Raw genomic sequence first — 57,510 nt, 5'->3', positions numbered from 1 at the left:
GTCCATGATGGGGGCTTCGGGACCGTCGATGTCGATCAGTGCATTGTCCACGCCGAGCGTCCAGAGCGCCGACATGATGTGTTCGATGGTGCTGACGCGGTTGCCGCCGGCCTCGATGGTGGTGCCGCGCGAAGTGTCGGTCACGTTATCGCACAAAGCGGGAATTATGGGCTGTCCCTCGAGGTCGACGCGACGGAAAGCGATACCCGAATCGGCGTCGGCCGGGCGGACGGTCATGGTTACTTCGACGCCCGTGTGCAGCCCTTTGCCCGAAAAGCAAATGGGCGCTTTGAGCGTTTGCTGTTTGGTTGACATAAGCGTTGGTTTCTGAATATTTTGTGCCCAAAGATATAAAAAATCGCTAAAAAAAACTATTTTTGTCCGAAATTCCGACCGCCTGACATGACAGAGACACCCTCCGACAACAGACCCCGCCCTGCCGGACGGCCGCGCCTGAAGCTGCCGTTCGACAATCGGCACGAAGATGCCGGGGCCTGGGCCTACAACCACCGGATAGGGCTCTGCGTGACGCTGATAGCCTATCTGGTGCTGATGATCGTATTCGTATCGTCGAAGATAGCGGTCGGCCGCCGGGCCTCGACGCAGGGGATGTACATCGACATACAGACGCTGGCCGAGTTGGAAAGCGAACGCGCCCGGCTGGAAGAGGAAGTGCGCCGCCGGCAGGAACAGGACCCTGTCGACTGGAAGAGCGTCCGCAATGCGGCGTCGAACGAAAATGCACTGAACGAAGAACTCCGCGACGACCGCGGGACCAATGCCGCGGCGCTGAACGATGCGGCTTCGGAAGCGGCCGAACGGATGCGCGCCAACCGCGAAGCCTACGAGCAGGGGCTGGCTGAAGAACAGGCCATCCGCCAACGGACGGGCTCGGAGGAGGGGACCGAACGGCAGGACCGCAAGATGAAAGGCCGCGTGACGGTGTCGTTCTCGCTGACGAATCCCGTGCGGACGTCGCGGCGGCTGGTGGTGCCGGCCTACCAATGCGAGGGCGGCGGCGAAGTGGAAGTGAGCGTGACGGTGAACCGCTCGGGCGAAGTGACCGCCGCCCATGTGGAATATGGCGGCGACGCGTGTATGCGCGAAACGGCCCTGCGGGCGGCCCGGGCGTCGCTGTTCAACATCGACCAGTCGGCCCCGGCGCGGCAGCAGGGGACCATTACCTACATATTCATACCGCAGTAAGATGATCGACTTTACAAGTGAACATATTGTGCTGGTCGGTGCGCTGCTGCTGTTCGTGGCGGTGCTTGCCGGAAAGGCGGCCTACCGTTTCGGTGCGCCCGCCCTGCTGCTTTTCCTGGGCGTGGGCATGCTTTTCGGGCTGGACTTCATTTCGTACCGCTCGGTCGAAGTGACCCAGTTCGTGGGGATGGTGTCGCTCTGCATCATCCTCTTTACGGGCGGTATGGACACGAAATTCTCGCAGATTCGGCCCATCATCGGCCCGGGCGTGGTGCTGGCGACGGGGGGTGTGGTCATAACGGCACTGATACTGGGCACGTTCGTGTGGCTTGTGGCGCCTGTGGCGGGTACCGAAATCTCGTTCACGGCGGCCCTGCTGCTGGCGTCGACCATGTCGTCGACCGACTCGGCGTCGGTGTTCTCGATTCTGCGAAGCAAGAAACAGGGCCTGCGGCAGAACCTGCGCCCGCTGCTCGAACTCGAGAGCGGCTCGAACGACCCGATGGCCTACATGCTGACGGTGCTGCTGGTGGGGGTGCTCTCGCGCTCGCAGGGCGAAATGTGCTTCGGGACGAACCTGGTGCTGTTCGTCGTGCAGATGGTGGTCGGCGCTCTGTCGGGCTATCTGATCGGCCGTGCGGCGGTGTGGATCATCAACCGCATCAATCTGGCCAATCGCTCGCTCTATTCGGTGCTGTTGCTGGCTTTCATATTCTTTGCGTTCGCCTTTACCGACCTGATTCGCGGCAACGGCTATCTGGCCGTCTATCTGGCGGGGCTGGTGGTCGGAAACCGCAAACTGGCGCAGAAACAGCCCATGACCATCTTCTTCGACGGATTCACGTGGCTGATGCAAATCATGATGTTCCTGATGCTGGGTCTGTTCGTGAACAGCGACGAACTGCTTCAACCCGAAGTGCTGCTGCTGGGACTGCTGGTGGGTGTCTTCATGATTGCGGTGGCACGCCCGGCGTCGGTATTCCTTTGCCTGGCGCCGTTCCGCAAATTCACGACCAAGGCGCGGCTTTACGTTTCGTGGGTGGGACTGCGCGGTGCGGTGCCGATTCTGTTTGCGCTCTATCCGCTGATTGCCGAAGTGCCGCATGCCGGCCTGCTGTTCAACGTAGTCTTCCTTTCGACGATCATTTCGCTGGTGGTGCAGGGCACGACGGTGAGCGTGATGGCCAACCTGCTGGGACTTTCGTACGAGGAACGCGAATCGGCATTCAACGTCAACATGCACGAGGACATGAAGTCGGTGCTGACGGAAGTGGAGGTCAACGAACGCATGCTCGAACGCGGGCAGTTGCTGCGGGAGATAGAACTGCCCGAAAACACGCTGGTCATGATGGTCTGCCGCGACGGCGACTACTTTGTGCCCAAGGGCAACACCGGGTTGCTGCTGGGCGACAAATTGCTGGTTATCTCCAACCGCGACGAGGAGTTGGCCGCGTCTTACAAGGTTATGGGTATCTCCGAGGTGCGGAAGCTGTAAAAGGAGGGCATAGGTGAAATAAAAAAGCAATCGGTTTTTCCGGTTGCTTTTTTTGTGGAGAATATCGGAATCGAAGTGCGCAGCACTCGCGGGGCGGCCTATGAAAATCAATCTATTTTCGCCCCGCAACTCTTGCTTTTGTGAGAATGGCGTTTGTGAGGTGGAAAAGATTGCGATGAGCGAAGCGGTTTTTTGCGGCGCGGGAAAGGCTTTCGGAAAGATATGCGGAATTGGCCTCGCGATGTTCGTCCGATCTCTTTGCTGCCGCAGGCATCCGAACGAAGAAACGAAAATGTCCGATAGCCGCGAATGCGGTTTCTTTTGTTTCCGGGCGGCATCTGCGCATGAATCCGCGCTTTTGCCCGGAAACAAAAAAACTGCAAACATTTGTTTGCAGTCTGTCGGACATTTTGCCCTTCGTGGAGAATACGAGATTCGAACTCGTGACCTCTTGCATGCCATGCAAGCGCTCTAGCCAGCTGAGCTAATCCCCCGTTGCGGATGCAAAGGTAAGACGAATTTTTGAAAAACCAAACGAAGCGGCGAAAACTTTGCTGCGGAACAGGGAAAAACTGTGTTTTTCTTGCAATTGGTCCGGGCGGGCACTCGGGCATAACGAGCCGGAAGCCGATGACCCATCCGTACATCTGACAGAAAAGCGCCACCGTCTCTATGGGCGGTGGCGCTCATGTTTATCCGTCGTAAGCCGGATGCCGCTAACGATTCATTCGCTCATACTCGGCATAATCCGCTTACGATAGTTCCTGGCATCGCTTACTTGCAAATTCGGAATTCGTCTATACCTCCCACGTGGCGCCGGAGCGGAGCAGGTCGTCGACGCAGCGGATTTGGGACGAAGCCTTGACCTCCTCGACCTGCCGCTCGACGGCTTGGTCGTAGACCGCATCGTCCTCGACGGCGCGGATGACGCCCACGGCCACCGGATAGTCGGGATACTTCATCGCGGCGAGCATCATGTGAAGCGTCGTGTCGCGTTCGTGGGCGTCGTGCGTCAGCACATCGTCGAGCGTGTAGCCGTCCTGGCCCACGGTCACGACCTTGAGCTTCATGTTCTCGAAGACGAGCCCTTTGTCGTTGTTGGCGCCGAAAAGCATCTTTTCGCCGTGGCGCAGCGTAATCGTATGTTCGGCACGCGTGGCTTTGTCGGCCGCGAACGCCGCATGGGTCTTGTCGTTGAATATCACGCAGTTTTGCAGCACCTCGACCACCGACATGCCCTTGTGCAGCGCGGCGGCCACCATGCAGTCTTTCGAGAGGCTGACCTCCATGTCGATGGAGCGGGCGAAGAAGGTGCCCTTGGCGCCGATGACCAGCTCGCCGGGGTTGAACGGCTTCTCGACCGTGCCATAGGGCGAAGTCTTCGTAATCTTGCCCAACTTCGACGTCGGCGAGTACTGCCCCTTGGTCAGTCCGTAGATTTCGTTGTTGAACAGAATCACGTTGAGGTCGACATTGCGGCGGATGGCGTGGATGAAGTGGTTGCCGCCGATGGCCAGCGAGTCGCCATCGCCGGTCGTGACCCACACGTTGAGCCGCGGATTGGCGACCTTGACGCCTGTGGCCACGGCATTGGCGCGGCCGTGGACCGAGTGGAAGCCGAAGGTCTTCATGTAGTAGATGAAGCGCGACGAACAACCGATGCCCGAGACGAACGTAAAGAGGTTGTGCGGCGTGTCGGTGCGGTCGGCCACTTCGGGCAGGGCGCGCTGCACGGCGTTGAGAATGGCGTGGTCGCCGCAGCCGGGGCACCAGCGCACCTCCTGGTCGCTCTTGAAATCAGCCGGAGTGTATTTGTAGTCTGCCATAACTTATCGGTTCAGTAAGGATTCAAATTTCTGTTTCAGCTCGGCCACCGTGAACGGCAGCCCCTCGCACTTGTTGAACTGTTCGTAGCTGAACTGCTGGAACTGCTGGCGCAGGTAGGCGGCGAACTGCCCCTCGTTGAGCTCGCAGACAACGATGCGGCGGAACTTGGCGAAGATCTCCTCGACGCCGTGCGGCAGCGGGCAGATGTAGTTGAAGTGGCAGAGCGAGACGCGCCGGCCCTCGCGGCGCATTTCGTCGACGGCGTTCTGCAGGTGGCCGCGCGTACCGCCCCAGCCTACGACCAGCAGGTCGCCCTCCGGGTCGCCGCAGACTTGCTGCCGGGGAATGTAGTCGGCGGCTTTGGCCACCTTGGCGGCGCGGGTCGAAACCATCTTCTGGTGGTTGGCCGGGTCGTGGGAGATGCACCCTTTCACGCAATCTTTCTCCAGACCGCCCACGCGGTGTTCCAGTCCGGGTTTGCCGGGGAACGCCCAGCCGCGGGCGAGCTTCTCATTGCGTACGTAGGGCATGAAACCCTCCTCGGGCGCCTGGTCGACGATGGGCGGGCAGATGGCGGGGTAGTCCTTCATCTGCGGGATGCGCCAGGGTTCGGAACCGTTGGCGATGAACCCGTCGGAGAGCAGCACCACGGGGGTCATGTGCTCCATGGCCAGCCGGCCCGCCTCGAACGCGAAGTGGAAGCAGTCGCTCGGCGACGAAGCGGCCACGACGATGACGGGGCATTCGCCGTTGCGGCCGTAGAGCGCCTGCGCGAGGTCGCTCTGCTCGGTCTTGGTGGGCAGACCCGTCGAGGGACCGCCGCGCTGTACGTCGACCACGACGAGCGGCAGCTCGGTCATGACGGCCAGCCCCAGCGCTTCGCTCTTGAGCGAAAGGCCCGGGCCGGAAGTGGTGGTCACGGCGAAGTTGCCGGCGAACGCGGCACCGATGGCGGTGCAGATGCCTGCGATTTCGTCCTCGGCCTGCACGGTCTTGACGCCCAGGTCCTTGCGCTTGGCCAACTCTTCGAGGATGACCGTGGCGGGAGTGATGGGGTAGGAACCGCAGAAGAGCGGCAGCCCGGCTTTCTCGGCGGCGGCGCAAAGGCCCCACGCCGTAGCGACGTTGCCGTTGATGGAACGGTAGGTGCCCTTTTCGAGGTCGGCAGGCGCCACGCGGTAATTGTTGGCGAACTGGTGGGTGTTGGCGGCGTAGTTGTAGCCCGCCTTGATGGCCAGCTTGTTGGCCTCGGCCACGGCGGGATTCTTCTTGGCGAACTTGCTGTCCAAATACTTATAGGCATGGTCCTCCGGGCGGTCGAACAACCAGAAACAGATGCCCAGCGCGAACATGTTCTTGCACTTGACGACCGACTTGTTGTCGAGCCCGGTATCCTTGAGCGCTTCGCGGGTCATGGATGTGATGCCGGGCACGACGACGTTGTACTCGTCGAGCTTGAGCTCTGCGAGCGGGTCCAGCGTGGCGAACCCGGCCTTGCGGATGTGCTCCTCGGTGAGCGAATCGCCGTCGAGGATGACCGTGGCACCCGGCTTGAGCCACTTGCGGTTGGCTTTGAGCGCGGCAGGGTTCATCGCCACCAGCACGTCGCAGTAGTCGCCGGGATTCAACTCGCGGCGGCTGCCGAAGTGGACCTGAAAACCCGAGACGCCCGCGACGGTGCCTTGCGGTGCGCGGATTTCGGCGGGGTAGTCGGGGAAAGTCGAGATGCCGTTGCCCATCAGCGCCGAGGTGTCGGAGAAGAGCGTGCCCGTGAGCTGCATGCCGTCGCCCGAATCGCCCGAGAAGCGAATCACGACGTCGTGCATTTCGTGCACAGAATGCTGTTCCATGTCTTTAATGAGAAGGTTAGTTTTTATAAGCCTAATACAAATATAGGAATTTATTGTTAGAATGTTCACAATCCGCCGGAATATTTGTTTCCGGGGTGGCCGAACGGCAAAAGAACGGTCCTGCGATAGAAATGAAAAAAGAGGTGCCCGAAGCGGGTACCTCTTGGGTGAATTTTCCGGCACGCCCTTATTGCGGCTGCTTGCCGATGTAGGCGAGGATGCCGCCGTCGACGTAGAGCACGTGGCCGTTGACGAAATCCGAGGCTTCGGAAGCGAGGAACACGGCGGGGCCCATGAGGTCCTCGGGCGTGCCCCAGCGTGCCGCGGGGGTCTTGGCGACGATGAACGCGTCGAACGGATGGCGCGAACCGTCGGCCTGCTTCTCGCGCAGGGGCGCGGTCTGCGGCGTGGCGATGTAACCCGGGCCGATGCCGTTGCACTGGATGTTGTACTCGCCGTACTCCGACGCGATGTTGCGCGTGAGCATCTTCAGACCGCCCTTGGCGGCCGCGTAGGCCGACACGGTTTCGCGGCCCAGCTCGGACATCATCGAGCAGATGTTGATGATTTTGCCGCGGCCTTTCTTAATCATCGAGGGGATGACCGCCTTCGAGACGATGAACGGGCCGTTGAGGTCGATGTCGATTACCTGCCGGAACTCGGCGGCGGTCATTTCGTGCATGGGGATGCGCTTGATGATGCCGGCGTTGTTCACAAGGATGTCGATCACACCGACTTCCTTTTCGATCCGAGCCACCAGCGCGTTGACCTGCTCCTCGCTGGTCACGTCGCAGACGTAGCCGTGGGCTTCGATGCCCTCGGCCTTGTAGGCGGCCAGTCCCTTGTCGACCAGCTCCTGCTTGATGTCGTTGAAGACGATTTTGGCGCCCTGGCGTGCGAATGCCGTCGCCAGCGCGAAGCCGATGCCGTAGGAAGCGCCCGTCACGAGAGCGACCTTGCCTTCCAAAGAAAAGTTTACCATTTTTATAAAGGGAAAAGTTAAAAGTTAAAGGTGAAAACTATATTATGCAGCCTCAGAATCTGACGCCGAATGCCAGACCGCCATGGGAGTAGTTCCAATGATACCTGCCGCCCGCAAACATCGTTTTGATGTTATAGAACGCATAGAACTCGAACTGCCGGCTGTCGATAAAATAGGCGCGTATCGGAAAGTCGATGCCCCAATAACCGGCGGAGTGCTGCATGTGCTTCAAGACCGATTGCCCTTCCTTGTCCTTGAAATGAACGCCGTACAGATACTTGCAGCGATCGTACGTTGCGCCGACACCGACTTTGACCCATCGGAATTTTTGGGGAAACGGTGTGGCCATACCTCGCAAACTGACCCCAGCTCCATATAAATCGGACGCTGTGCCGTTTTTGCACATGTCGGTGTGGATTTCGACTGCAACAGCGAAATAGCTGTTGACACTTCGGCCATATTCCACCAGCAGCGACGGCCCGGCCGAAAGCCGGTCGTTGTCGACACTGCTGCGAACATTGACGCCGGCACCTACGCGAATCGTATTTTTGTTCTGCGCGGAGAGACTGCAAGAAAAAAACAAAGAAAGAAGAAAGAAAAACAGCCTTGTTGCTTTCATTGCGAAGTTTGCTGGCGGCCGTTTATTTCAAGTCGGTAATCTTCGAGAAATCCTGGTCGCCGTAGTCGAGGTTCTCGCCGCCCATGCCCCAGATGAACGTGTAGTTGTGGGTGGCGGCGGCGCTGTGGATGGACCACTCGGGCGAGAGGACGGCCTGGTCGCCCCTCATCCAGATGTGGCGCGTCTCGTCGACTTCGCCCATCAGGTGGCAGACGGCGTGTTCCTCGGGCACCTCGAAGTAGAAGTAGGCTTCCATGCGGCGCGAGTGTACGTGGGCCGGCATCGTGTTCCAGACGCTGCCCGGCAGCAGTTCGGTCATGCCCATTTGGAGCTGGCACGTGGGCAGCACCTGGTTGACCAGCATCTTGTTGATGTTGCGGTCGTTGGAGCCTTCGAGCGAACCCATGTGGGCCACCACGGCGTCGGCCTTGGTCACCTTGCGGTCGGGGTAGGTGCAGTGGGCCGTCGTCGAGTTGAAGTAGAACTTGGCCGGGTGCTGCGGGTCGGCGCTCTCGAAAGTCACCTCGCGGTCGCCCGCACCTAAGTAGAGCGCTTCCTTGAAATCGAGCTCGAACACCGTGTCGCCCGACTTCACGCGGCCTTTGCCGCCGACGTTGAAGATGCCCATTTCGCGGCGCGTCAGAAAGTGCGGGGCCTTGAGCGGGTCGATGGCTTCGAGCCGGAGCGTTTCGTTCACGGGCATCGCGCCGCCGACGATCATGCGGTCGTACATCGAATAGACCATGTTGACCTCGTCGGCCGCGAAGACCTTTTCAATCAGAAAGTCGCGGCGCAGACGGGCCGTGTCGTAGTGTTTGGCATCTTCGGGATGCGCGGCGTAGCGGATTTCGTAGTTGGTTTTCATCAGCTTATTGAGTTGTTGTTTTTTGCGTGGCAGCATTATCCGAATTTCAAAGATACTCACAAAAAATCGAAAATGAAAATCGGGGGCCCGCTCCTACCGCATCGAATTCATGCGGATGGAGGCCTTGACCAGCGCCAGGGCGCGGATGCGGCCGACAGCCACTTCCTTGTCGGCGTGGTGGGGATTCTGGCTCACAAGCTTGACATAGCCCTCGCGGTCGGACTTCTGGATGTATTTCACCGTCACGTATTCTTCGCCGTCCATGTCGATGGAGAGCAGGTACATGTCGCCCCAGAATATGTCGTTGAGGTCGCACAGCTGTTTGTAGAGCACGATGTCGCCGCTTTTGAGGAGCGGATACATCGAATCGCCCACGATGTAGATGGCGCCGTCGCACTTGGGCAGGTTGGGGATGTGGATGAAGTTGATGGGTTTGGCCTGCGCACGGTCGGTGAAAAGCGGCACCAGCCCCGCCGTGCCCTCGATCGAGTAGAGCGGCACGCTCTGCATGGGCAGCGAGTTGTCGGTGCGGTGCATGTAGGCCGTCAGGTCGGGTTCGGCGTTGAACATCCGGCCGCGGCCGGTTTCGAGCCATTCGGGGTTGACGTTCAAATCCTGAACCAATATGTTGCGGTTGCGCGACGAAAGCCCCGCCTTGCCCGTCTCGATCATCGAAAGGGCTGCCTTGCCGATGCCAAGTCGCTGTGCAAGTTGTTCTTGGGTCATCCCGAGTTGCTTGCGTATCAATTTTACCCGTTCGTTCATGGCTGTGCTATCGGAAAATATTATAATAAAAAATTGTACTAAGCCGTATCGAAATTCAATTTTTGAATATATCTTTGTCCTGCAAAGTTAAGCAATTTATTCTTTCGCGCAAATCATCCATTCAAAAAAACGTTGGTTTTCTGTTATGTATCCTGTTTCATCCGAACTTTACCGGCAGGTCGCGGCGCTTCTCGCGCAAGCCGTCGGCGGCCGCAGCTATTTTTCGGGGTCGGTCGAGGGCGAGACGGAGGGCGCCGCGTGGCGTCTGACGGCTTCGGTTATCGTCTATCGTCGCCGCGTTTCGCAGCCCGAGGGCACCGCCGAGCCGATTTCCGACCTCGTGCCCGTGTGGTGGGAGTTCCACACTTTCGCGGCCGACGGGGAGGTGCCGAACGATTTTTCGTTCGGCGAAATCCGGGACCTTTTCCGGAGTTTATAGCTGGGGCATGTGTGTGCGTGTTTTCCCGCGGCGCCCGGCTCGCGCCCGTGGCGCAACCGCCCCGGCCGGGCCCGCGAATGGCTGCAACGGAAGAGGGCATACTCGTGAGAATGGTGGAATTTTGCCTGCCGGAGGAAATTATAGTCCGTAAAGTAAGATGCAGCCGGGCATATTCATCTGCGGCGGCTGGGCCGGACGCATCTCCGATGCGAGCCGCCGCAGATGGCAACGCAAGGCGTTGCAGGAAATTGTGAATAATGTATAGTTAATAAGGAATAAATGTCATGTGGAGCGAGCGTCGGACCTCCTCAGAATGACAGAGGGTAGCAGTATGTCATGTTGAACGCAGTGAAACATCTGTGGCCATTAGATTCTTAACTGCGCTACGCTTGTTTTCCTCCTCCTTGCATGGCTTTGCCGAGCAAGAGCAAAGTTCACCTTGTTGAGTTCCGGCCCTTTCCCGCCTTTCGGGCGCGGCGCCGCCCGCCGGAACCACTCAGACGAACCCGCCCGCCGCGGCGCCGCGCAGAGGGTTCAGAAATCGTACTTTCATGAATCGTCCATCCGATTTTTCCTCTGCGGGACACTCTCCCGCAGAGGTTTTTGTTTCTCCGGCCGCTGCGGCCGCAAGTTTTGCCGAATCCGAATCCAGCCCCGGCCCTGGGAACTCTGCTGCCCCCGATTCCGGGTCGGGTCACTCCGCCGAACCGGTTTTTGGCTTCGGACTGCCTGCCGCGGTTGGAAACTCCGTCGAATCCGTCCTGGGCCCTGAACCCTCCGCCGAACCAATTCCCTCCGAATTTGCCGGACCTGCCGGAGCCGGACATCCTGCCCCCTCGTTCGCTGATTTCGCGCTGGCGGTCTATCCTTTTTTGGAATTGCAGCCGTTCCACCGCGCTTATTACCGCGTCCTGGAGGCGTTCGCCCGCGGGCAGGTCCGGCGGCTCATCGTCACCATGCCGCCCCAGCACGGTAAGAGCGTGGGGGCCACTACGCTGCTGCCCGCCTACATCCTCGGGGCCGACCCCGATTGCCGTGTCGCCATCGCTTCCTATTCGGGGGCCCTGGCGTCGAAATTCAACCGCCGCGTCCAGCGCATCCTCGAATCGCGCGAGTACGGCGATATTTTCCCCGTCACCACCATCAAGTGCGGCAACAAGCCGCCCAACTACATCCGCACGGCCGACGAGGTCGAAATCGTCGGACACCGGGGCGGCCTGCTGTCGGTCGGGCGCGAGGGGTCGCTCACCGGCAACCGCGTCGACTGCTTCGTGCTCGACGACCTCTACAAGGACGCCCTCGAAGCCAATTCGCCCATCATCCGCGCCAATTGCTGGGAGTGGTACACCTCGGTCGTGCGCACCCGTATGCACAATGCTTCGCGCGAGCTCATCGTCTTTACGCGCTGGCACGAGGAGGACCTGATAGGCACCATCATGCAGCGCGAAAAGGTGGTTGCGCTGCGGCGCTGGGAGCAGCTCGGCACCTTGCGGCACGACGAGTGGCTCCACCTCAATTTCGAGGCGCTCAAGGTGTCGCCCTCCTCCGAACTCGATCCCCGGCGGCCGGGGGTTCGCCCGCGCGGTGCAGCGGCTCGCGCCCGATGTGCGGGTCGAGTGGTTCCACCAGCACGGCAACAAGGAGGCCCGCATCCTCTCCAACGCGGCGACCGTGCTGCATCTGCTGCGCTTCCCGCGCGACTGGCGGCTGCGGTGGCCCGAGCTCCACGGCCATCTGACCGCTTACAGGCGCCAGTTCCGGGCCAACCGCTGGCACGACGCGCCCGACGTGCTTACGGGAATCGTCGAGCGTGAGCTGACCGACGAGCGCCGCAGAACGCGCAGTGTTAAGTTTTTGTGAAATTGTTCTTGAGTGCCGAATTTTTCGGCCGAAAATACCTATCTTTGGCCCGGAACTTATTCAAGAACGAATAAATGAAAACACTGAAAATCGGAAATTTATGCGCCTCGGTGCCCATCGTGCAGGGCGGTATGGGCGTAGGCATATCCCTGGCAGGGCTCGCTTCGGCCGTGGCCAGCGAGGGCGGCATCGGGGTGATTTCGTCGGCCGGGCTCGGCGTCATCTACGGTTCGCGCCCCGCAGACTACCGCGAAGCGTCGATCCGCGGACTGAAAGAGGAGCTGCGCAAGGCCCGCGAAGCCACGCGCGGCATCATCGGCGTCAACGTCATGGTGGCCATGTCCAACTTCGCCGACATGGTGCGCACGGCCATTGCCGAGAAGGCCGACATCATCTTTTCGGGGGCCGGGCTCCCGCTCAGCCTGCCGTCGTTCCTGCCCGAGGGTGCCCGGACCAAGCTGGCGCCCATCGTCTCGTCGGCGCGGGCTGCCGTGCTGCTGTGCCGCAAATGGTTCGAGGAGTACCGCTACGTGCCCGACGCCATCGTGGTCGAGGGCCCCAAGGCGGGCGGACACTTGGGCTACAAGCGCGAGCAGATAGACGATTCGCATTATTCGCTCGAAACGCTGGTGCCCGAAATCGTGGCGGAGGTGTCGAAATTCGGCGCCGAGCACGAGTGCCATATTCCCGTCATCGCGGGCGGCGGCATCTACACGGGCGAGGACATCTACCGCATCATGGAACTGGGTGCCGAGGGGGTGCAGATGGGCACGCGCTTCGTCACCACCGACGAGTGCGACGCCGACCCGGCGTTCAAGCAAAGCTACATCGACGCCCGCCGCGAGGACATCGAAATCATCGAAAGTCCCGTCGGGATGCCGGGCCGGGCGCTGCGCAGTTCGTTCCTCGACCGGGTCAGGGAGGGGCTGAAGCGGCCCAAGGCCTGTCCGTTCGACTGCATCAAGACCTGCGACGTGACGCACAGCCCCTATTGCATCATGCTGGCGCTCTACAACGCCTTCAAGGGCAAGTTGCAGAACGGCTACGCTTTCTGCGGCGCCAACGCCTGGCGGGCCGAGAAAATCCAGTCGGTCCGCGAGCTGATGTCGTCGTTGAGTGCCGAATACGATTCCTTTGCGCAGAAAATCAAAGGTTTGGCAAGATAGAGGCGCACCCTTTCCCCGGTTCGGCGCGGCTGCTTCGGCGGCCGCGCTTTTTCGTGCCTTGGGACGTCAGAGCGGGTGCGGACGACTCGTCCGGAGTACGGGGCGAAATGATTGTTCCGTGAAATTTCGCGGCGGCAGGGCCCGGCGTCAGAAAAGCGGCGGGCGGCGGAAAGGCGTCAGAAAAGCGTCGGATGCGGCGTCGGCTCCAAGGTGCGGAGGTAGTCGAAAATCTGCCGGTTGTCGTGCATGATGCCGTGGCGTTCGCATTCGGCATGGAATATGGCCGTCAGCCGTTCGTTGTCGGGGCTCGCGAGGGCATAGCGGTTGCCGAAAGTGCGGATGTAGCGCTCTTTCATGCCGGGAAAAAGCCGGTCGAGCCGGTCGTAGAAGTAGTCGCGGCTGCCCTCGCGCAGGGTCATGCCCATGCCGAAGCAGACGATGCCGCGCACGCGGGCTTCGATGCAGTAGTCGAGCACGCCGCGCAGGTTCTCCTCGGTGTCGTTGATGAAAGGCAGGACGGGCGTGAGCCACACGACGGTGGGGATGCCGGCGTCGCGCAGGGTTTTCAGCGCCCCGAAGCGCTCGCGCGTGGTGCTGACGTTGGGTTCTATCCGGCGGCAGAGGGCCTCGTCGCGGGTGGTGAGGGTCATCTGCACCACGCACTTGGCCTTGCGGTGGATGCTGCGCAGCAGGTCGAGGTCGCGCAGCACGCGGGCCGACTTGGTGATGAGCGTGAAGCCGAAGCCGTAGCGGTCGGCCAACTCCAGGGTCCGGCGGACAAGGCGGAACTCCTCTTCGAGCGGAATGTATGGGTCGGTCATCGAGCCGGTGCCCAGCATGCAGCGGGTGCGCCGGCGACGGAGCGCCTGTTCGAGCAGTTCCGCGGCGTTGGTCTTGACCTCTACGTCGTCGAACGGGTGGTCGAAACCGTAGCAGGCGCTGCGCGAGTCGCAGTAGATGCAGCCGTGGGTGCAGCCGCGGTAGAGGTTCATGCCGTTTTGCGGCGACAGGATCGTCCTGGCCTCGACCGTGTGCATGGCTACAGCTCCTCCAGCCGTGCTTCGGGCGCGACGTCGAGGGTCGAGAATTCGCCGTTGCGATAGCGGTAGTAGCCCGCCATGGCAATCATCGCGGCGTTGTCGGTCGTGAACTTGAATTCCGGCAGGAACGTCCGCCAGCCGCGCTTCCGCCCTTCGGCTACGATGCCGTCGCGCAGGCCCGAGTTGGCCGATACGCCGCCCGCTATGGCAATGTCGCGGATGCCCGTTTGCTTCGACGCTTTGACGAGTTTGTCCAGCAGGATGCTCACAATCGTGTGTTGCAGCGACGCGCAAAGGTCGGCCTTGCGGCGCTCGATGAATTCAGGGTCGGCCGCCACGCGGTCGCGCAGCGTGTAGAGGAACGAGGTCTTCAGCCCCGAGAAGGAGTAGTCGAGCCCCTCGATGCGGGGCCGGGCGAAACGGAACGCTTCGGGGTCGCCCTCCTTGGCCAGCCTGTCGATGACCGGGCCGCCCGGGTAGGGGAGTCCCATCACTTTGGCACACTTATCGAAGGCTTCGCCTGCTGCGTCGTCGATGGTCGTGCCGATGATTTCCATCGCCAGCGGCGAATCTACCCGGACGATCTGCGTGTGGCCGCCGCTTACCAAAAGACACAGGAACGGAAATTCGGGGTGGGGCAGCGTCCGGTCCGGCAGGTCGATGAAGTGCGACAGGATGTGGCCTTGCAGGTGGTTGACCTCGACCATCGGGATGTTGCCCGCTATGGAGAGCCCTTTGGCGAACGACACGCCCACCAGGAGCGAGCCCACCAGTCCGGGGCCGCGCGTGAAGGCGATGGCGTCCACGTCGCCGATTCCGACGCCCGCTTCCCGCAGCGCCGTGTCCACTACCGGGACGATGTTCTGTTGGTGGGCGCGCGACGCCAGTTCGGGAATCACTCCGCCGTACTTCACGTGTACGGCCTGCGAGGCGATGACGTTCGACAGCAGGACGTTGTTGCGCAGCACGGCGGCCGAGGTGTCGTCGCACGAGGATTCGATGCCGAGTATGGTAATATCCATCGGGTTTTTCGTTTTTTAACCAATAATAGTTAAATTTGCAGGTTATAACGGCTATTCGTGCACAAAGGTATAAAAATATTGGGAAAGGTGTTGCTGGCGATCGTTCTGACGGTCGTCTTGCTCCCTTTTGCCCTGTCGTTGCTGCTGGGCGTTCCCGCCGTGCAGAACTTCGTCGTGCACAAGGCCGCCGGGGTCGTCTCTTCCAAGCTGGAAACCACGGTCGCCATCCGGCACGTCGACATCGGGTGGTTCGGCAAGGCCAAGATAGAGGGTTTCTATGTCGAGGATTACCAGCGCGATACGCTCCTTTACGTCGACCGGCTCGATGCCTACCTCACCCGGCTCGGGATTTTCGGCGGCGGGCTCGTCTTCAGCCGTGCCGAGATTTCCGGCGCCAAGCTCTGCCTGCGCGAGACCCCCGACGGCGGGATGAACATCCGGCAGATCGTCAGCCGGCTTTCGGACCCCGACCGTCCCAAGAAAGGCAATTTCAACCTCGCGCTGCGCAAGGCTTCCATCGTCGGCATGGAGCTGTGCCTTGAGCGGCAGCAGCACCGCAATCCCCCCTACGGCATCGACTTCGGCCACATGCACCTCTCGGACATGACCGCCTACGTCGACGACTTCACCATCGACGGCTACACCATCTACGCCACCATCGCCTCCCTTTCGGCGCGCGAGCGCAGCGGGTTCGTTCTCGACCGCCTGTCGGGGCGGTTCTACCTGGTCAGCGGGTGTCTTGGGTTCGAGGAGACCACCATCCTCACCGCCCGGTCGCACCTGTCGATTCCCTATGTGTCGCTGGTCGGCAATTCGTGGGCGGACTACAAGAATTTCATCGGCGAGGTGCAGCTCGACGGAGCCTTGCGCCATTCTTCGCTTTCGTCCGACGACCTGGCTTTCTTCGCGCCGCAGCTCCGTGGGTGGCATACGCTTTTCAGCGAAGTCAACGCCGATTTCACCGGCACGGTCGCCGATTTCGAGGCCGAGCTCCGCAACATGCGCATCGGCACGGGCACTTCGCTCGCGGCCACGGCCAAGATAACCGGACTGCCCGACATCCGCCGTACACGCTTCGAGCTGGACATTCCGCGGCTCGTCACCACGGCTGACGAGATGGAGTTGCTGGCCCGCAACATCGGGCATACGGAGCTGCCCTCCGCGCTCTCCGCCATGCTCGGCCGGGCCGGGCGGTTCGGGCTTAACGCCCGTTTCAGCGGCCTGCTTTCGTCGTTCGACCTCCGGGCCGCACTCGCCACGGGGGTAGGCAATGTCGACCTGAACCTCGCCATGAAGCCCCTCGGGGGCGGGCGCAGTGCGTTGCAGGGCGATCTCTCGGCCCGGCGCTTCCGGCTGGGCGAGCTGCTCGGCCGCCGCAGCCTGCTGGGCGATGCCACGCTCACCGCCGCCGTCAACGGGTCGGTGGGCCGGGGAGTGACCGACGCCATGGTCGTCGGCAACGTGTCGCAGCTGGAGTTCCGGGGCTATACCTACGATTCGCTCCGGCTCGACGGCCGTCTGCGCAACCGCGGGTTCGACGGCCTGGTCACGGCGCGCGACCCCAACCTCGATTTCGATTTCGCCGGAGCCGTCGACTTCAACGGCGCCGTTCCCCATTACGATTTCACGCTCGACCTGCGGCGTGCCGACCTGGCGGCGCTGCACGTCAATCAGCGCGATTCGGTGTCGGTGCTCGCCGCCCGGGTCGAGGCCAACGCCGGAGGGCGGACGCTCGACGACCTGAACGGCGTTATCCGCGTCACCGACGCGTCCTACCGCTACAACGACAAGGTCGTCGAGACCCGCAGCGCTGTGGTCACGGGCGAGAATTCGGCCCACAGCAAGTTCATCGAACTGCGTTCGGACTTCGCCGACGTCACGTTCCGGTCCAAGACCAGCTACCGCACCGTCTTCGAGTACCTGCGCCAGAGCGCCTGGAAATACCTGCCCCTGCTCGGCAAGGAGCGGCGGGGCGCCCGGTCCGCGACGCACGAAACCGCCGTGCCCGACGATTATTCGCTCCTGTCGGTCTATATCCGCGATTTCAATCCCGTGGCCGACGCCGTGTCGTCGGGATTGCAGATTGCCGACGGGTCGTCGTTGCAGCTGCTCTTCAACCCCGCCAGCGACCAGCTTTCGCTCAAGGCCGATTCGGAATTCATCGAGCGCAAGCGGCTGTTGGCTACGCGGCTGAACATCAATGCGTCCAACCGCGGCGATTCGCTCACCGTCTACGGTTCGGCCGAGGACCTCTACGCCGGACCGCTCCACCTGCCCCATTTTTCGGTCATGGGCGGGGCCAAGCAGAACCGCATGCAGCTTTCGACCGGATTCGAGGATTCCCTGCGGCGTTTTTCGGGGTTGGTGAGCGTGCGCGCCGAGGCCGACGACCGGAGCGACGGCGGACGGGTCGTCGACCTGCGGATTCTGCCCTCGCACATCACGCGCGACGACAAGCGGTGGCAGATTTTCGCCAACCGCATTCAGATAGACACCTCCCGCGTGCTTATCGACCGTTTCTTCGTCTCCCACCGCAATCAGAGTCTCCTGCTCGACGGCGTCGCTTCGCGCAGCCGCGACGATTCGCTCACGCTGCGCCTGCACAATTTCGACATCGCTCCTCTCTCGCAGATCGTCGAGCGGATGGGCTACCTGGTCGAGGGGCGCACCAACGGCGGGGCTACCATGAAGTCCGTGCTGCGCGGCGGGGAGTTCCATGCCGACATCGAGGTCGATTCCTTAGAGGTCAACGACATCCCCGGGCCGCCGCTGAGGTTGGTTTCGCGCTGGGACTTCGCCCGCAGCCGCGCCCGCATGACGGTGCTCAACCGGGCCAAGCACGATACGCTCGTGCGGGGGTACTTCGCCCCCGACCGGATGCGCTATTACGCCCGCATGAACGTCGACAGTCTCGATATGGGGTTGCTCGACCCGGTGCTTGCGGGGGTCGTTTCGTCGACCGAGGGGATTGCGTCGGCCGAGCTCGTCGTGCAGGGCGAGCGCCGCAAGGCCGAACTTACCGGGCAGATACGCGCCCGGGGGCTCGCTACGACGGTCGACTTCACGCAGGTGCGCTACCGCGTGCCCGAAGCCGTGCTCGACGTCAGGGGCAACCGTTTCCGGGCCGCGAACGTCCCGGTCTACGACCCCGAGGGCAACCGCGGGCGGCTCGATGTCGACCTCAATCTTCAGCACCTTTCCAACATCGCCTACGACCTGCGGGTGGCGCCCGACGAAATGCTGGTGCTCAACACCACGGCCGACGACAACGACTTCTTCTTCGGGCGCGTCTACGCGTCCGGCATGGCCCGCATCGCGGGCGACAAGGGGCAGGTCAGCATGGACATCGCCGCCCGCACCGACGACGATTCGTTCTTCTCGATGCCGCTTTCCAGCAAGTCCAATATCTCCTACGCCGATTTCGTCGTCTTCGAGAAGCCCGCCGAGGTCGATACGCTCGACAAGGTCATGCGCAAGAAGATGCTGTTCGAGCGGCGCCGCGACCGCAAGGACAAGCAGGACAGCCGCATGAACATCGCCCTTGCGCTCGACGTGCGGCCCAACGTGGAGGTCGAGATCGCCGTGTCGGGCAACGCCGTCCGGGCGCGCGGCGAGGGTACGCTCAACCTCCAGATCGACCCGCGGTCCAACGTTTTCGAGATGTACGGCGACTACACCATCCGCGAGGGTACCTACCAGCTTTCGCTGCAAAATATCATCAACAAGCGCTTCACCATCGAGAACGGTTCCACTATCCAGTGGACCGGGGCGCCGATGAACGCCATGCTCGACATCAATGCCGTCTACAAGCTCAAGGCGTCGCTGCAACCGCTGTTGCAGCAGTTGTTCCAGAACACAGCCGAGAACAAGGCCGGCACCGACCGGTCGGTGCCCGTCGAGTGCGTCATCCACCTCGGCGACCGGCTCTCCAATCCGTCGGTCGGCTTCGAGGTCCATGTGCCTTCGTCCGACCCCGAGACGCAGACGCTGATAGCCAATGCGCTGGCCACGCCCGAATCGACCAACATGCAGTTCCTCTACCTGTTGTTGTTCAACAGCTTCCTGGCCGAGAACAACGCCGCATCGGGTTCCGACATCGGCGCTTCGGTCTCGGCGGCCACGGGGCTGGAGTTCCTCTCCAACCAGTTGAGCAACTGGCTTTCGATGAGCGACTACAACCTGATGATCCGCTACCGGCCCAAGTCCGAGCTCACGGGCGAGGAGGTCGATTTCGGGCTCTCCAAGAGCCTTATCGACGACCGGCTGCTCGTCGAGGTCGAGGGCAATTACTTGATAGACAACAAGCAGGCGGTCAACAATTCCGTCTCCAACTTCATGGGCGAGGCCTATGTGACCTATCTCATCGACCGGGCCGGAGCCCTCAAGCTCAAGGCTTTCACCCAGACCATCGACCGTTTCGACGAGAACCAGGGTTTGCAGGAGACCGGCATCGGTGTCTATTATAAGGAGGACTTCAACAATTTCCGCGACCTGCGGCGCCGCGTCCGCGAGCGTTTCACCAACAAGCAGCGGCAGGCCCGCCGTGCCGCGCGCCGCGCCGAAAGGGCGGAACAGGCCGCACTGGCTGCGCGGGAGAACCCGCCCGAGCCGGGGTTCGACGAGGAGCCCATCGAGGAGGACGACATCGAATTCGACAGATAAGGAAAAAACTTAAATAAATTTCACTACGTTATGATTCGTTTTTTGCAGGCTGCCGGGGCGGCGGCCATCAGTGAGGAGACCCGCATGGGGTTGTGGACCTTGTTCGTCAAGGGCGGTTGGTTGATGTGGCCCTTGTTGGTGCTGGGCGGCGTGACGATTTTCATCTTCGTCGAGCGTTTTCTGGCCATCCGCCGCGCTTCGGTCCTCGACATGAATTTCATGAACCGCATCCGCGATTACATTTCCGACGGCAAGATTGCCATCGCCGTGAGCTTGTGCCGCAAGACCGATACCCCCATCGCCCGCATGATAGAGAAGGGCATCGGGCGTATCGGGCGGCCCATGAGCGACGTGCAGACCGCCATCGAGAACGTCGCCAATCTGGAGGTTTCCAAGCTCGAAAACGGTCTGCCGTTCCTGGCCACTATCGCCGGCGGCGCTCCGATGATCGGTTTCCTCGGCACGGTGCTCGGCATGGTCCGCACGTTCATGGACATGTCGGCCGCAGGCGGTACCGTCGACCTCGGGCTGCTTTCGAGCGGCATGTACGTCGCCATGGTCACCACGGTCATGGGTCTTATCGTCGGCATCCCTGCTTATTTCGGCTATAATTATCTCGTCGCACGCATCGAGAAGCTCGTGTTCCAGATGGAGGCCAATTCCATCGCGTTCATGGACATTCTCAACCAGCCCGTTCAAAAGTAGTTCGTCATGGCCATCAAACACGGTTCCAAGGTCGACAAGTCGTTTTCGGCTTCGTCCATGACCGACCTCATGTTCCTCTTGCTGTTGTTTCTGTTGATTGCCACAACGCTCATCAACCCCAACGCCCTGAAGCTCATGTTGCCCAAAAGCTCCAACCAGCTCAAGGACAAGGCCGTCACCACGGTCTCCATCCAGCAGGTCGGCACGGCCTACAATTATTACGTCGAGCTGGAGCGGGTCGACGGTTTGCAGGGCGTAGAGCAGGCTTTGCAGTCGCGGCTCGAAGGGCAGAAGGAGCCTACCGTGTCGCTGCACTGCGACAAGACGGTGGCTGTCGACGAGGTTGTCAAGGTTATGAATATCGTCAACAGAAACGGGTATCGCCTGATTCTGGCGACAACAGCTAATTAAGCATGTTTCCCGATTCCCGCGACAGGGTGCCCCGGTGGGCGGCGATTGCGGCGCTGGTGTGTTACGCCGCCGGGCTGGCAGCCGCCTTTTGGTGGGTGTCGTTCGGTTTCGCCGTGACGGTCCGGCCCGCCGACACCATCTTCGTCGAGTTCGTCGAGCCGCAGCCCGAGCGTCCCCGGCCCACCGAGGCCGCCGCCGAGCCGAGGACGCACGACGAGCCCTCCAACGTCGAGCGTTCGGCCCAGGTCTCCGGCGACGCGCAGGTTTCCCGCTCGCCCAATCCGCGTGCCCTCTTCAATATGAACAAGAGCGGCACCGAGCCCGCCGATACCGGCAATCCCCACGTGCGCGAGGGGTGGCAGCAGGACGCCGGGCAGGGCCCCGGGTCGAGTTACGAGGGGCTCGATCAGGTCGACAAGGGTTTGCAGGGGCGCGGTCTGGTCGGCAATCTGCCGCGGCCCGCTTATCCCGGCGACCGGAGCGGCAAGATCGTTGTGCGGGTGGTCGTGGGGCCCAAAGGCAACGTCACCAGCGCCGCCTTCGAGCCCAAAGGGTCGACCGTCGGCGACCCCGGGCTCATCGAGGCCGCCCTCGCCGCCGCGCGCAAGGCCCGGTTCACCGAGAGCAGCGCCGCCGTGCAGGGCGGTACGATTACTTATGTTTTCAGCATGCAATGATTTCCGTTATGAAGTTGTTTCGGTTTTTACTCGTTTTCGTCCTTTTGCTCGGAGGGGCTTTTCCCGGCCGGGCTCAGACGCCGTGCGAACAGCCTGCCGAGAAGCAGGGGGCCCGGCTCGTCCTGCCCGTCGCCGCGCATAATTTCGGCGATGTCGCGCGTAAGGGCGGCAGTCTCGTGCACGATTTCGTCTTCCGCAACGAGGGTTCGGCTCCGCTGGTCATCGTCCGCGTGCTCACTTCGTGTTCGTGTTTCAAGGCCACGTTTCCCAAGCGGCCCGTTCCGCCCGGCGGCGAGGGGGTTATCCGCGTCACTTACGAGCCGCTCAAAAGCGAGCCCGGGACTTTCAGCAAGGTCTTGCAGATTTATTCCAATTCCGTCACGGGCCGCGAGGTGATAACCGTGCAGGGCAATTCCATAGAGTGAATAGTTAATAATGAATAATTAAGTCGCATAGGCCGTCATTCCGAAATGTAACATCGTTCGGGGCGGAAATTCCTGCAAACGGATACCGGTGTTCAGCCGTTGCGAATTTTATCTTGATGCTGCTATGTCAGTACTTCTCTTCTCCAATGCCACCGTCCTGCCGATGACAGGCAGTGAGCCGCACACTTTTTGCGGTTCCGTCGGCGTCGTCGGCAACCGCATCGCGCTGGTCTCCGCCGACCCCGCGGCCGAAACCGCTTTCCGGCTCGCGCATCCCGACGCCCGGGTCTTCGATTGCCGCGGCAGGCTCCTCATGCCCGGGCTCGTCGACACCCATTGCCACGCCGCCATGACCTTGCAGCGCAGTTATGCCGACGACATCCCCCTCATGGCGTGGCTCCACGACCGTATATGGCCTTTCGAGGCCCGGCAGACGGCCGACGACGTGGTGCTGGGCATGACCCTCGGCATCGCCGAGATGCTGTTGGGCGGCGTCACGTCGTTCGTCGACATGTATTACTTCGAGAACCGCTGCGTCGAGACGGTCGACAGGCTCGGTATCCGCGCCATGCTCGGGTGCAATTACTTCGACACCAACGTCGGGGAGGTCATGCCGCAGATCGAGGAGGCCGCCCGGCTCGCCGCCGGACGCGACCGCATCCGCATCGCCGTGGCTCCCCACGCGGCTTATACCGTTTCGGCCGACAACCTCACGCGCGGCAAGGCGCTGGCCGATAAGCTCGGCCTGCATCTGATGACCCATATCGCCGAGACGCAGGACGAAACCGCCATTCTGCGCGAGCGTTACGGCACCACTCCGGTCCGTTACCTCGATTCGCTGGGGCTGCTCGACAAGCGGACCATCGGCGCCCACTGCGTGTGGATCGACGACGAGGAGATAGCCATCCTGGCCGAACGCGGCGTCACCGTGTCGCACAATCCGCAGAGCAACATGAAGATTTCAAGCGGCGTGGCGCCCGTGCAGCAGATGCTCCGGGCCGGGGCGCTCGTCACCGTCGCTACCGACGGACCTTGTTCCAACAACGACCTCGACATGTTCGAGGAGCTGCGCACGGCGGCTTTCTTGCAGAAGTCGGCCACGGCCGACCCGCTCGCGCTGCCCGCTTACGAGGCGTTGCGCATGGCCACGGTCAACGGGGCCCGGGCCATGGGCCGCGAGGGCGAGCTCGGCATCGTGCAGGAGGGGGCTTTGGCCGACCTCATCGTGGTCGATTTGCAGAAACCCCACCTCCAGCCCCTTCACGACGTGGTTTCCAACCTTGTTTATTGCGGCAAGGCGTCCGACGTCGAAACGGTCGTCGTCGACGGGCGCGTGCTCGTCGAGGGGCGGCGGTTGCTCGGGGTCGACCTCCCGCAGCTGTTCCGCGATGTCGACGCTGCCGTCCGCCGGATTATTAATGGATAAAGGCCGTTGCTATCCTGGTTGTCATTCTGAAGAGCCCCTCCCTTTGTCATTCTGAGGAGCGCAGCGACGAAGAGTCTATCTTTGAGCAGTCAATCGAAAAAATCATGCAGATTTCCCAAGCCGAATTCAAGTGTTCGTCCGAGCGCATTTCGCAGGTGCCCAAGGACGATTTGCGCGACATCGCCTTCATCGGCCGCAGCAACGTCGGCAAGTCGTCGCTCATCAACATGCTGACCAATCGCACCGGGTTGGCCAAGGTCTCCGGTACGCCGGGCAAGACGCGCTTGGTCAACCATTTCTGCATCGACAGGGCGTGGTACCTCGTCGACCTGCCCGGCTACGGCTACGCCCGCACTTCCAAGACCCAGCGCGGCGAGTTCTCCAAGCTGATTACCGATTACGTTCTGCGGTGCGAAAAGCTCCATTTCCTGTTCGTGCTCGTCGACATCCGGCTCGAGCCGCAGAAAATCGACCTGCGTTTCATCGAGATGCTGGGGCAGAACGGGGTGCCGTTCGGCATCATCTTCACCAAGGCCGACAAACTCTCGCCGACCCAGGCCCGGCGCAGCGTCGAGCGTTTCCGCGGCGCCCTGGCCGAGCAGTGGGAGGAGTTTCCGCCCATGTTCGTCTCCTCGTCGGCCAAGGGGGCCGGGCGCGAGGAAATCCTCGCGTTCATCGGCCAGTGTCTCGGCGGTTGACCGTTTGTTGAAAAAACTCTCTCGCCGGGGCGTTTTTTCGGTTTTCTTATACTATTTTTGTAACGCTTTTGCACCACTAAACCCAACGATCCGCTATGGCAATCCACAAAATCAAGATTTTCGCGGGCCGCGCATCCGAATACCTGGCCTCCAAAATCGCCGCCAGCTTCGGTACCACGGTCGGCCAGTCCGAGGTGCTCCAGTTCAGCGACGGCGAGTTCCAGCCCTGTTTCAACGAGTCGATACGCGGCTGCACGGTCTTCATCGTCCAGTCGACCTTTCCGCCGACGGACAACCTCATGGAGCTGCTGATGATGGTCGACGCCGCCAAGCGCGCTTCGGCCCACCAGGTCGTCGCCGTGATGCCTTACTTCGGGTGGGCCCGGCAGGACCGCAAGGACCGTCCGCGCGTGCCCATCGGGGCCAAGCTCGTGGCCAACATGCTCAAGGCCGCGGGTGCCGACCGCATCATGACCATGGACCTGCACGCCGACCAGATACAGGGGTTCTTCGACGTGCCCGTCGACGCGCTCTATGCCAGCGGCATCTTCGTGCCTTATATCCGCAGTCTCAATATCGAAGACCTCTCCATCGCCGCGCCCGACATGGGGGGTGCCAAACGTGCCAACACCTACGCCAAGTTGTTGGGTACGCCCATCATCATTTCGCATAAGGAGCGCGCCAAGGCCAATGTCGTCGGCAAGATGACGGCCATCGGCGAGGTCGAGGGGCGCAACATCCTCATCGTCGACGACATGATCGACACTGCCGGGACCATCTGCATGGCCGCCGACATGCTCATGGCGCGCGGTGCCAAGAGCGTTCGGGCCGCCATCACGCACCCCGTGCTTTCGGGGCCCGCTTACGAGCGCATCAACGACAGCGCCTTGCAGGAAGTCATCGTCACCGATACCATTCCGCTCAATCCCGATAAGAACCTGCACAAGTTCACGGTGCTCACCGTCGCCGACCTCTTCGCCGACGTCATCGAGCGCGTGCATAATTACAAGGAGATTTCCTCCATCTTCTTCAAGTAGGAGGGTTCTCCGCACAATGAAAGAGCCGCTGCTTTTGCAGCGGCTCTTTCGTTACTTCAGCGGGCTGTCCGGTTCGCGGGCCATGACCATATAGAACATGCGGTCGAGGAACGCCGGGGCGAATTTCTTCACCAAGTGCGTCGCACGCCCTTCGGCTTCCATCAGGCACAGGCGTTTGCGGCGTTGCACGCCCTTGGCGATGATGCGCGCCACTTCGGCCGCCGTCATCATCTTCGCTTCGTTGCGCGGCGTCTCGCCTTGCTGCGTCCCGTCGGCCGTCAGCGCCGAGAAGCGTACGTTCGAGGCCGTGAATCCCGGGCAGGCTATCATCACATGAAGTCCTTTCTTCAGGTTTTCGATGCGCAGCGTCTCCAGGAATCCCGTCATCGCGTACTTCGACGCCGAGTAGCCCGTGCGGCCCGGCAGTCCGTGCAGTCCCGCTACCGACGAGACGCCCACGATCGAGCCTTTCGACGCCTGGAGGTAGGGCAGGGCGTATTTGCAGCAGTTGACCGTGCCCCAGAAGTTCACATCCATCAGCCGGTGCAGTACTTCGAGGTCCACATCGTCGAACAGCGCCCGCATCGAGAGCCCCGCGTTGCAGATGAGTACGTCCACTCCGCCGAATTCGCGTACCGCCGTCGCGATCAGTTCGCGGCATTCTTCCGGTCGGGTCACATCCGCCCCGCAGTAGGCCGCCTGCCCGCCCCGGGCGCGGATTTCGCCTGCTATGAGTTGCAGTTTCTGTATGTTCCGGGCGCCCATGACCACCCGCGCGCCGCGCGCCGCGAATTCGCGGGCCAGCGCTTCGCCGATTCCCGACGAAGCCCCCGTCACTACGACGGTCTTGTTCGTAAAGTCTTTCATTGTGGGTCGTTTATTTCTGTTTGCAGATTGTCGTATGCCAGGCGCACCCCTTCCGGCAGGGTCGGGTCGGTCACCGCGTGCAGGCCGATTTCGTGGGACATGTGCGTCAGGTAGGCTTCGCGCGGGCCGACACGGCGGATAAGGGCCAGCGCTTCGTCGACGTTGAAGTGCGAATCGTGCGGCGCAAACCGCAGTGCGTTGACTACCAGCACTTCTACGCCTTGCAGCTTCGCGATTTCGCGGTCGTCTATCGTCTTGAAGTCGGTCAGATAGGCCAGTTTCCCGATGCGGTATCCCGTCACCCCGAAGCGCGGCGAGTGGTGCCCGGCTATCGGCACTATCCGCACTCCCTGGACCTCGAACGGCTGCGCCGGGTCGATTTCGTGCAGCGCGATTTCCGGCACTCCGCGGTATTTGTCCTGCGCGAATGCGTAGTCGAAGTCCTTGCGCACCACGGCCGCCGCAGCCGGTGCCGCGTAGATGTCGACCCGGTGTACCGTCGGCGGGTAGTCCACGAAGTTGAACGCCCGCACGTCGTCCAGCCCGCCCGTGTGGTCCTTGTGTTCGTGGGTCAGCAGGATGGCATCTATGCGGCGCACGCCCGTGCGGAGCATCTGGGCACGGAAGTCCGGACCCGCGTCGATGACCAGCCGTTTGCCCCCGGTCTCGACCATCGCCGAGGTCCGCAGGCGGTTGTCGCGCGGGTCTTCCGACCGGCATACCGCGCAGCGGCACCCGATAACCGGCACCCCTTGCGAGGTTCCTGTGCCCAAGAATGTCAGTTTCATAGTTGCAAAGATAACAAAATTCAGAATTCGCAACTTTACGAATAAGCGAGAGCAGAGACTGCTTGCAGGCTTTGCCGAGCAGGAGCAGATGATGACGCAAGTCCATCCAAGCCGGGATGTCGTTTCGGCAAAGTGTAAGACGATTTTGAATTTATTTAATATTTGTTAATGATTCGTAAACAAATGTATGTTTATTGTGAGTGTTGGTGTGTATTTGTGTATTGGATTGGTTTATTGTGGTTATTCATATATTAATTTGCGGTTTATTATAAAAAATATAATAATTTTGAATATTGTTATAAAATATATTATATTTGTTGCGCGGGAACAATTGGTGTTTAATCTTAAAAAAATGTGTTATGAAAACTTTGATTAAAATTGGAGCTTTTGTATTTGCATTGTTTTTGATTTCTTGCCAGCAAAAAATCGAGCAGGTGGAAATTGATGAGCCGGATTATGTGATGGAAGCCGGAAAATATCATAATCTGTATTTGGATGATATTTTGGATTATTTATCCAAGCGTAAACCAGCAACAAGATCTGTCGTTTCCCCAGCGACATTTGCACAGGAAATGGCTGGCATTCAATCTGCTGTTTTGAAAAATTCCGGATTGAAAGGCATGTCCCGACAGCAAGCCATCGATCACATAAAACGCAATATCAACGTTTCGATTTCGCCGGATGTGCTTTCTTTGGCTCAATCCATAACGGATAATCCGAATTATTCGATTGTGGCGGATTTGAATAAAAACGGTGATTTATCTCCTGTTTTGCGAGGATATGTAGAAGAAGTTGATAATATTCTGACTTCCCAAACTTTTAGCGATGCCAGGAAAGAATCGAAACTTAAACAGGCATATTTGAATTGGTACCGCGAGGGCAATAATGAAGAAAGGGATATTATTGCCGGGACATATAGCGTGTTTCAGGATTCAAAGGAATATTGGACGGAAAATGCATCTGCTTGGGAGCACTCTATCGGTACGATGAAAACTCTGAAAAGTTTCTTGTGGGGAGTAGTTCGTGCAGACGGTTGGGCTTTGGCAAAGGCTTTTTATGCTGCCGGATGGTATTATGCGACGATGTTTTGGCAGGAGATGCTCATCGCATCTGGAGTTGCAAGTGCTATTTCTGCTGTTGCGAATCTTATTTTAGAAATAGGTACCAGTAGTGTCGATGGTCAAATCATGTATACGATTAACGGCTCGGAGCCTGTATCCGAAACAGAATTGAAAGAGATGATTTTTCAAGAGATCGTCGCAATGAACCCCGATTGGGGATTAGCAGAGGAATAGCGGTGCTATGCAAGTACGTTATTGGTTGTTTTTATTGAATTCGCTTTTGCCCGTTGTCCCGGTTTTGATTGTCGGCGGCAATCAAAAAACGGGTTTGTTCTCGCCATGGGTTATCGTCGGGTTCATGTTCGGATTGAATCTTGTTTTGTCCGTAATGTTTTGGCGTCGCATCGGTTTTTCTGTCAGGCGCCGCCGCGAGGAAGTTGTTTTCTTGTTGTTGAGTTCGTTTGTGCCGTTCTTTGCATACCGTTGTTTTTTGGTTTCGGATAGCGAACCTTATTCGTTGGCGGGTCAGACTGCTATTTATTGCATCTGCCAGGCGATTTGGTTTTTTTCGGTCGGTATTGGTCCGGGTTGGATCGGACGTATTCGTCAGCGTCGGGCCGAGGAGCGTGCGTTGAGCGGTCGGGAGAAAGTTTTTTCCCGCAAGAAAATGATGGAAGAGAAATAGGATTGTCGAATCCGGTCGGTAGCAGTGCGCTGATTTTATAATCGGCGCACTGGTTCGTATTGTATGTCGGGCAGTAGATTTCAGCTGTGTTTTTTGTCGACGAAATGTAAAAAGCAGGTTGTTCGCAGGAATTCCGAATTAAAGCAATATCTTTGCACCTTGCGGCGTTGTGTCGTATGCGGGGCTTGTTTTTTGCAGCTCCGGCCGGCAGGTGCCGACAGAGAAGATAAAGAATCGGTCTTATTAATTTGTGCATGATGAATCAGCAAAAGGAGATCCGGCCCGAGAAGCTGTTGTTGCAGACTTACGCCGGTTATGCGCGGCGGGCGGGCGGCGGCCTGGCCCGGTGGTTCCGGGGGATTTCGCCGCGGTTGAAGCGTTGGGTCGCAGGGGCGGTTTGTGTCGTGGTCCTCGGCGTCTTCGCGGTCGTCTACGTGCTGCGGCACCGGCCCGTGGCCGAGATGTTGCCCGTCGTGGCCGTCGAGCCCGTCGTCACGCAGGACGTCAATGTCTACGGCGAGTATGTGGGGCGTATCCGCGCCCAGCAGTTCGTCGAAATCCGCGCCCGCGTCGAGGGTTACCTCGAACGGATGCTCTTCGCCGAGGGTACCTATATCAATAAGGGGCAGACCCTCTTCATCATCGACCCGCAGCTCTACCGTGCCCGCGCCAACCGCGCACGGGCCCAGCTCAACAAGGCCCGGGCGCAGGCTTTGAAGGCCCAGCGCGACTTGAACCGTATCCGTCCGCTCTACGAGCAGAACGCCGCCAGCCAGCTCGACCTCGACAATGCCGTCGCCGCTTACGAGAGCGCCGCGGCCGACGTCGTCGTTTGCGAGGCCGACCTCACGCAGGCCGAGCTCACGTTGGGTTATACCACCGTCCGGTCGCCGGTGTCGGGTTACATTTCCGAGCGCAACGCCGACATCGGGGCCCTCGTCGGACCCGGAGGGCAGTCGCTCTTGGCTACCGTCGTCAAGAGCGATACGGTGCGTATCGACTTCAGCATGACGTCGCTCGAATATCTGCGCTCCAAGGCCCGCAACGTCAATCTCGGGCACCGCGATTCCACCCGCACGTGGGACCCCTACATCACCGTCACCCTCGCCGACGGGTCGGCCTATCCCCTGCGCGGACTGGTCGATTTCGCCGACCCGCAGATAGACCCTAAGACCGGGACCTTTTCGGTCCGCGCCGAGATGCCCAATCCCGACCATGTTCTTCTGCCCGGGCAGTTCACGCGCGTCAAGTTGCTGATGGACGTGCGCGAAAACGCCGTCGTCGTGCCCGCCAAGGCGCTGGTCATCGAGAACGGCGGGGCTTACATCTACGTCGTGCGGCCCGACAGCGTCGTCGAGAAGCGTTTCGTCGAGACCGGGCCCGAGGTGGGCAACAACACCGTCATCGAGCGCGGTTTGGTGCCCGGCGAATGGATTGTCGTCGAGGGCTTCCACAAGTTGTCGCACGGCATGAAGGTCGAGGCTCTGCCCGCCGAGCCGGCCAAGGTCGATGTCGTCACGGAGGAGGAGTAGGCCATGAAGCGCAATTTCTTCCTCGACCATCCCGTTTTTTCGACGGTCCTTTCCATCGTCATCGTCATCGTCGGGGCCATCGGGTTGTTCCTGCTGCCCGTCGACCAGTATCCGCAGATCGTCCCGCCCGTCGTGCGCATCGCCGCATCGTATCCCGGTGCCGACGCGCAGACCGTCACGCAGGCCGTTGCCACGCCCATCGAGCAGGAGCTCAACGGCACTCCCGGCATGATTTACATGGAGTCGTCGAGTTCCAATTCCGGCGGTTTTTCCGCCACGGTCACTTTCGACATCTCCACCGACCCCGACCTGGCCGCCGTCGACATTCAGAACCGGCTCAAGAAAGCCGAGTCGCGCCTGCCCGCCGAGGTCGTGCAGAACGGCATCACCGTAGAGAAGCAGGCCGCCAGCAAGCTCATGACCATCGTTCTGCTGTCGTCCGACCCCAAGTTCGACGAAATCTACCTCTCCAATTACGCTACGCTCAACGTGCTCGACCTCCTGCGCCGCGTGCCCGGCGTCGGCAGCGTCTCCAACGTCGGCAGCCGTTATTACGCCATGCGCATCTGGGTTCAGCCCGACAAGTTGGCCGACCTCGGGCTCACGGTCAAGGACTTGCAGTCGGTGCTCAAGGACCAGAACCGCGAATCGGCCGCCGGGGTGTTGGGCGAGGCGCCCATCGAGGGTATCGACGTCACCATTCCCATCACCGCGCAGGGGCGTCTGTCGTCGGTCGGCGAGTTCGAGCAGATCGTCGTGCGCGCCAACCCCGACGGGTCGATCATCCGTCTGAAGGACGTCGCGCGGATTTCGCTCGAAGCGTCGTCCTATTCGACCGAAAGCGGCATCGACGGCGGGAATGCCGCCGTGCTCAACATCAACATGCTGCCCGGCGCCAACGCCATGGAAGTCGCCGCCCGGGTCCGCGAGACCATGGAGGAGATCGGGCGGAGTTTCCCCGAGGGCATCAGTTACGCCGTTCCGTTCGACATGACGACTTATATCGCGTCGTCCATCCACCACGTTTACCAGTCGTTGTTCGAGGCGCTGTTGCTGGTCATCCTCGTCGTCTACCTTTCGTTGCAGAGTTGGCGCGCTACGTTGATTCCCGTCGTCGCCGTGCCTATTTCGCTCATCGGTACTTTCGGCGTCATGCTCGCTTTCGGTTTCTCGCTCAACCTGCTGACGCTCTTGGGTTTGATTCTCGCTATCGGCATCGTGGTCGACGACGCCATCGTGGTGGTCGAGAACGTCGACCGCATCATGCACGAGGAGGGCCTCCCGCCTTACGAAGCCACCAAAAAGGCCATGAGCAACCTCAGCGGCGCGTTGATCGCTATGTCGCTGGTGCTCTGCGCCGTCTTCGTTCCCGTGAGTTTCCTGCCCGGCATCACGGGCCAGCTCTACCGGCAGTTCACCATCACCATCGCCGTTTCGGTCATCATTTCCACCGTCGTCGCCCTCACGTTGAGCCCCGTCATGTGCGCGGCGTTCCTCCGGCCCGACAAGGGCGGGCGCAAGAACCGCGTGTTCCGGGCCATCAATTACGCTTTGGCCACGGGCAACCGTTTCTATGGGCGGTTGGTCGCGCAGACCATCCGCAGTTCGCGGCGCATGTTCGCCGTCTTCGGCGTCGCGCTCGTCGGCATCTGGCTCTTGAACGAGTTCGTTCCCAAGAGTTTCATGCCCAAGGAGGACCAGGGTTATTTCACCGTCGAGCTCGAATTGCCCGAGGGGGCTACCATCGAGCGCACACGCGCCGTCACCGAGAGGGCCATTGCGTTCCTGCAAGCCGATCCCGACGTCGGGCACGTGCTCAACGTCACCGGGTCCAGCCCCCGCGTGGGTTCCAACCAGGCGCGCAGCCAGCTCACGGTTATCCTCAAGCCGTGGGACGAGCGTTCGACCGACGGCATCGCCGCCGTCATGGAGCGGGCGCGGCGCGAGTTCTCGCGTTACCCCGAATCCAAGGTCTACCTCTCCACGCCCGCCATCATCCCCGGCCTGGGGTCGTCGGGCGGTTTCGAGATGGTCCTCGAAGCCCGCGGCGACGCCGCCTACGCCGATTTGCAGCGGGCCGTCGATACGCTGATGCGCTATGCCGCCGAGCGGCCCGAGCTCGCCGGGCTGTCGACTTCCATGCAGAACGACATTCCCCAGCTCTACTACGACGTCGACCGCGACAAGGCCCGGTTGCAGGGGGTGCCCATGTCGGACATCTTCTCCACCATGAAGGCCTTCACCGGGTCGCTCTATGTCAACGACTTCAACATGTTCAACCGCATCTACCGCGTCTATATCCAGGCCGAGGCCCCTTACCGGGCCCACCGCGACAACCTGCGGCTCTTTTTCGTCCGCGGGGCCGACGGGGCCATGATTCCCGTCACGGCGCTCGGTACCACCCACTATACTACCGGGGCGGGCAACGTCAAGCGGTTCAACATGTTCTACGCTGCTCCCATTACGGGCGAGGCTGCTCCCGGTTATAGTTCCGGGCAGGCTATGCGCGCGTTGGAGCGTATCGTCCGCGAGCATCTGCCCGAGAATATCGGCATCGAGTGGAGCGGTCTTTCCTACCAGGAGAAGCACGAGAGCGGCAATACGGGGTTGGTTCTCGCCTTGGCGCTGTTGTTCGTCTTCTTGTTCCTCGCCGCCCAATACGAAAGCTGGTCGGTGCCAGTTGCTGTCATCCTCTCCCTGCCCGTCGCCGGGCTCGGGGCCTATCTGGGCATCTGGGTCTGCGGGCTCGAAAACAACATCTATTTCCAGATCGGCCTGGTCATGTTGGTAGGTCTCGTCGCCAAGAACGCCATTCTGATTGTCGAGTTCGCCAAGGAGGAGGTCGAGAAAGGGCGCGACGCCGTGTCGGCGGCCCTGACCGCCATGCACCTGCGTTTCCGGCCCATCGTCATGACCTCGCTGTCGTTCATCCTCGGCCTGCTGCCGCTGGTCTTCGCGTCGGGTCCCGGCTCTGCCAGCCGCCAGGGCATCGGTACGGGCGTATTCTTCGGCATGCTGGCCGCCATCGCCATCGGCATCATCTTCGTGCCGTTCTTCTTCGTGTGGGTTTATCGGTTGAAAGAAAAATTGAAACGATGAAACGGGTTCTCTCATTTCTCATCCCCTGCGCCGCGCTGTTCGCGGTTTCGTGTTCGGCCGTGCGGCACTGCAAGGCCCCCGAGCTCGGGTTGCCCGCGGCCATCGTGCCGGGTGCCGTCGATACGCTCACGCTCGCCGACATGGAGTGGTGGCGGTTCTACGGCGACAGCGCGCTTTGCAGCATCATCCGCCGCACGCTCGACCACAACAGGAACATCCGCGCCGCCGCCGCGCACGTCGAGCAGATGCGCCAGCTCTACCGCATCCGTAAGGCCGAGCGCCTGCCGTCGCTGGGCGTCAACGTGCTTGCCGACCACGAGACCAACGATTACTATGGCGAGAGTTCCAAGCTCGACCCCGAATTCGGGCTCAAGGCGACCATCGGCTGGGAGCTCGATTTGTGGGGCAACCTGCGCTGGGCCAAGCGCAAGGGCGAGGCCGAGTGGCTCGCTTCAGTGGAGGACGAGCGCGCCATGCGCATGACCCTCATCGCCGAGGCCGCGTCGGCCTATTTCCGGCTCGTCGCCCTGGACAGCGAGCTGGCCATCGTCCGCCGCACGCTCGAAACGCGCCGCGAGGGGGTCGCCAAGGCCAAACTGCGGTTCGAGGGCGGTCTGACTTCCGAAATCGTCTACCGGCAGGCGCAGGTGGAGTTCGCTTCCACGGCGGCGCTCATTCCCGATTTGGAAAACCGTATCGGCGTCACTCAGAATGCGCTGTGTCTCTTGATGGGGGCTTATCCCGGCGAGGTTGTCCGCCGCCGCGCCGTCGACATGCAGAGTTCGGTTCCCGATTCGCTGCCCGTGGGGCTGCCTTCGCAGTTGTTGCAGCGGCGTCCCGACGTGCGGGCCGCCGAGCAGCGGCTGCGGTCGGCCATGGGGTCGGTCGGCGTGGCCTATGCCGACCGTTTTCCGCGGCTCACCTTCACCTTGCAGGGCGGTTGGGAGAACGACGCGCTCAAAGGATTCTTCCGCTCGCCGTTTTCCTATGTCGCCGGGCAGCTGGCCGCTCCCGTTTTCGCGTTCGGCCGCAAGAAGGCCCGCTACAAGGCCGCTTTGGCCGCCTACGACGAGAGCCGCTTAGGCTACGAGCAGAAAGTGCTGGAGGTCTTCCGGGAGACCGTCGACGCCATTTCGACCTACCGCAAGCTGCGGCAGACTACGGTGCTGAAAATCCATTCGCGCGATGCCGCCCTCAAGTATGTCGAGCTGGCCCGGTTGCAGTATCAGTCGGGCAGCATCAATTATATCGACGTGCTCGACGCCCAGCGCCGCTATTTCGATGCACAGATAGGGCTGAGCAACGCCGTGCGCGATGAAAATCTCGCGCTGGTCCAGCTCTACAAGGCCCTCGGCGGCGGTTGGTAGCCGGTTCCTATGGAAATACAAAAGCGCGCGGCCCTCAAGGCTGCGCGCTTTGCATTCGTCATTCTGAGCGTAGCGAAGAATCTGTTATGCGGGGCAGGCTTGGGAACAGATTCTTAACTGCGCTGCGCTTGTTGACCTCCTCCTTGCATGACATAGCCTGCAAGCAGTCTCTGCGCATGCTGCGAGCGTCGGTTCGTCTTGCCCCTCCTCAGAATGACAGACCGAATTCTCTACTTCTTAGTATCCGCCTTCGATGTTCCAGACGAAGGCCCGGGAGCCCTGCATCTTCGTTGTGGCGTCCATCGCGCGGAACGCGTCCATGAGCGCCGCCACCTGCGAATCGTCCACGATGGCCAGCACGGAGGCGTTCATCGAGGGCCACGCGTGGGTGCCGTAGTGGGGTTCGCCGTCCACCGAGCCGCGGCCTTCGGTCAGGGCCCAGCGCGTGAACCCGCGGATGCCCTGTTCGTCCAATATGCGGTTCACCCGGTCGGTGAGTGCCTGGTTGTATGACAAAAATACTGCTTTCATATATCGTTGCCGTTTTCGCTTCCGCCCGAAGTTGCTTGTCGCAAAAACTCCGGGCAGAAGCAAAATTCTTAATTATGAATTGTGAATTCTCAATTGTTCCCGCTCTGTTGTTCGGTGGCCAGTCGGGCCAGTTTTTCGCGCTCCTTGCGCTGTGCGCGGTTCACCATGATGGAGTAGAGCACCGGCACGATGAAGAGCGTCAGGATGGTCGAGAAAGTCAGACCGCCGATGACGGCGATACCCATCGGCTGCCACGTCTCCGAGCCCGCACCCGTGCCGATGGCCAGCGGCAGCATGCCCAGCACCGTGGTGAACGAGGTCATCAGCACCGGACGCAGACGGCTCTTGCCGCCCGCAATCACCGCGTCGAATACCCCCGAGCCGCGTTCGATAAGCAGGTTCATGTAGTCCACCATCACGATACCGTTCTTCGTTACGATACCCACCAGCATGATGGCTCCGATAAGCGCGATGAGCGACAGCGGCGTCGAGGTCATCCACAGCGCAAGGAACACGCCCGTGAATGCGAACGGGATGGTGAACATGATGATGAACGGGAATTTCAGCGACTCGAACTGCGTGGCCATCACAATGTAGACCAGCACCACGATCAGCACGAAGAGCGTCAGCAGGTCGCGGAATGCGTCGCCCTGGTCTTCGACCGTACCGCCGATTTCGAGGTCCACGCCGTCGGGCAGCGGATAGTCTGCAATTATTTCTTCGATTTCGCTTACCACGTCGCCCAGCGCCACGCCTGCGCCCAAGGTCGACTGCACGGTGATTACTCGCTGGCGGTTCTCGCGCTGGATTTCCGGCGCGGCGTATTCTTCCTGCACCTTGCCCACTTCCTTGAGCTTCACCGGGCGGCCCTGCATGTTGTAGAGCGTGATGTTCTCCACGTCCTCGACCCGCGTGCGGAACGGTTCGGCGTAGCGGACGATGATGTCGTATTCGTCGCCGTCCTCGCGGTATTTCGAGGCCGTCAGTCCGTCGATGCGGTTGCGCACGGCCGTGGCCGCCGTCGCGCTGTTCATGCCGTAGTAGGCCAGGCGGTCACGGTCGAAGACCACGTTGTATTCGGGCCGCAGGTCGTCGCGCGAGAGCTGTACGTCGCGTGTGCCGTCGAGCGCCGCCAGCTTCTCCTTCAGGTCGTTGGCTATGGCGTTGGTCTGGTCCATGTTGTAGCCGAACACCTTGATGTCGGCCGTCGACGAACCGCTCATGCCGCCGCTCATGCCGCCCGGAGTGACGGTGTACTGGCGTACTTCGGGGATGTTGTCGAGGTCCTTGCGCAGCAGGTCCGAGATGACGAAAATCGAGCGGTCGCGTTCTTCGGTGTCGGTCAGGCGCATGTTGTAGTTGATGATGTGCGAACCCGTCGTCTGCATCGCCGCGAAGGCGTTGTCCGACGAGTTGGCGCCTGCCGAGGCCGATACGATGATCACTTCCGGATACTTTTCGTAGAGGATGCTGTCTATCTGACGCGCCACCTGCGCGGTGTATTCCATCGAGAGGTTCTGTTCCAGCTTCACGGTCGCCGAGATGCGGCTGTTGTCCGCGGGCGGGAAGAATTCGGTCGGCACCTGCGTCACCAGCCCCAGCGACGCCAGGAACAGCGCCATCATGCAGCCGAACGTGATGCGGCGGTGGTGCACTACCCAGTTCAGCGCGCGTGCATAGGCATTGTCGAGCCATTCCAGCGCGCGGTCGATAGGTTTGTAGACGATGCCGATGCCTTTGTAGTCGTGGATGCCGCCCTCCAGCTTGAGCAGATAGGCCGACATCATCGGCGTCAGCGTGATGGCCGCCGTCGTCGAGACGCAGACCACGATGGTCACGATCCAGCCCAGCTCGCGGAACAGAATGCCCGCCATGCCCGGGACCATCGTCAGCGGCAGGAACACCGCCACCACCACCAGCGTCGTCGCGATGACCGACAGCCAGACTTCGTTGGTCGCATAGATGGCCGCTTCCTTGGGGTTCGAGCCGCGTTCTATGTGGCTCGTGATGTTCTCAAGCACCACAATCGCGTCGTCCACCACCATACCGATGGCTATCGAGAGCGACGAGAGCGAGATGATGTTGAGCGTCGAGCCCGTCGCGAAGAGGTAGATGAACGAGCATATCAGCGACACGGGTATCGTCATGCAGATGATGAACGTCGCGCGCCAGCGGCCCAGGAAAATCATCACCACCAGCACCACGAAGATGAACGCATACATGATCGTCTCCGACAGCGAGCCGATGGCGTCCGTGATTTCCTGCGACGCTTCGTAGATAAGTTCCATCTTCACGTCCTTGGGCAGCGAGCGCTGGATTTCCGGCAGGCGGTTCTGGATTTCGTGAACGATGTTCACCGTGTTCGAGCCCGATTGTTTCTGGAAGATGACGCGCACGCCGCGTTTGCCGTTCACGCGTTCGTCCATCGTGGCTTTTTCCAGCGTGTCGCGGATTTCCGCCACGTCGGTCAGCATGACCGTCCGGCCTCCTGCGTTCGAGACCACCACCTTGCGCAGTTCGTCCGAAAGTTTGAATTCGCCGTCGGCCTTGATGTTGAACGTGTTGTTGCCTATGTCGATGGTGCCGCTCGGGATGTTGACGTTCTCCGCCGCGATAAGTTGGCCCAGCTGTTCCACGGTCAGTCCGTAGGCGTCCAGCTTGGCCGGGTCTACGTTGACTTGGATTTCGCGTTCCGGTGCGCCCACGATCGACACGGCGCCTACGCCGTCCACCCGGTTCAGTACGTTCACCAGCTTGTCGTCCAGTATCTTGTTGAGCGCCGGATAGCTTTCGTCGGCCGTCACCGCCAGCATCATCACCGGAATCATCGACGTCGAGAACTTGAAGATCGTGGGGTAGTCCACGTCGTCGGGCAGCATCGACTGCACGCGCGACACCACGTCGCGGATTTCGTTGGCCCCTTCGTTGAGGTCGGAGCCGTACTCGAATTCCACCGTGATCATCGACACGTTGTCCTGCGACTTGGAGGTGAGTTTCTTCAGGTTGTTGACCGTGTTGAGGTTGTCCTCCAGCACACGGGTTATGTTGGTTTCTATGTCGGCCGCGTTGGCTCCCGGATACATCGTGATGACCGAAATCTGGGGGATTTCGATTTCCGGGTATTGGTCCACGGCCAGGTTCATCAGCGAGTATAGTCCGAAGACTATCACGCCCACGAACAGCAGTATCGTGGAGATGGGTTTGCGGACCGCGCTTTCGTAGATTTTCATGGCGGGGCGTTATTTAGTCTTGTTTTACGCTTACTTTGGCGCCGTCGTAGAGTTTCGAGAGGGCCGTCACAGCCACTTGTTCGCCCGCTTCCACACCCGACAGCACGTCGATGCGGTCACCTATCTGGCGGCCCAGTTTCACGGCACGGCGTTCGGCCACCGAGTCGGAGGTGATTACATAGAGGTAGCGTTCGGCTGTGCCTACCTGTTTTTGCACTGCTACGTCGGGCACCATGATGCCCGGTTTTTCGCCCAGGTCGAAAATCGTGCGGGCGAACATGCCCGGGCGCAGGGTCCGGTTGGCGTTGGGTACGCGTACTTCTACCTTGAACGTGCGGGTCGCAGGGTCGAGCGCAGGGTATATCAGCGACACCGTGCCCGTGAATTTCTTGTCCGGGAATATGTCGACCAGCAACTCTACGGGCATCCCTACCTTCACGTTCGGGAAATATTGTTCCGAGATGTTCACGATTACTTTCAGCGGGTCGATCTGCATCACGTGCAGAATCGGCTGTGCCGCAAACAGGTCGCCCGATTCGTAGTTGCGGGCCGTCACCACGCCCGTTATCGGCGACTTCACCTCGATGTTCTTCTTCAGGTTGGCCACCGCTTCGCGCTGTACGTCCACCTGGGCTTTCGCCTGCTGGATTTGCTGGGCCGAGATGCCGCCCGCCTTGTAGACCGGCAGCAGACGGTTGTAGTCGTCTTCTACGGTCTTGAGCTGTACCCGCGCCTGCGTGTATTGCGTCGGGTCCAGCGTCACCAGTAGCTGGCCCGCCTTTACCTGGTCGCCCACGTCCACCAGGATGCGGGCGATGTGTACGCCCTGCGCCGCCGGGGTGATGTCGTTTTCCTTGTAGGGTTCGATTTCCGACGTGAATTCTTCCGTCAGCCTCACTTCGGCCGCTTCGGCCGCCGCGGTTTTCGTCAGCACGCCTTCGTCCGTCTTCGTTTGCGTCGTCTGCCGGTTCGTGCACGCAGTCAGCGCCGCGGCACCCAGCAGCAGGTACATCAGTCTTTTCATATTTTTCGTTTTGTCGTTTGTTTTCGTTTTACCGTTCCTTTCCCGCTATCCGGTCGTATTCCGCCTTGGCCGACAAGTAGTCGTATATGGCCTGCGAGTAGTTGAGCTGAGCCTGGGTCTGCGCCAGTTGGGCGCTGTTCAGTTCCAGAATCGTGCCTGCTCCCGCACGGTAGCGCGTGTCGGAGATGGAGTAGGCCTTGCGGGCCTGGGCTACGGTCTGTTCCTGCGCGAACATCTTTTCGCGGGCCGTCAGCAGGTCGTTCAGCGCCGATTGCATCTGTACGTTTATCTGTTGTTCGGCATAGGTGCGCTGCAGCGAGATTTGTTTGATTTGGTTCTTTATCTCGCGCGACTTGTTCATCTTCGTCAGCCCCGCAAAAATCGGCACCGACAATTGTACGCCCACGGTGATGGGGTGGGTCCAGAAGAATTTCGCACCGTCCGTCGAGCCCATGCCCATGAAAGGTTCCATGTCGTTTCCGGTGTAGGTCGCCGAGCCGAATGCTCCGAGGGTCGGCAGCCGGTTCGCGTTGGCTACCTTGAGTTGGCGTTGCAGCAGTTCCTGTTGCAGTTCCAGCGTCCGCAGGTCGGAGTTCTCCGTCACGTCGGCCGTCAGTCCGTCCGTGCCCGCCAGCACCTGGTCGCGCATGCCGTCCAGTTCGCCCTCCACTTCGATTTCAATATCTTCCGGTATCGAAAGGTACATCTTCAGCAGCAGTTTCGCCAGCTTGACCGACGTCTCCGTCTGCAGGATGGTCGGGTGCAGGTTGCTCAGCTGTACCTGCGCGGTCAGCAGGTCGTATTCCGACGCCAGGCCGTTGTCGTATTGCAGTTTCGTGTCGTCCACGGTCCGCTGTACCGTCGCCTGCGATTCGCGCAGCACTTCGAGCGATTGTTCGGCCAGCAGAATGTTGTAGAACGCTTTCTTCACTTCCGCCACCAGCGTGATGCGCGAGCCCCGGGCCGCTTCCACCGCCGCCGCCATCTGCGTGTCGTTCAGTTTCATCGTCCGGTAGATTTGCGGTGCAAAAAGCGGCAGCGACAGGTCACCCTGCACGGCGAACGTGTTGTCCGCTCCGAACGAGATTCCGCCGCGCATTTCCGACTTGACGATCGAGCGCTGGTAGCTGCCCGACGCCGAGAGCTGCGGCAGCAGGTTGCCCCACGTCTGGCGTTTCACATAGTCGAAGCGTTCGATTTCGAGTTCGGCCACCTTGATGGTCGGGTTCTCGCTCAGCGCAAGGTCCACCGCTTCGCCGAGCGTCAGCCGCATCTGCGCCGCCGCGCCCCACAGGCCCAGCGTCGCAAAGCAGAGTGTCAGAATCGTTTTTTTCATATTTCGTCGTTTTGTCGTTTCAGAAATTCGTCGATGATCTTGAGTCCCTTGGCCGTCGATATGCCCCGGAAGAAGGTGCTCACTATCTGCGTGAAGGCGCTGCGTTCCGAGATTCCCTCGGGCAGCATCATGTCGCGGCGCATCGTTATCGCCGACGCCGTGTAGTAGAGTACCGTGATGGCCAGTTCGATGTTGATGTTGTCGATGAACAGGCCGTCGGCGATGCCTTGAGTCAGCATCGCCCGGAAGTCCTGTCGGTTGCGGTCGGTGCTTTCGTGGAGCAGTCTTTCGTAGACCGCAGGGTAGAATTTGCGGAGGTTTTCCAGCATCCGGCGCGTCGTCTCGGAGTGTTCCATCACCTCGTTCAGCACCAGAAACAGCCGTTCGAGTACGTTGGGGGCTTGCGCGCTCAGGTTTTCCCAGTTCCTGCGGTTCTGCTCGAAGTAGCAGACCATCGCCAGGTAGAGCAGGCTTTCCTTGTCGCCGAAAAGTTCGTAGAGCGTCCGTTTCGAGACGCTCAGCTGGTGGGCGATGTCGTCCATGCGCACGGCTTTGATGCCTTGTGCTACAAGCATCCGCATCGTCTGTTCTATGATTCGTTCTTTTTGCGACATCGTTTCTTCCCTACTTCGGTGTTCTATCTTTCGTTGTCATGTTAAGCGTCAGCGAGGAATCTTTTCCTCTAAATCCCGGCTCTTAGCCGGGCGGGCCGTAGCCTCCCCCCTGCGGAGGCCCGTTGTGCTGTCTACGTCCCGAATGTCATTGCGTTCATTCCTCCTGTCATTCTGAGCGCAGCGACGAGGATTCTTCCTTCCCTCTCTCGGACGGGGCGCCTTTCGGTTCCGATTCTTTCCGGCCCGGTTTTCGTTCCGCCGTCCTGTCTCCTCCGTTGTTCTTTTTAATCCGGCCACAAATATAATGACGAAAACCCGCAAAACAAAAAAAGTTTTCCGTTTTTGCAGGTTTTCACCTTATTTCTACATTTCCGCGGAAAAATCCGACAATCGGTCCGAGTAATGAATAGACCAGTCGTAGCCGTCTTGTCATTCTGAGGAGCCGCAGCACCCGCCGCTCGCGGGCCCGGCTGGGGTGGTCGCTCCATAGGCGCGGGCTGGGCGCTGCACAAGGTGTTGTCCCGTCTTTCTGAGAAGCTACAATTCTTTCAGCGCCAGCCGGACCAGTTCTTCGGTCGTGGCTCCGGGTGCGGTGCGCACTACGGTGCGCAGGGCTTTTTCGGCCGCCGATTTGTTGAATCCCAGCATCGTCAGCGCCGCCAGCGCTTCTTCGGTCTGCGCGGCGGCCGTGCCCGGCAGCGTCTCTCCCGGTTCCAGCCCGGTCAGTTTGCCGCTCAGTTCCACGATGATTTTCTGCGCCGTCTTGAGCCCCAGCCCTTTCACGTTTTTCAGTAGCACTGCGTTGCCCGTCGTGATGATGTTTTGCAGGTCTGCGGGCGAATAGGTCGACAGAATCGTGCGCGCCGTGTTGCCGCCCACGCCCGACACGCCGATGAGCAGCCGGAACAGCTCCCGTTCGGCCCGCGTCGCAAAGCCGTAGAGCACCTGCGCGTCTTCGCGGACTACGTAGTGCACGAACAGTTTCGCTTGCTGCGCACCCTCCAGCGCCGCATAGGTTTCCAGCGATATGTTCAGGTAGTAGCCCACGCCCGCAGCGTCGAGTACCGCATAGGTCGGGGTCAGTTCGGCCACCGGGCCGTTTATGTATTCGTACATGGATTCGTTTTTTACGGGGTTCCGGGCAAAAGTAAAGATTTTTTTTTTACCTTTGCATTTCAAGCGGAAAATAATTCATCAAAACAGAAGTACCGATATGAAAAGAATCTTTTTTTCGGCCATGTTCGTTGCGTTGGCGGCCTGCGGTCCGAAGTCGCAGCCTGCTGCTACGGCCGGGGGTGCCACCGACGAGGTGAAGTCCTACGACATCGCCTACATCCAGGTCGAGGCCGTCCTGGCCGAGAGCGACCTCTACAAGAAGGAGGGCGCCGCGCTCCAGGAGAAGACCCAGAAGGCGCAGAACAGCTGGGCCCAGCGCGAGAAGAATTTGCAGGCCGAGGCTGCCAAGTTGCAGGAGAAGTACCAGAAGGGGCTCATCACCACCAACGATGCGCAGGCTCAGCAGGAGAGCATCCAGCGCCGGGCCGCTTCGTATCAGAATTCGGCTCAGAAGGAGGCCCGCACGCTCGACGAGGAGAATTTCGTCTTCACCAACCGGGCGCAGGACCTTTTGCAGCGCGCTGTCGACGAAATCAACGCCGACGGGAAGTATAAGCTGATTATCAACGCTTCCGCGCTTATCGACGCCGATACTACGCTCAACATCACCCCCGCTGTCCTCGCCAAGGTCAACGAGCTGTACGCTGCCGACCAGGCCGAGAAAGCCAATAAAAAATAGCGGGTTTTCCGCTTCTTCGCGCTTCGGGCGCGCCGTTTCCGCCGGGTTCTGCCCGGCGGTTTTTCGTATAAAGTGGAAAGTTAAAGGTTAAAAGTGAAATGTCATTCTGAGCGCAGCGAAGAATCTTCCGCCTTGTCATTGCAAGGAGGAGGACAACAAGCGCAGCGCAGTTAATATACCGCTTATTCTATTTTGTAGATTCTTCGTCGCTTCGCTCACTCGGAATGACATATTGGATTCTTCACTTCGTTAATTTTTAATTCTTCATTTTTCATTCTTAATTATGCCCCTCCCTCTCTCCTCAAAAAAACTTTCCGGAGTTCCTGCGCAGGGGCTCCGGAAAGAACGTGAAATTCGATAGGGTGGGTTATTCCGTCACCCGTTCCAGCCACTTCACCATGGCCAGCATCACCAGCATCGACACGCCGCAGACCGTTACGAATACGGCCCACGTCGCCGAGATGGATATGTGTTTGTAGAGAATCGGGCCGATGAACAGCAGGCCGTTGCCCAGCGCCGTCGCGCCGAGCCAGCAGCCCTGCATCAGACCTTGCAGTTTCTGCGGCGCCACTTTCGAGACGAACGACAGACCCAGCGGCGAGATGAAGAGTTCGGCTACCGTCAGTATCAGATAGGTCGCTACCAGCAGCCACGGCGTCACGCGCGCCGAGGCGTCCAGTCCGCCCATCGCTTCCACTTCCGCACGCCCCGGCAGGCCCAGCGAGCCCACGACCATCAGTACGTAGGCCGCCGCCGCAATGCCCATGCCGATGGCTATCTTCATCGGTGTCGAGGGTTCCTTGCCGCGGTTGCGCAGCCACGCGAATATCGCTATCACTATCGGGGTCAGCGCCACTACGCAGATCGGGTTCGCCGATTGGAAGATTTCCGCCGAAATCGGCATGCCGAAGATTTCAAGCCGCGTGTAGTCTTGTGCAAAGAGCGTCAGCGTCAGACCGTTCTGGTGGAACGAGAACCAGAAGAAGATGACCACCGCAAAGACCGCGAACAGCGCATACAGGCGCTGTTTGATTTCGCGCGCATCCTGTCGGATTTCGGCTTTGTCGATTTGCTTCTTTTCCGCCGTTCCCTGTGGGTCGGGCAGGTTTTTCTTGCTCAGTACGAATACTGCCAGCGAGAAGAGCATCGCCACAATCGCTACGCCGAACGCATAGTGGAATCCCGTGTTGAATGCCGTCAGATAGTCTTGCGCGAACGCTCCCAGGTCGGCCGGGGCTCCGTTCAGGCTCACCTGCGACGCCAGTTCCGCAAAGCGGCCGTTCGCCACTTCTTCGGTCATCTTGCCGTTGTTGTAGGCATGGCACAGCGCCGAAAGGTCCGAGTTGTAGAGGTAGCCCTGCGTGCGTAGCCACCAGTTGCGTACGCCCACCGCGGCGAACGGCGCCACCATCGCGCCGATGTTGATGAACATGTAGAAAATCTGGAATCCCGTGTCGCGCAGTTTGGCATATTGTTCGTTGTCGTAGAGCTGGCCCACCAGCGCCTGGAGGTTGCCCTTGAACAGACCGTTGCCGAACGCGATGATCATCAGCGCTCCGATGACCAGCGCCTGCGAGTCGATTTGCGGCATCATCAGCACCGTGTAGCCCAGCGTCATGACCAGTATGCCGGCGATGATCGTCCCCTTGTAGTTGCGCAGCCGGTCGGCTATCAGACCGCCCGCCAGGGCCAGGATGTAGATCGAGGTGTAGAAAAACGAGTAGATTTTGCCCGCCTGCTGGCCGTCGATGCCGAATTTCGACATCAGGAACAGCGTCAGGATGGCCATCATGGTGTAGAAGCCGAAGCGTTCGCCCGTGTTGGCGAGGGCCGCGGCAATCAGACCTTTGGGTTGTTTGAACATGATCCTTGTTTTTGAAGTGAGTAGGACAAATATAGGAAAATTTTTCGTATCTTTAACTTCGTATCTTCGTTGAAGATACTCCCGCTCGGCAAAATGCAAATGAATTTGCTTTTGCGCTCGCTTATTCGTATCTTTGATATGTCCGACAAACTCCTTTCCGCCATGAGCAAAACTTCTTCCCGCCTGCCCGTCGTCGAGCGCGACGAATGGCTCCGGCCCGTCGAGTCCGAAATGAATCTTCGCTGGGAGCGTTACCGCCGCAAGGCCGACGACATCGTGCGTTCGGCCGGGTCGCTCGCCGACTACGCCAACGGTTACCGTTACTTCGGCTGGCAGTGGGACGATACGCTCGATGGGTGGTGGCTGCGCGAGTGGCTGCCCGGGGCGCACGACGTCTACGTGTTCGGCGATTTCAACAATTGGCAGCGTACCGAAATCCGCATGCACCGCGACGCCGCAGGAGTTTGGAGCGCCTTTTTTCCGGCCGCCATGTATCGCGACCGTCTCACGCACGGTTCGCTCTACAAGCTCCACGTCCATGGCAACAACGGGTGGATGGACCGCATCCCCGCTTATGCCCGGCGCGTCGTGCAGGACGACACCACCAAGAATTATACGGCCCAGTTCTGGGCTCCCGCCGAGCCGTTCGACTGGCAGGGCGATGCGTTCGACGCTTCGCAGATCGGCGACCTGCTCATCTACGAAGCCCACGTCGGTATGGCGCAGGAGAGCGAGGGGGTAGGTACTTACCGCGAGTTCGCCGACAAGATTCTCCCTATAATTAAAAAGGACGGTTACAACGCCGTGCAGCTCATGGCCATCGCCGAGCACCCTTATTACGGGTCGTTCGGTTACCACGTGTCGAGTTTTTTCGCCCCTTCGTCGCGCTTCGGCACTCCCGAGGAGCTCAAGGAGTTGATTCGCCGCGCCCACGAGCTCGGGCTTGCCGTCATCATGGACCTTGTGCACGCCCATTACGTCAAGAATCTTAACGAGGGCATCAACGAGCTCGACGGCACCGACCGTCATTATTCCCTCCCGGGCGAGGCGGGCAACCAGCCTTATTGGGATTCCAAGCTCTTCGATTACGGTAAGCCCGAGGTGCAGCACTTCCTGCTTTCCAACGTCAAATATTGGCTCGACGAGTTCCGTTTCGACGGGTTCCGTTTCGACGGCGTCACTTCGATGCTCTACCACCACCACGGTTATGTCGATTTCGATTGCCGCGAGCGCTTTTTCGATGCCGGGGTCAACACCGATGCCGTCACTTACCTCACGCTCGCCAACCGGCTCGTCCACGAGTTCCGTCCCGCGGCCGTCACCATCGCCGAGGATGTCAGCGGCATGCCCGGCATGTGCATCCCTGTCGCCGACGGCGGCATCGGGTTCGATTATCGGTTGGGGATGGCCATTCCCGACTTCTGGATCCGTTACCTCAAGGAGGTGCCCGACGAGGAGTGGAATATCTGGGAGATGTGGTCCGTCATGACCGGGCGCTTGCCCGAGGTCAAGACGGTCGCTTACGCCGAGTCGCACGACCAGGCGCTGGTCGGCGACAAGACGCTGGCGTTCCGCTTGATGGACAAGGAGATGTACTTCCACATGGACCGTGCGTCCGAAAACCTTGTCATCGACCGCGGTATGGCGCTTCACAAGATGATACGCCTGATGACCATTTCCACGGGCGGGCAGGCTTACCTCAATTTCATGGGCAACGAGTTCGGCCATCCCGAATGGATCGACTTTCCGCGCGAGGGCAACGGTTGGAGCTATGCCCACGCCCGGAGGCAGTGGTCGCTGGCTGACAACGGGCTGCTGCGTTATTCGTGGTTGGGCGACTTCGACCGCGCCATGATTGCCCTCGTCAAAAAGTACGGGGTTCTTTCCGACGGGTACGCTTGGAACCTCCTGATGGACGAGCAGAACAAGACTATGGTCTTTTCGCACGGGCGGTTGCTGTTCGTCTTCAATTGGCACCCCTCCGCGTCGATTCCCGATTACGAGTTGCCCGTGCAGGGGCCCGGGAAGTTCGTGCCCGTCCTCTCGACCGACGAAAAGCGGTTCGGCGGGCAGGAGCGGCAGGATATGTCCGGCGAGCATTTTTCGTTCTCCGCTTCCGACCCCGACGGCGCCCCCCGCATCCGTATCTACAATACCGCCCGCACCGCCACCGTCTTCTTGCAGGAGGAATGATTAATAAGGAATAGTGAATATATTCATTGTCCTGTCATTCTGAGGAAAGGCGAAGCCTTGACGAAGAATCTGTTTCATAGCAATGCCATTCCGAGGGGATTGTGCCCGTCATTCCGAGCCCCTGCCCGTCATTCTGAGGAGGTCGCAAGACCGACGAAGAATCTGTTACTCGGCGTACAGATGTTTCGCTGCGCTCAACATGACAAATGCCTATTATTAATTATTCTCTATTCATTATTCATCTGAGTACAGAGACTGCTTGCAGGCTATGCCATGCAAGGAGAAGGGAAACAAGCGTAGTGCAGTTAAGAATCTGTTTCACAGCATCGTCATTGCGAGCGAGTACAACGAGCGCGGCAATCTGAACAAAACCCTACCGCCCCCCCCCTCCCAGTCATTCTGAGCGTAGCGAAGAATCTATTTCTACGCTAAACCTTTGCGAGCAACTCGCAGTTCCATTTTCCTTTTCTTGTACTTTCTTGTGCAAGAAAGTACCAAAGAGCTTTTGCACGGTGTAAATGGCGGCATCCGTCTTCGGTCGTTCGCTGAGCGGGCACGGAAGACTTACGCTGTTCCGAACATCCGCTCCGGGCGCTCGCTCCCTCGACGAACGAAACCCCGCCATTTCCACGAGGCGGAGATTTGATTCAACATGACGGACGACAGATGTTGAGGCTTGTCCGAAAACAAACCAAAGCCGTGACTCGGAAGCCACGGCTTTTATTATTATATAGGTGTCCGCTTATTCTGCGTCGGCGGGAACTTCTTCGGCGGGGATTTCGGCCTGCGGCATGGCAGGCAGCTGGCCCTCGATGGTTTGTTCCTGCAGCGCTTTGACGTCGTTCGATATTTCCGAGTTGCCTTCGTATGTGCCGCCGCCCATGGCTACCGTGGCCACAAGGCTCAGCACCGCAATCGAGATGGCCATCGTCCACGTGAATTTCTCCAGGAAGTTGGTCGTCTCGCGCACGCCCATCACCTGGTTCGACGCACCGAAATTGGCGGCCATGCCGCTCTTGGGATTCTGCACCAGCACGGCAAGGATGACAAGCACGTTCGCCAGCAGGGTCAGAATGATGCAAATCATAGATAACATATCCGTAGGATTTTAATTATTGTTTTCCGTTTTCGCAATAAGTTCGGCAAAGTAAACACTTTTTTCGGGATTTAGCAAACTTAATTTGCGATAAATCGCCGCCGCCCGGTCCCGCAGACCCTGTGCCAGATAGATTCGGGCCAGTTCTTCCGACACCACTTCTTCGGCGTCGCTCAGTTCGGGTGCCGTGCGGACTTCGGTTTCGGGTTCGCCCTCTTCGGCCACGATGCGCAGGTCGGTTTCTTGCAGGAAGCGGTCTATCAGTTCTTCCGACGGCACCGCCGCAAATACTCCGCCGTCGACCGGGCGTTGGCGCAGCGAGCTTTGGGCCCGCCACGGCGCCATCACTTCCAGCAGCGGGTCGGGGCGGCCCGTGTGGAGTTCGCGCAGTATCCGCACAGGCGCGCACCAGCCGTATTCGGCCACCAGCGCGTTGAGTTCTTCGGGCGTGTAGCTTTCGGCCCCGGAGGGCGTCAGTCCGGTTTTCAGTCGGTCCATCGGTTCGGGCGTTGGTCGGTTACCAGTTCGAGGCCGACGCCATGAAGATGTCGGTCGCTAATTTGTCAACGATTTGCGGTATCAGGTCGCCTTCGACTTCGGTCAGCAGCAGCGTCGAGTCGTAGTCTTCGTAGGCCGTGAAGGTCTTGTTCCACGACGCCGATTCGTCCACCGCGTTGGTGAAGCGTACCTTGATGGTGATGGTCAGGCGGTTCAGTACCGCGTAGTCGTCGCTCGATACCGACGCCGTCGTCGAGGTGTAGTTGACGATTTCGCCCTCGAACGCGAAGTCGCCCCCCTCGTCCACCTGCATCAGGCGCGTGCGCCGCGAGAAGATGTCCACCAGCGCGTCGGTCATCGTCGAGCTCAGAATCGGCGAAACCATCGTCGCGTTGTTCGGGAAGTAGGCCACCGAAAAGGTCTTGGCGTCGGGCGGTATCGACGCTCCCGACAGCGAGTATTTCACCGTCACGCCGCAGCCTCCGAGCCCCAGCAACAGCGCAAGCGCACAAGTTAAAAAAATATGTTTTTTTGCGATGTTTTTCATGTTTTTCAGTTCCGGTTTGTCGCCTTTTAGTCCCCCTGCGAGGTTCTGACTTTGCTCACGCTCGGCAGAACTCACCTGAGGTGGTTTCTGCTCTCGCTTAATCGCAAAGTTCACCTTTCGCCGGCTTCTTCGATTCCTAATTCCTTGATTCTGCGGTAGAGCGTGCGTTCCGACATGAACAGGTCGCGGGCCGCTTCGCGTCGGCGTCCGTTGTTGCGGCGCAGGGCGCGTACGATTTGTTCGCGTTGCATGTCGGCCTTGGTCATTTCGCGCGGCGGGAAGTCGGTCACGTCTTCGCTCTCGGCATAGACCGGGGCATACGCTTCGTCGGGGCCCGGGCCGTAGGCCGCGCTTTGGGCCACCGACGGCAGCAGCGCCTTGATGTCGGGCGCCGGGTCGGTGCGGTGCAGGGGCGCGCCCTGCATCAGTTCGCCGATCATGCGCTTGAGGTCGTTGATGTCGGCCCGCATGTCGAAAAGCACTTTGTAGAGCAGTTCGCGTTCGGCCGTCATGTTGTCGTCCGGCCGCATCCCTCCCGCCGTCATGGGTGTGCCCGTGGCTTGTTCGGGCAGGTATTTGCTCAGCATCGCCGCCGAAATCACGCGGGTTTGTTCGATGGCCGAAATCTGTTCGGCCACGTTTTTCAGTTGGCGGATGTTGCCCCGCCAGTAGTAGTTCGTCAGCAGTTGCCGCGCTCCGTCGTCGAGCGTGACCGCCGGCATGCGGTATTGCACGGCTACGTCGGAGGCGAATTTGCGGAACAGCAGCGGGATGTCTTCCGGCCGTTCGCGCAGGGCCGGCACCGCTATGGGTACCGTGCCTAAGCGGTAGTAGAGGTCTTCGCGGAACCGTCCCGAAACTATCGCTTGCTGGAGGTCCACATTGGTCGCCGCGACTACCCGGACGTTGGTTTTCTGTACTTTCGACGAGCCCACACGCAGGTATTCGCCCGTCTGAAGCACACGCAGCAGGCGGGCTTGCGTGGAGTGGGGCAGTTCGGCCACTTCGTCCAGGAAGATGGTGCCGCCGTCGGCTTCCTCGAAATAGCCCTTGCGGGCCTCGAAAGCGCCTGTGAAAGCTCCTTTTTCGTGGCCGAACAGTTCCGAGTCGATGGTTCCCTCGGGGATGGCCGCGCAGTTGACGGCTATGTATTTGTTGTGTTTGCGGGCCGAAAAGGCATGGATGATTTGCGGGAAGAATTCCTTGCCCACGCCGCTCTCGCCCGTGACCAGCACCGTCAGGTCGGTCGGCGCCACACGCACGGCGACGTCCAGCGCCCGGTCCAGAAGCGGGGAGGTGCCGATGATGCCGAAGCGTTGTTTGACTGTCGTGAGTTCTGTCATGAGACTGCGGGGGTTAGCGTCCCGACGGCATGTAGCCGTCGTCGGTCGAAATGTGTTCCAGAATCACTTCGTCGCCCTCGCGGCCGAATTTGTCGCACCATTGGCCGAACGCGATGGCTCCCAGTGCAATCAGTGCCGCCGCCAGCGCTATCCAGATGAAGTGGTCGGAGCGTTTCCTCACGCGGACCGTCTGTTCGATGGCCGGGCGCCGCGGCAGCCGGCCGTAGTAGGAGTCGACCAGCGTGTCGTCGCGCTTCGTGCGTTTGGGCAGCGACAGCGATTTGAATTGCGGGTGGGACGATTGTTCCGTGGGCGACGCGAAGTCGGCACGGCCCGAAAAGCGGCGTTCGGCGATAGGCGTCGTGGGCGCTGTCGGTTGGGCTTCCGAGGGTTTCGGTGCCGAAAATGCGGGTCCCGATGCCGGACGGGCCGCAGGAGCCTGTTCCGGTTCGCGGGCGGGGCGGTTGCCGTCGTAGAGGGCTTCGACCGCGGCCGCTGTGACTTTTCCGGTCCGAATGTCAGTTGTGGGCTCGGCCGAGACGGCGGCTTCGGCGGTGGGTACGTCCGATGCAGCTGCTGTGTTTGCCGAAGCTGTGGCCGCCGCGTCCGTAGTTGCCGCCGTCGGTTCGGCGGGCTGCGGAACATAGGTGAACGCGATGGTTTCGTTGGGCCCGGGTTTCAGTACGCCCAACCCTTCGAGCGGAAATTCGCGTCCCTGCTGGATGGCGTGGCGCACCTCGAACACGAAGCGGTCGATTTCGCCCCCGGCTTCGAGTTCGCTGCTTCCGGCCGCGACGAGCAGCGAGCGCAGCACTCCGTCGTCGCGTTTCAGCAGTTCGGAGAAAAGCACGCTCTGCCCGGGTTCCTTGACGATGAACGCTCCCATCTGGGGGATGATCAGCCGCCTGTGCGACCGAAGATATTGTGCGATGACTGGAATCAACATTTGCGGATGGTTTCAGGCTTCAAATTTACCGTTTTTCGCACAAAAAAACAAAATCGGCGGCGCTTTTTCAAAATAACGGGCCTTTTCGTTGGAGGAACCGAAAATAATCGCCTACTTTGCATCGCGAAATCCGGGAGAATCCGGCCGAGCTACTTTGACCCGAAATTTGCAATGTAGACGAGCCGGATTGCAAAACCGCCGTTAAACCGACTTATGAAAGACAAGTATATCGACCTTATCGAACAGTCGTTCGACTTCCCGCAGGACGAGTTCTCCGTCGAGGACAACGAGCTCAATTTCCATGACATTCCGCTCATGGAGCTTATCAAGCAGTACGGTACGCCGCTCAAGATTACCTACCTGCCCAAGATTTCCCAGCAGATCAACCGGGCCAAGCGCATGTTCAATGTAGCGATGGCCAAGGTCGATTACAAGGGGTCGTATAATTATTGTTATTGTACCAAATCGAGCCATTTCTCGTTCGTCTTGGAGGAGGCCATGAAGAACGACATCCACCTCGAAACTTCGTCGGCCTACGACATCCATATCATCAATGCGCTCTACGACAGCGGCATCCTCGACAAGGACCGTTACATCATCTGCAACGGTTTCAAGCGTCCGCAGTACGTCGAGAACATCGCCCAGCTGGTCAACGATGGTTTCGGAAACACCATTCCCGTCATCGACAACAAGGAGGAAATCGACTTGTTCGAGGACGCTTTCACCAAGAAGTGCAAGGTCGGCATCCGCATCGCCTGCGAGGAGGAGCCCAAGTTCGATTTCTATACTTCGCGCCTGGGTATCCGTTACAACGACATCGTCGATTTCTACAAGGCCAAAATCAAGAACAGCAAGAAGTTCCAGCTCAAGATGCTGCACTTCTTCATCAATACGGGCATCAAGGACACGGCTTATTATTGGAACGAGCTGTCCAAGTGCATGAACGTCTACTGCGAGCTCAAGGCCATCTGCCCGGAGCTCGACAGCCTCAATATCGGTGGCGGATTTCCCATCAAGAACTCGCTCAATTTCGAGTACGACTACGAATATCTGACCGAAGAAATCGTTGCGCAAATCAAGAACATCTGCCAGCGCAACGGCGTCGAAGAGCCCAACATCTTCACCGAGTTCGGTTCCTTCACGGTCGGCGAAAGCGGTGCGGCGCTCTACTCGATTGTCAACCAGAAGCAGCAGAACGACCGCGAGAACTGGTACATGATCGACTCGTCGTTCATTACTACATTGCCTGATACGTGGGGTATCAACCAGCGTTACATCATGTTGGCCGTGAACAATTGGGACAAGGAGTATCAGCGCGTGTTCCTCGGGGGGCTGACTTGCGACAGCGAGGATTTCTACAATTCCGAATGCCATACCAACGCCATCTTCCTGCCCAAGCTCGAAAAGGGCAACCCGCAGTATATCGGTTTCTTCCACACGGGTGCTTACCAGGAATCGCTCGGCGGCTTCGGCGGTATCCAGCATTGTTTGATTCCCGCGCCCAAGCACGTCATCATCGACCGCGACAAGTCCGACAACGAGTATTATACGCGCCTTTTCGCCAAGGAGCAGTCCTACCGTTCGATGCTCCGTATCTTGGGTTATTGACCGAAAGTCAAGGGTGAATAGTTATTTAAGGTGAAAGGTGAAAAGTCAAAGGTGAAAAGTGTTTTGCCTTTTGCTCCTCTATTTCTCCTTTGGTGTCCTCTGTTATTCTGAGTCTCCCTCCCCGTCATTCTGAGGAAACCCTGCCATTTTTACGAATGCGGAATCTCGCAGAAACTACTCGCAGGCCCGGCTGGGGCGGTCGCGCCATAGGCGCAAGCCGGGCTCCGCGCAAAGTTATTGTTGCCACCCCGGACGATAACCGCACCCGACAAATCGCCTGAAAACAGGCCGCGTTTCGGGCATGTCAACATTCGTTTTTCCGCTGCTTTGCTTGGTTTGGATAAGCTACGGTTCGGGAAAATGCGAACTTCGTTTGCTTTTCCACTCGCCTTGCGTTATCTTTGCAGATGCAGAAAATGCGTTCCGCCCCGGTAAAATCCGCCGCAGGTTCGGCGTTGCCCGCGGTTCGATTGTCTTTGCACCTGATAAATTATCGTTATGGGTTTCATACCGTTCACTTTCGTTGACTTCATCGACATCTTGCTGGTGGCGCTGATCATGTTTTGGATTTACCGCATGACCAAGGGCACCAACGCTCCCTATATCTTGTCGGGCATCATCGCCATCTATTTGATGTGGGTGGTGGTCCGGACGCTCAACATGGAGCTGCTCTCTACGATTCTGGGTCAGTTGATTTCGGTGGGCGTCATCGCGCTCATCATCGTCTTCCAGCCCGAGCTGCGGCATTTCCTTCAGATGATCGGTATCCGGCAGAAGCATTTCAATTTCATCACCCGCATCTTCTCGCCCGTCGAGGCACGCCCGCGGACCGACGTGGCGCCCATCGTCGCGGCGTGCCGCGATATGGCCGCAACCAAGACCGGAGCTTTGATAGTCATCGGGTTGCAGAGCGATTTGACGTTGATTGCCGAGGGCGGCATCGCCGTCGACGCCAAGGTCTCGCCCGACCTCCTGCAAAATATCTTCTTCAAGAATGCGCCGTTGCACGACGGGGCGGTGCTGATCCACAACGACCGGGTCATCGCCGCCAAGTGTATCCTGCCCGTCACGCAGAGCGACGTTCCCAAGTCCTACGGTACGCGTCATCGCGCGGCGCTCGGCATGAGCGAGATTTCCGACGCCGTCATCGTGGTCGTTTCCGAGGAGACGGGCGGCATCTCCGTGGCCCAGGGCGGTCAGTTGCGGCGCGACGTCGACTCGTCGCGTTTGCAGCAGATGCTTCAGCGCCATCTGGCACCTGCGCCGCGCCGCCGTTCCCGCAAGGAGGTGGTCGAATAGTTCGGTTGCGATGGTAGGATTTCCGGATTGTTTTTGTATTTTTGCATGATTCCGTGCCGATGAAAAGGTCTGTCATATCGTCGTTGTTCCTCTTCGCCGGGGTGTTTCTCTTCGTCGGCTGCGCCGAGAAGGAGGACCTTTTCGGCAAGCAGAAGTCCACGTTCGTTTCGTTCCTCGAAAAGACGCACCAGCCGCGGCTCATACCCGTGGAGGACCTCGAACCCGGTAGCAGGGAGGGGGTCTACGCTACGTTGGGCGACGCTGTTTACCGTTATATCGACGTCGAAAATTACTACGACCCCGACCGCGAAAACAAGCCGTTGGTGACCGAGGATTCGTGGGTGACTTTGACTTACCGCGCTTATCTTTTCAACAATACGCTTATCAGGGGGTTGCCCGACGGCGGGCTCAACGAGAACAATTTCGCAAGCGTGACACCGCCGTTCTATACCAACGATCCCGCTTTCGAGCCTTATTTCCGGATGGCCGGTCTGACCCCGGGCGCGTGGGATTTCGCTCCGTTGAGCGTCGACATGCGCAACGCCGGGATAATAAAAGGGCTCCGGCTCGCGTTGGTAGGGTGTCGCGAGGGCGACCGCGTGGAGGCTTATATGACTTACAATATGGCTTACGGGGACAAGACTTACCTTTATTTCATCCCCAAGGAAAGCCCCGTCGCTGTCTTTTTCAGCGTCGACAAAGTGGAATGACAACAACCAGAGAATATCCGATGATGCGTTATATCCGTTTGAGTTTGGCCGCCGTGGCCGCCTTGCTGTTGGCCGTTTCGTGCGCCAGGGAGCAGTCCGAATCCTACAATAAGTTGGAGGATCTGTCGTTGGAGGCGTGGATGGCTCAGAACAAGCCCGAGCTGCTGGGCAACAGGCAGGGGTTCGGCAATGCGAGTTATTATATAGAGGTGCTCGACGCGGGCGATTCCGGCGCCAGGCCCGTCAACGATACGGTTTGTTGGGTGCAGTTCGATTTCTCGGGCCGCGATTTGGCGTCGCACGAGATTATCATCACCCGCAGTGCCCGCCAGGCCAAGTTGGCGGGTACGTTCACCAAGTATACCCATTACGTGCCGTTCTACCGTTATTGCGGTACCGGCAACACCGGGTTGCCCGAAGCGACTTATCTGGCCATGCGCAACGAGCAGACGCTGGGCGAAGATTACGTGGCCGATTTCAACCGCAACAATCCCGGGCGCGAAATCGAGTTGCCGTTTTTGTTGCGCGAGGGCGCGCGCGTGGCGCTCTATTGTCCTTCGCGCGTGGTGGGCGACCTGTCGTCCAGCGGCGGTTACGAGGGCGATTTCACCCTCGCCGCAAGCAAGCCCGTGCGGATCGAGATGACCATCTGCGACACGGTCAAGAATCCTTTGCAGGCCGAGGGTTCGGCCGTGGATTCCTATTGTCGCCAGCAGGGCGGTCTGCGGATTTACAGTTCGTCCAAAGAGGCCGCCGACGGGGTCGTGCCCCTGCCGACCGACCCCAAGGATGCCAATCATCCTTACCGGGTGGCCGAGCGGTGGGTCAGCGCCTGCGATTCGCTGCCTCAGCTCTATGTCGATTATCGGTATACGCCCGCCCGGCAGCTCGTCTTCCCCGAGCCCTATGCCGTCGGTGTCGAGCCCTACGCTTCCGAAGCGTCGATGGCGCTTGTCGACCAGCAAATCAACGAGGCTCTGCGCAAACGGTTCCTCGGCGACGATGCGGCGGATTTCCCCGATGCCGTGACCCTCGACGCCGATTCGGTCGGGATGGAGGGCAAGGCCAAAATCTGGTACATAACCCGTTTCCTCGACGGTTTCGTACTCGATACCAATATCGACGAGGTGAAGCAGATTGTCTACGGCGAGGTCAAGACGGAAGGCGAGGCTTTCGAGTACACTCCGGAAAAAGGCGGAGCCGTGCAGGCCTGGTATTATACGGTGCCCAAGCTCAAGTACGGGCAGTGGGCCGCTATCGTGACCGTGTCGACCCACGCCTACGGGGCGCAGGGTCAGCAGGGCAGTACGCAAAGCTCGTCTTCGGGCAGCGGCTATTCGCAGAGCTACTCCGATTATCTGAATCTCCTCAACTATGCCAATGCCTACTATGGCAACGGCTACGGAGGTTATTTCCCGGGTTATTACGGCAATTATCTGGGGGGCATGTACGGCGGCTATGGCAGCTATATGGGCGGCATCGGCAGTGGCGACGGGGACCAATCCGAGACCACGACGACCGTCATTACCGAGGTTCTGCCGTTCACGCCGCTGGTCTTCCAGATATACGTGGAGCCCGCAGAGTGATTTTTCGCCATTTTTCCGTCCGGAAGTTTGGAGGTTCCATAAATTTGCCGTAACTTAGTAGTGCAGTAATAAAAACACTTAAACACTACGGGATATGATCATTACATTCAACGAACTGCGCCGGATCAAGGACCGGCTGCCCAGCGGTAGCTCGCAGCGTATCGCAGACGAGTTGGGAATCGACGTGGAGTCCGTCCGCAACTATTTCGGCGGCAAGCACGAAGCCAAGGAGTGCGTGGGCGTTCATTTCGAGCCCGGGCCCGACGGCGGCGTGGTGACGCTCGACGACACGACTATTCTCGACGTGGCCATGCGTATTCTCGGCGAGCAGAAATAGAGACATATCTTTCTTCAGTGCAGCGCAGTGCCGGATTCCGGGGCTGCGCTTTTTTAATTAAGAATTCAGAATTAAAAATTGAGCGGGGCGGAATGACAACATAGTGAATAATTAATAGTGAATGGGGAATCATTTCATTCTTTGTCATTCTGAGGAGGTCAACAAGCGCAGTGCAGTTAAGAATCTGTTACTCGGCATCGTCATTGCGAGGAGCGCAGCGATGCGGCAATCTGAACAAGCGTTGTGACGTTTCTCCCCTCTGTCATTCTGAGCTCTCCCCTCTGTCATTCTGAGCTCTCCCCTCTGTCATTCTGAGCTCTCCCTTCTGTCATTCTGAGCTCTCCCCTCTGTCATTCTGAGCGCAGCGAAGAATCTAC

The 57,510-nt window shown here is 59.7% G+C and carries 49 protein-coding genes and 1 tRNA gene (1 of these 50 only partly in view); 25 read left to right on the top strand and 25 right to left on the bottom strand.

Features of this window, described 5'->3' with window-relative positions; genetic code table 11:
• On the bottom strand, positions 1 to 315 hold the beginning of the coding sequence (locus NFR47_RS07815; protein WP_251215018.1) for a bifunctional UDP-3-O-[3-hydroxymyristoyl] N-acetylglucosamine deacetylase/3-hydroxyacyl-ACP dehydratase. Its footprint begins 1,077 nt before the window's first position; the window shows 315 of its 1,392 coding nt (coding positions 1-315); its start codon is at positions 313 to 315; its stop codon lies beyond the left edge, outside the window.
• Positions 316 to 402: 87 nt separating this feature from the next.
• Here NFR47_RS07815 and NFR47_RS07810 point away from each other — a divergent pair, with 87 nt between their 5' ends.
• Positions 403 to 1,206: an energy transducer TonB gene (locus NFR47_RS07810; protein ID WP_251215017.1), complete on the top strand. Its 804-nt coding sequence runs from the start codon at positions 403 to 405 to the stop codon at positions 1,204 to 1,206.
• Between the two features lies 1 nt (position 1,207).
• Complete coding sequence (locus NFR47_RS07805) at positions 1,208 to 2,701, top strand: potassium/proton antiporter (RefSeq protein WP_251215016.1); 1,494 nt, start codon at positions 1,208 to 1,210, stop codon at positions 2,699 to 2,701.
• A gap of 112 nt (positions 2,702 to 2,813) precedes the next feature.
• Here the strand turns inward: NFR47_RS07805 and NFR47_RS07800 are convergent, their stop codons facing one another.
• The 8 genes from NFR47_RS07800 to NFR47_RS07765 all read right to left on the bottom strand — a co-directional run bounded on the left by NFR47_RS07800 (position 2,814) and on the right by NFR47_RS07765 (position 9,609).
• Complete coding sequence (locus NFR47_RS07800) at positions 2,814 to 3,110, bottom strand: hypothetical protein (RefSeq protein WP_251215015.1); 297 nt, start codon at positions 3,108 to 3,110, stop codon at positions 2,814 to 2,816.
• 11 nt (positions 3,111 to 3,121) lie between these two features.
• Positions 3,122 to 3,195, bottom strand: a tRNA-Ala gene (locus NFR47_RS07795).
• A 303-nt stretch (positions 3,196 to 3,498) separates the two neighbouring features.
• Positions 3,499 to 4,527: a 2-oxoacid:ferredoxin oxidoreductase subunit beta gene (locus NFR47_RS07790; protein ID WP_251215014.1), complete on the bottom strand. Its 1,029-nt coding sequence runs from the start codon at positions 4,525 to 4,527 to the stop codon at positions 3,499 to 3,501.
• Positions 4,528 to 4,530: 3 nt separating this feature from the next.
• Entirely contained in the window at positions 4,531 to 6,378 is a 1,848-nt protein-coding gene (locus NFR47_RS07785; protein WP_251215013.1) for a 2-oxoacid:acceptor oxidoreductase subunit alpha, read from the bottom strand.
• A 187-nt stretch (positions 6,379 to 6,565) separates the two neighbouring features.
• Entirely contained in the window at positions 6,566 to 7,360 is a 795-nt protein-coding gene (locus NFR47_RS07780; protein WP_251215012.1) for a gluconate 5-dehydrogenase, read from the bottom strand.
• Between the two features lie 52 nt (positions 7,361 to 7,412).
• Positions 7,413 to 7,979 (bottom strand): hypothetical protein, encoded by a 567-nt coding sequence (locus NFR47_RS07775; protein WP_251215011.1) that lies wholly within the window; start codon positions 7,977 to 7,979, stop codon positions 7,413 to 7,415.
• A 22-nt stretch (positions 7,980 to 8,001) separates the two neighbouring features.
• On the bottom strand, positions 8,002 to 8,844 hold the full coding sequence (gene kduI, locus NFR47_RS07770; RefSeq protein WP_251215010.1) for a 5-dehydro-4-deoxy-D-glucuronate isomerase: 843 nt from the start codon (positions 8,842 to 8,844) through the stop codon (positions 8,002 to 8,004).
• A 93-nt stretch (positions 8,845 to 8,937) separates the two neighbouring features.
• Positions 8,938 to 9,609 (bottom strand): XRE family transcriptional regulator, encoded by a 672-nt coding sequence (locus NFR47_RS07765; protein WP_251215009.1) that lies wholly within the window; start codon positions 9,607 to 9,609, stop codon positions 8,938 to 8,940.
• A 145-nt stretch (positions 9,610 to 9,754) separates the two neighbouring features.
• On the opposite strand from NFR47_RS07765, the gene NFR47_RS07760 reads away from it, so the two are divergent.
• The 3 genes from NFR47_RS07760 to NFR47_RS07750 all read left to right on the top strand — a co-directional run bounded on the left by NFR47_RS07760 (position 9,755) and on the right by NFR47_RS07750 (position 13,074).
• Complete coding sequence (locus NFR47_RS07760; protein WP_251215008.1) at positions 9,755 to 10,048, top strand: hypothetical protein; 294 nt, start codon at positions 9,755 to 9,757, stop codon at positions 10,046 to 10,048.
• A gap of 878 nt (positions 10,049 to 10,926) precedes the next feature.
• Positions 10,927 to 11,862 carry a terminase large subunit domain-containing protein gene (locus NFR47_RS07755; protein WP_251215007.1) on the top strand — a complete coding sequence of 312 codons (936 nt, stop codon included), beginning with the start codon at positions 10,927 to 10,929 and terminating at the stop codon, positions 11,860 to 11,862.
• 120 nt (positions 11,863 to 11,982) lie between these two features.
• Positions 11,983 to 13,074, top strand: coding sequence for an NAD(P)H-dependent flavin oxidoreductase (locus NFR47_RS07750; protein ID WP_251215006.1), 1,092 nt, complete (start codon positions 11,983 to 11,985; stop codon positions 13,072 to 13,074).
• A gap of 176 nt (positions 13,075 to 13,250) precedes the next feature.
• On the opposite strand, the gene NFR47_RS07745 is transcribed toward NFR47_RS07750, so the two are convergent.
• Both NFR47_RS07745 and tsaD read right to left on the bottom strand, forming a co-directional pair.
• Complete coding sequence (locus tag NFR47_RS07745) at positions 13,251 to 14,111, bottom strand: SPL family radical SAM protein (protein WP_251215005.1); 861 nt, start codon at positions 14,109 to 14,111, stop codon at positions 13,251 to 13,253.
• A gap of 2 nt (positions 14,112 to 14,113) precedes the next feature.
• Positions 14,114 to 15,136 carry a tRNA (adenosine(37)-N6)-threonylcarbamoyltransferase complex transferase subunit TsaD gene (tsaD, locus tag NFR47_RS07740; RefSeq protein ID WP_251215004.1) on the bottom strand — a complete coding sequence of 341 codons (1,023 nt, stop codon included), beginning with the start codon at positions 15,134 to 15,136 and terminating at the stop codon, positions 14,114 to 14,116.
• Positions 15,137 to 15,223: 87 nt separating this feature from the next.
• Here tsaD and NFR47_RS07735 point away from each other — a divergent pair, with 87 nt between their 5' ends.
• The 8 genes from NFR47_RS07735 to NFR47_RS07700 all read left to right on the top strand — a co-directional run bounded on the left by NFR47_RS07735 (position 15,224) and on the right by NFR47_RS07700 (position 25,177).
• A complete protein-coding gene (locus NFR47_RS07735) occupies positions 15,224 to 19,798 on the top strand; it encodes a translocation/assembly module TamB domain-containing protein (protein WP_338022849.1) in 4,575 nt (1,524 codons plus the stop codon).
• Positions 19,799 to 19,828: 30 nt separating this feature from the next.
• A complete protein-coding gene (locus NFR47_RS07730; RefSeq protein ID WP_251215002.1) occupies positions 19,829 to 20,503 on the top strand; it encodes a MotA/TolQ/ExbB proton channel family protein in 675 nt (224 codons plus the stop codon).
• Positions 20,504 to 20,509: 6 nt separating this feature from the next.
• Positions 20,510 to 20,914 carry an ExbD/TolR family protein gene (locus NFR47_RS07725; protein WP_251215001.1) on the top strand — a complete coding sequence of 135 codons (405 nt, stop codon included), beginning with the start codon at positions 20,510 to 20,512 and terminating at the stop codon, positions 20,912 to 20,914.
• 2 nt (positions 20,915 to 20,916) lie between these two features.
• Positions 20,917 to 21,591 (top strand): TonB family protein, encoded by a 675-nt coding sequence (locus tag NFR47_RS07720; RefSeq protein WP_251215000.1) that lies wholly within the window; start codon positions 20,917 to 20,919, stop codon positions 21,589 to 21,591.
• Positions 21,592 to 21,599: 8 nt separating this feature from the next.
• Positions 21,600 to 22,016 carry a DUF1573 domain-containing protein gene (locus NFR47_RS07715; protein ID WP_251214999.1) on the top strand — a complete coding sequence of 139 codons (417 nt, stop codon included), beginning with the start codon at positions 21,600 to 21,602 and terminating at the stop codon, positions 22,014 to 22,016.
• 124 nt (positions 22,017 to 22,140) lie between these two features.
• Entirely contained in the window at positions 22,141 to 23,442 is a 1,302-nt protein-coding gene (locus NFR47_RS07710; protein WP_251214998.1) for an amidohydrolase, read from the top strand.
• 104 nt (positions 23,443 to 23,546) lie between these two features.
• Entirely contained in the window at positions 23,547 to 24,140 is a 594-nt protein-coding gene (gene yihA, locus NFR47_RS07705) for a ribosome biogenesis GTP-binding protein YihA/YsxC (RefSeq protein ID WP_251214997.1), read from the top strand.
• Positions 24,141 to 24,235: 95 nt separating this feature from the next.
• Entirely contained in the window at positions 24,236 to 25,177 is a 942-nt protein-coding gene (locus NFR47_RS07700; protein ID WP_251214996.1) for a ribose-phosphate diphosphokinase, read from the top strand.
• A 51-nt stretch (positions 25,178 to 25,228) separates the two neighbouring features.
• Here NFR47_RS07700 and NFR47_RS07695 read toward each other — a convergent pair whose 3' ends face one another.
• On the bottom strand, positions 25,229 to 26,044 hold the full coding sequence (locus tag NFR47_RS07695; RefSeq protein WP_251214995.1) for an SDR family oxidoreductase: 816 nt from the start codon (positions 26,042 to 26,044) through the stop codon (positions 25,229 to 25,231).
• Entirely contained in the window at positions 26,041 to 26,832 is a 792-nt protein-coding gene (locus tag NFR47_RS07690) for an MBL fold metallo-hydrolase (RefSeq protein WP_251214994.1), read from the bottom strand. Before NFR47_RS07690 ends, NFR47_RS07695 begins: the two co-directional genes overlap by 4 nt.
• 359 nt (positions 26,833 to 27,191) lie before the next feature.
• Between NFR47_RS07690 and NFR47_RS07685 the strand changes: the two genes are divergently transcribed.
• The 5 genes from NFR47_RS07685 to NFR47_RS07665 all read left to right on the top strand — a co-directional run bounded on the left by NFR47_RS07685 (position 27,192) and on the right by NFR47_RS07665 (position 34,576).
• A complete protein-coding gene (locus NFR47_RS07685; RefSeq protein ID WP_251214993.1) occupies positions 27,192 to 28,127 on the top strand; it encodes a hypothetical protein in 936 nt (311 codons plus the stop codon).
• 7 nt (positions 28,128 to 28,134) lie between these two features.
• Entirely contained in the window at positions 28,135 to 28,578 is a 444-nt protein-coding gene (locus tag NFR47_RS07680; RefSeq protein ID WP_251214992.1) for a hypothetical protein, read from the top strand.
• A 254-nt stretch (positions 28,579 to 28,832) separates the two neighbouring features.
• Entirely contained in the window at positions 28,833 to 30,110 is a 1,278-nt protein-coding gene (locus tag NFR47_RS07675; protein WP_251214991.1) for an efflux RND transporter periplasmic adaptor subunit, read from the top strand.
• Positions 30,111 to 30,113: 3 nt separating this feature from the next.
• A complete protein-coding gene (locus tag NFR47_RS07670; RefSeq protein WP_251214990.1) occupies positions 30,114 to 33,209 on the top strand; it encodes an efflux RND transporter permease subunit in 3,096 nt (1,031 codons plus the stop codon).
• Positions 33,206 to 34,576, top strand: coding sequence for a TolC family protein (locus NFR47_RS07665; protein WP_251214989.1), 1,371 nt, complete (start codon positions 33,206 to 33,208; stop codon positions 34,574 to 34,576). Before NFR47_RS07670 ends, NFR47_RS07665 begins: the two co-directional genes overlap by 4 nt.
• A 237-nt stretch (positions 34,577 to 34,813) precedes the next feature.
• Here the strand turns inward: NFR47_RS07665 and NFR47_RS07660 are convergent, their stop codons facing one another.
• From NFR47_RS07660 to ruvA, 6 genes are all read right to left on the bottom strand, one after another.
• Positions 34,814 to 35,107, bottom strand: a complete 294-nt coding sequence (locus tag NFR47_RS07660) for a PG0541 family transporter-associated protein (protein WP_251214988.1) — start codon at positions 35,105 to 35,107, stop codon at positions 34,814 to 34,816.
• A gap of 89 nt (positions 35,108 to 35,196) precedes the next feature.
• Positions 35,197 to 38,337, bottom strand: coding sequence for an efflux RND transporter permease subunit (locus NFR47_RS07655; RefSeq protein WP_251214987.1), 3,141 nt, complete (start codon positions 38,335 to 38,337; stop codon positions 35,197 to 35,199).
• Positions 38,338 to 38,350: 13 nt separating this feature from the next.
• Entirely contained in the window at positions 38,351 to 39,361 is a 1,011-nt protein-coding gene (locus tag NFR47_RS07650) for an efflux RND transporter periplasmic adaptor subunit (protein WP_251214986.1), read from the bottom strand.
• A 28-nt stretch (positions 39,362 to 39,389) separates the two neighbouring features.
• The gene (locus tag NFR47_RS07645; protein WP_251214985.1) at positions 39,390 to 40,697 is read right to left on the bottom strand and encodes a TolC family protein; all 1,308 of its coding nucleotides are present in this window, start codon (positions 40,695 to 40,697) and stop codon (positions 39,390 to 39,392) included.
• Positions 40,694 to 41,311: a TetR/AcrR family transcriptional regulator gene (locus NFR47_RS07640; RefSeq protein WP_251214984.1), complete on the bottom strand. Its 618-nt coding sequence runs from the start codon at positions 41,309 to 41,311 to the stop codon at positions 40,694 to 40,696. Before NFR47_RS07640 ends, NFR47_RS07645 begins: the two co-directional genes overlap by 4 nt.
• A 537-nt stretch (positions 41,312 to 41,848) precedes the next feature.
• Entirely contained in the window at positions 41,849 to 42,427 is a 579-nt protein-coding gene (gene ruvA, locus NFR47_RS07635) for a Holliday junction branch migration protein RuvA (protein ID WP_251214983.1), read from the bottom strand.
• 97 nt (positions 42,428 to 42,524) lie between these two features.
• Between ruvA and NFR47_RS07630 the strand changes: the two genes are divergently transcribed.
• Positions 42,525 to 43,106, top strand: coding sequence for an OmpH/Skp family outer membrane protein (locus NFR47_RS07630; protein ID WP_251214982.1), 582 nt, complete (start codon positions 42,525 to 42,527; stop codon positions 43,104 to 43,106).
• 367 nt (positions 43,107 to 43,473) lie between these two features.
• On the opposite strand, the gene NFR47_RS07625 is transcribed toward NFR47_RS07630, so the two are convergent.
• Positions 43,474 to 44,970, bottom strand: a complete 1,497-nt coding sequence (locus tag NFR47_RS07625; RefSeq protein ID WP_251214981.1) for a peptide MFS transporter — start codon at positions 44,968 to 44,970, stop codon at positions 43,474 to 43,476.
• Positions 44,971 to 45,132: 162 nt separating this feature from the next.
• On the opposite strand from NFR47_RS07625, the gene NFR47_RS07620 reads away from it, so the two are divergent.
• Entirely contained in the window at positions 45,133 to 47,163 is a 2,031-nt protein-coding gene (locus NFR47_RS07620; RefSeq protein WP_251214980.1) for an alpha-amylase family glycosyl hydrolase, read from the top strand.
• Between the two features lie 742 nt (positions 47,164 to 47,905).
• On the opposite strand, the gene secG is transcribed toward NFR47_RS07620, so the two are convergent.
• The 5 genes from secG to NFR47_RS07595 all read right to left on the bottom strand — a co-directional run bounded on the left by secG (position 47,906) and on the right by NFR47_RS07595 (position 51,593).
• Positions 47,906 to 48,259, bottom strand: a complete 354-nt coding sequence (secG, locus tag NFR47_RS07615; RefSeq protein WP_251214979.1) for a preprotein translocase subunit SecG — start codon at positions 48,257 to 48,259, stop codon at positions 47,906 to 47,908.
• Positions 48,260 to 48,271: 12 nt separating this feature from the next.
• Positions 48,272 to 48,757, bottom strand: a complete 486-nt coding sequence (locus tag NFR47_RS07610; RefSeq protein ID WP_251214978.1) for a hypothetical protein — start codon at positions 48,755 to 48,757, stop codon at positions 48,272 to 48,274.
• A 19-nt stretch (positions 48,758 to 48,776) separates the two neighbouring features.
• Complete coding sequence (locus tag NFR47_RS07605) at positions 48,777 to 49,304, bottom strand: LptE family protein (protein ID WP_251214977.1); 528 nt, start codon at positions 49,302 to 49,304, stop codon at positions 48,777 to 48,779.
• Positions 49,305 to 49,414: 110 nt separating this feature from the next.
• Positions 49,415 to 50,647, bottom strand: coding sequence for a sigma-54 interaction domain-containing protein (locus NFR47_RS07600; protein WP_251214976.1), 1,233 nt, complete (start codon positions 50,645 to 50,647; stop codon positions 49,415 to 49,417).
• 13 nt (positions 50,648 to 50,660) lie between these two features.
• Positions 50,661 to 51,593, bottom strand: coding sequence for a hypothetical protein (locus tag NFR47_RS07595; protein WP_251214975.1), 933 nt, complete (start codon positions 51,591 to 51,593; stop codon positions 50,661 to 50,663).
• 213 nt (positions 51,594 to 51,806) lie between these two features.
• Here NFR47_RS07595 and NFR47_RS07590 point away from each other — a divergent pair, with 213 nt between their 5' ends.
• From NFR47_RS07590 to NFR47_RS07570, 5 genes are all read left to right on the top strand, one after another.
• A complete protein-coding gene (locus NFR47_RS07590; protein ID WP_251214974.1) occupies positions 51,807 to 53,201 on the top strand; it encodes a type III PLP-dependent enzyme domain-containing protein in 1,395 nt (464 codons plus the stop codon).
• A 498-nt stretch (positions 53,202 to 53,699) separates the two neighbouring features.
• Positions 53,700 to 54,500, top strand: coding sequence for a diadenylate cyclase CdaA (gene cdaA, locus NFR47_RS07585; protein WP_251214973.1), 801 nt, complete (start codon positions 53,700 to 53,702; stop codon positions 54,498 to 54,500).
• Positions 54,501 to 54,559: 59 nt separating this feature from the next.
• Entirely contained in the window at positions 54,560 to 55,210 is a 651-nt protein-coding gene (locus NFR47_RS07580) for an FKBP-type peptidyl-prolyl cis-trans isomerase (RefSeq protein WP_251214972.1), read from the top strand.
• Positions 55,207 to 56,796 (top strand): hypothetical protein, encoded by a 1,590-nt coding sequence (locus NFR47_RS07575; protein WP_251214971.1) that lies wholly within the window; start codon positions 55,207 to 55,209, stop codon positions 56,794 to 56,796. The genes NFR47_RS07580 and NFR47_RS07575 overlap by 4 nt, the downstream gene beginning before the upstream one ends.
• Positions 56,797 to 56,890: 94 nt before the next feature.
• Positions 56,891 to 57,133: a DNA-binding protein gene (locus NFR47_RS07570; RefSeq protein ID WP_251214970.1), complete on the top strand. Its 243-nt coding sequence runs from the start codon at positions 56,891 to 56,893 to the stop codon at positions 57,131 to 57,133.
• The last annotated feature ends 377 nt before the right edge of the window (positions 57,134 to 57,510 follow it).

Origin of the sequence: Alistipes muris (assembly GCF_943193205.1) — a bacterium.
GTDB classification, from domain to species: domain Bacteria; phylum Bacteroidota; class Bacteroidia; order Bacteroidales; family Rikenellaceae; genus Alistipes; species Alistipes muris.
The sequence above is the reverse complement of the archived record's forward strand: the minus strand, read 5'-3'. Positions and strand labels throughout refer to the sequence as shown.

Coding starts and splice junctions, on each gene's coding strand:
- NFR47_RS07710 (WP_251214998.1), top strand. CDS start 22,141: ATGTCAGTACTTCTCTTCTCCAATGCCACCGTCCTGCCGATGACAGGC.
- NFR47_RS07715 (WP_251214999.1), top strand. CDS start 21,600: ATGAAGTTGTTTCGGTTTTTACTCGTTTTCGTCCTTTTGCTCGGAGGG.
- NFR47_RS07680 (WP_251214992.1), top strand. CDS start 28,135: ATGCAAGTACGTTATTGGTTGTTTTTATTGAATTCGCTTTTGCCCGTT.
- NFR47_RS07575 (WP_251214971.1), top strand. CDS start 55,207: ATGACAACAACCAGAGAATATCCGATGATGCGTTATATCCGTTTGAGT.
- NFR47_RS07790 (WP_251215014.1), bottom strand. CDS start 4,527: ATGGCAGACTACAAATACACTCCGGCTGATTTCAAGAGCGACCAGGAG.
- NFR47_RS07590 (WP_251214974.1), top strand. CDS start 51,807: ATGAAAGACAAGTATATCGACCTTATCGAACAGTCGTTCGACTTCCCG.
- NFR47_RS07775 (WP_251215011.1), bottom strand. CDS start 7,979: ATGAAAGCAACAAGGCTGTTTTTCTTTCTTCTTTCTTTGTTTTTTTCT.
- NFR47_RS07745 (WP_251215005.1), bottom strand. CDS start 14,111: ATGCACACGGTCGAGGCCAGGACGATCCTGTCGCCGCAAAACGGCATG.
- NFR47_RS07625 (WP_251214981.1), bottom strand. CDS start 44,970: ATGTTCAAACAACCCAAAGGTCTGATTGCCGCGGCCCTCGCCAACACG.
- NFR47_RS07750 (WP_251215006.1), top strand. CDS start 11,983: ATGAAAACACTGAAAATCGGAAATTTATGCGCCTCGGTGCCCATCGTG.
- NFR47_RS07595 (WP_251214975.1), bottom strand. CDS start 51,593: ATGTTGATTCCAGTCATCGCACAATATCTTCGGTCGCACAGGCGGCTG.
- NFR47_RS07650 (WP_251214986.1), bottom strand. CDS start 39,361: ATGAAAAGACTGATGTACCTGCTGCTGGGTGCCGCGGCGCTGACTGCG.
- NFR47_RS07645 (WP_251214985.1), bottom strand. CDS start 40,697: ATGAAAAAAACGATTCTGACACTCTGCTTTGCGACGCTGGGCCTGTGG.
- NFR47_RS07685 (WP_251214993.1), top strand. CDS start 27,192: ATGAAAACTTTGATTAAAATTGGAGCTTTTGTATTTGCATTGTTTTTG.
- tsaD (WP_251215004.1), bottom strand. CDS start 15,136: ATGGATATTACCATACTCGGCATCGAATCCTCGTGCGACGACACCTCG.
- NFR47_RS07640 (WP_251214984.1), bottom strand. CDS start 41,311: ATGTCGCAAAAAGAACGAATCATAGAACAGACGATGCGGATGCTTGTA.
- NFR47_RS07620 (WP_251214980.1), top strand. CDS start 45,133: ATGAGCAAAACTTCTTCCCGCCTGCCCGTCGTCGAGCGCGACGAATGG.
- NFR47_RS07810 (WP_251215017.1), top strand. CDS start 403: ATGACAGAGACACCCTCCGACAACAGACCCCGCCCTGCCGGACGGCCG.
- NFR47_RS07720 (WP_251215000.1), top strand. CDS start 20,917: ATGTTTCCCGATTCCCGCGACAGGGTGCCCCGGTGGGCGGCGATTGCG.
- NFR47_RS07690 (WP_251214994.1), bottom strand. CDS start 26,832: ATGAAACTGACATTCTTGGGCACAGGAACCTCGCAAGGGGTGCCGGTT.
- NFR47_RS07610 (WP_251214978.1), bottom strand. CDS start 48,757: ATGGACCGACTGAAAACCGGACTGACGCCCTCCGGGGCCGAAAGCTAC.
- NFR47_RS07605 (WP_251214977.1), bottom strand. CDS start 49,304: ATGAAAAACATCGCAAAAAAACATATTTTTTTAACTTGTGCGCTTGCG.
- NFR47_RS07630 (WP_251214982.1), top strand. CDS start 42,525: ATGAAAAGAATCTTTTTTTCGGCCATGTTCGTTGCGTTGGCGGCCTGC.
- ruvA (WP_251214983.1), bottom strand. CDS start 42,427: ATGTACGAATACATAAACGGCCCGGTGGCCGAACTGACCCCGACCTAT.
- secG (WP_251214979.1), bottom strand. CDS start 48,259: ATGTTATCTATGATTTGCATCATTCTGACCCTGCTGGCGAACGTGCTT.
- NFR47_RS07570 (WP_251214970.1), top strand. CDS start 56,891: ATGATCATTACATTCAACGAACTGCGCCGGATCAAGGACCGGCTGCCC.
- cdaA (WP_251214973.1), top strand. CDS start 53,700: ATGGGTTTCATACCGTTCACTTTCGTTGACTTCATCGACATCTTGCTG.
- NFR47_RS07725 (WP_251215001.1), top strand. CDS start 20,510: ATGGCCATCAAACACGGTTCCAAGGTCGACAAGTCGTTTTCGGCTTCG.
- NFR47_RS07800 (WP_251215015.1), bottom strand. CDS start 3,110: ATGTCCGACAGACTGCAAACAAATGTTTGCAGTTTTTTTGTTTCCGGG.
- NFR47_RS07675 (WP_251214991.1), top strand. CDS start 28,833: ATGATGAATCAGCAAAAGGAGATCCGGCCCGAGAAGCTGTTGTTGCAG.
- NFR47_RS07665 (WP_251214989.1), top strand. CDS start 33,206: ATGAAACGGGTTCTCTCATTTCTCATCCCCTGCGCCGCGCTGTTCGCG.
- NFR47_RS07805 (WP_251215016.1), top strand. CDS start 1,208: ATGATCGACTTTACAAGTGAACATATTGTGCTGGTCGGTGCGCTGCTG.
- NFR47_RS07760 (WP_251215008.1), top strand. CDS start 9,755: ATGTATCCTGTTTCATCCGAACTTTACCGGCAGGTCGCGGCGCTTCTC.
- NFR47_RS07580 (WP_251214972.1), top strand. CDS start 54,560: ATGAAAAGGTCTGTCATATCGTCGTTGTTCCTCTTCGCCGGGGTGTTT.
- NFR47_RS07695 (WP_251214995.1), bottom strand. CDS start 26,044: ATGAAAGACTTTACGAACAAGACCGTCGTAGTGACGGGGGCTTCGTCG.
- NFR47_RS07655 (WP_251214987.1), bottom strand. CDS start 38,337: ATGAAAATCTACGAAAGCGCGGTCCGCAAACCCATCTCCACGATACTG.
- NFR47_RS07700 (WP_251214996.1), top strand. CDS start 24,236: ATGGCAATCCACAAAATCAAGATTTTCGCGGGCCGCGCATCCGAATAC.
- NFR47_RS07660 (WP_251214988.1), bottom strand. CDS start 35,107: ATGAAAGCAGTATTTTTGTCATACAACCAGGCACTCACCGACCGGGTG.
- NFR47_RS07765 (WP_251215009.1), bottom strand. CDS start 9,609: ATGAACGAACGGGTAAAATTGATACGCAAGCAACTCGGGATGACCCAA.
- kduI (WP_251215010.1), bottom strand. CDS start 8,844: ATGAAAACCAACTACGAAATCCGCTACGCCGCGCATCCCGAAGATGCC.
- yihA (WP_251214997.1), top strand. CDS start 23,547: ATGCAGATTTCCCAAGCCGAATTCAAGTGTTCGTCCGAGCGCATTTCG.
- NFR47_RS07730 (WP_251215002.1), top strand. CDS start 19,829: ATGATTCGTTTTTTGCAGGCTGCCGGGGCGGCGGCCATCAGTGAGGAG.
- NFR47_RS07780 (WP_251215012.1), bottom strand. CDS start 7,360: ATGGTAAACTTTTCTTTGGAAGGCAAGGTCGCTCTCGTGACGGGCGCT.
- NFR47_RS07600 (WP_251214976.1), bottom strand. CDS start 50,647: ATGACAGAACTCACGACAGTCAAACAACGCTTCGGCATCATCGGCACC.
- NFR47_RS07785 (WP_251215013.1), bottom strand. CDS start 6,378: ATGGAACAGCATTCTGTGCACGAAATGCACGACGTCGTGATTCGCTTC.
- NFR47_RS07670 (WP_251214990.1), top strand. CDS start 30,114: ATGAAGCGCAATTTCTTCCTCGACCATCCCGTTTTTTCGACGGTCCTT.